Origin of the sequence: Buttiauxella izardii (assembly GCF_003601925.1) — a bacterium.
Taxonomy (GTDB): domain Bacteria; phylum Pseudomonadota; class Gammaproteobacteria; order Enterobacterales; family Enterobacteriaceae; genus Buttiauxella; species Buttiauxella izardii.
Genome location: NZ_QZWH01000046.1, coordinates 1 through 42116 on the forward strand (window position 1 = coordinate 1; position 42116 = coordinate 42116).

The following is a 42116-nucleotide window of genomic DNA, read 5'->3' on the forward strand; positions in this document are numbered from 1 at the left end:
GGGCGCATATGCGCCCTTTTAAGAGGTTCGCGACTTACCAGACGTAAGTCAGCAGATTCTGTGAGTTTGGTACCATGAAATCGACCGACATCATCACGCTTAATGAAGTGATGGCAACGATAGAAAAGACGAACAGTTTGCGCGCCCAGACTTTATCGTCTTCCACTTTATATCCGCGTAATGCCATGCCTAACCACCAGACGCTCACTGCCGCAGCAACTACCAGATATTTGTATCCGGCGTAGCCACCCAGCGTCAGCATCAGTGTGGCAACAGCAAATGCGATGATATACAGCGTGATGTGGTTCTTAGCGACTGAAATCCCTTTAACCACCGGCAACACCGGAATGTTAGCCGCCTGGTAATCTTTAAAGCGGAAGATAGCAATCGCATAAGAATGCGGCATCTGCCACAGGCTAAAGATAGCCAGCAGGATTAAAGCGCCAGTATCGAACTCACCGGTTACTGCACAGTAACCAATCACTGGCGGAGCGGCACCGGACAGGCTGCCAATCAGCGTGCCGTAAACGGATTTGCGCTTCATGTACAGGCTATAAACGCCGACATAAACCACAAAGCCCATCACGCCTAACCACATCGCCAGCGGGTTAGCACCAAACCACAGCAGCATGAAGCCAGCAATACCCAACAAGGTGGCGTATACCAGCGAGGTTTTCGGGGCAATCAGGCCTTTGACCAGAACCCTGTTCTTAGTTCGCTCCATCTTGCGGTCGATATCGCGGTCAATGAAGTTGTTATAAACACAACCCGATGCCACGACCAACGACACCCCCACGAGGGTGGAGACGAACAGGGAATAATCAATGCTGCCCTTTGAGGCCAGTAAAAATCCCCCAATGACAGAAATTAAATTGCCGAAAATAATTCCTGGTTTCGTTACTTGTAGGTATTGCTTAATCATAAATGCCGCTCTTAGTGAACCATCATGTTCTGGTTGAGGTTCCACATAATCCAGATAGAGCCGACCACCAGAATGGCAATTATTAGCGCAGTAAAGGCAAAGGCCACCAGGTTCCAACGCTCCTCAGAAGAGGTGTTCATATGCAGGAAGCACACCAGGTGAACCAAAATCTGCACTACCGCACTGACCAGTACCACGCCAAGAATCACAGCGTGGGAGGCAGTCCCTGTCATTACCATCCAGAACGGGATTGCCGTCAGGATGATCGACAGGATAAAACCTGTCATGTAGGTTTTAACGCTACCGTGGTGGGCGCCAGCGTGTTCATTTGAATGGCTCATTACATCGCCCCCATCAGATAAACAACCGAGAATACACAGATCCAGACAACGTCCAGGAAGTGCCAGAACAGGCTCAGGCACATCAGGCGAGTGCGGTTCGCACTAGTCAGGCCGCGGCGATAGACATGGAACATCATCAACGCCATCCAGACCAAACCAGAAGTTACGTGCAGACCGTGCGTACCGACCAGGGCAAAGAAGCCTGACAGGAAGCCGCTGCGATCCGGCCCGTAGCCTTCCACAATCAGGTGATGGAATTCATAGATTTCCATCCCGACGAAGCCCGCACCAAACAGGAAGGTCATCGCCAGCCAGGAGATAACCTGGCTCTTGTTGCCTTTGTTCATGGCGATAATCGCCATGCCGTAGGTGATGGAGCTGAATAACAGCAGGGCAGTTTCAACCAGCACAAATGGCAGTTCGAAAATGTCTTTCCCTGCCGGGCCGCCGGCAGTGCCGTTCACCAGAACGGCATAGGTAGCAAACAAGCAACAGAACAGAATGCAGTCGCTCATCAGGTAGATCCAGAAACCAAAGACCTTATTGGTTCCTGCATCGTGATGCCCATGCTCAGCGGCGTGGGCGTTAGCGTGAGTGAGAGTTTCAGTTGACATTTTTCAGCCCTGCTTTGGTAATTTCATCGAAGTGCTGGTTTTCCAGTTTTTCGACTTCCGCAACCGGAACGTAGTAATCCACATCTTCGTCGAAGCTTTTCGCAATCCAGGTGATGATGATGCCTGCGAATGAAGCAATCGCCAGCCACCAGATGTGCCAGATCATCGCAAAACCAAACACGGTAGCGAACGCGGCAATCACGATGCCCGCAGCGCTGTTACGTGGCATATGAATTTCTTCATAATGCGTTGGCTGTTTGTACGCTTCGCCTTTCTCTTTCATTTCCCAGAATGCATCACGCTCATGAACGTGTGGCAGGTGGGCAAAGTTGTAGAACGGAGGAGGGGAAGAAGTTGCCCATTCCAGCGTACGGCCACCCCACGGGTCACCGGTCAGGTCGCGGTTCTGCTCACGGTCACGAATTGAGACGTAGAACTGAATCAGCTGAGACAGGATGCCCAGAGCAATCAGGCCAGCACCACAGGCTGCAACAACCAGCAAGGTGTGGAACTGTGGATCAATCTGCTGGCTCAGGCGACGGGTCATACCCATGAAGCCCAGCACGTACAGCGGCATAAATGCTACGAAGAAGCCGATGATCCAGAACCAGAAGGCACGTTTACCCCAGGTTTCGTTCAGCGTGAAGCCGAAAGCCTTTGGCCACCAGTAAGTCAGGCCAGCGAAGCAACCGAAGACCACACCACCGATAATGACGTTATGGAAGTGAGCAATCAGGAACAGGCTGTTGTGTAGTACGAAGTCAGCACCCGGAACCGCTAACAGAACACCGGTCATGCCACCAATAGAGAAGGTGACAACGAAGCCAATGGTCCACAGCATCGCGGAGTTGAACACGATACGGCCTTGATACATGGTGAACAGCCAGTTGAAGATCTTCACCCCGGTCGGGATGGCGATAATCATCGTGGCGATACCGAAGAACGCATTGACGTTCGCGCCGCTGCCCATAGTGAAGAAGTGGTGCAGCCAAACGATGAACGACAGTACGGTAATCGCGATGGTCGCCCACACCAGAGAGGTGTAGCCGAACAGGCGTTTTTTCGAGAATGTCGCAACCACTTCTGAGAACACACCAAACACCGGCAGCACCAGGATATAAACTTCCGGGTGGCCCCATGCCCAGATGAGGTTGATATACATCATCATGTTGCCACCCATATCATTGGTAAAGAAATGGGTGCCAAGGTAGCGGTCAAGAGTTAACAGTGCGACGGTCACGGTAAAGATTGGGAATGCCGCGATAATCAGTACGTTGGTACACAGCGAAGCCCAGGTAAACACCGGCATTTTGAACATCGTCATGCCAGGCGTACGCATATTCAGGATAGTAACGAAGAAGTTAATACCCGTTAATGTCGTACCGATACCCGAGAGCTGAAGTGCCCATATCCAGTAGTCGACGCCGACCCCCGGACTGTACTCAATGCCCGATAGCGGCGGATAAGCCACCCAACCGGTCTGTGCGAATTCACCAACCCCAAGAGACAGGTTAACCAGCACCACGCCGACAACCGTGAACCAGAAGCTCAGGTTGTTCAGGAATGGGAAGGCAACGTCACGCGCACCAATCTGCAACGGCACGACGATGTTCATCAGGCCGATAACAAATGGCATCGCTACGAAGAAGATCATGATGACGCCGTGGGCGGTAAAGATCTGGTCGTAGTGATGAGGTGGCAAGAAGCCCGCTTCTCCGGCGGAAGCCAGAACTTGCTGGCTACGCATCATGATGGCGTCAGCAAAGCCACGCAGAAGCATGACGATTGCAACAATCACGTACATTATGCCGAGGCGTTTGTGGTCAACCGAGGTGAACCACTCTTTCCATAAATATTCCCACTTACCGAAGTAAGTGATAGCTGCAACTAGCGCCAGTCCCCCGACGATAATTGCTGCCACCGTAACCATGACAATGGGCTCATGGTATGGGATTGCATCCAGTGTAAGTTTTCCGAACATCGTATTATTCCTCGGCCCCTTAGTGAGAGGTTTCCGCGTGACTCATGTCCATGCCTTCCATCCCTTCGTGCGCTGCGTGCTCGCCTTCAGGTTGGGTCATGTCCATGCTCTTCCCGTGCCCCATGAATTTGTTAATAACGTCTTTAAACAAATCTGGCTTAACAGCGGAGAAGTATTCGACTTTGTTGTATTCGCTAGGCGCAGCCAGTTTCTCGTAAGTTGCCATATCATTCATAGCGTTAGGAGACTGTTTAGCTTTAGCAACCCATTGGTTGAAGGTGTCCATGTCTGGGGTGGCGATTGCCTTGAACTTCATCCCAGAGAAACCTTTACCGCTGTAGTTAGACGAAATACCGTCGTAGGTGCCCGCTTCGTCTGCAATCAGGTGCAATTTAGTTTGCATACCTGCCATTGCGTAGATTTGGCTACCCAGTTGCGGAATAAAGAAGGAGTTCATCACCGAGTTAGAGGTGATTTTGAATTCCACCGGGGTGTTGGCCGGGAAGGCGATTTCATTGACCGTAGCAATACCTTGCTCCGGATAAATGAAGAACCATTTCCAGTCCATGGCGATAACTTCGATGGTCACCGGCTTCGCATCGTGAACCAGCGGTTTGCTAGGCTCAAGGGCGTGCGTGGTTTTCCAGGTCAGTACCGCGAGGAAAATGATGATTAGGATGGGAATCGTCCAGACTACAGCTTCAACTTTGTTGGAGTGGGACCAGTTGGGGCTGTATTTGGCGTCTTTGTTTGAAGCCCGATACTTCCAGGCAAAACCGATAGCCATTGCGATAGCTGGGATAACGACAATCAACATCAGCCCTAGAGCTGTCAGTATCAATGAACGTTGTTCCAGTCCAATTTGTCCTTTGGGATCCAGAAGTGCAGAATCACAGCCACTGAGTAAAAATGTGCCTGCAATTAATGACAACCATCCCAAACCTTTATTGTATTTCCTGAGTCTCATTTAACGACCTCAATTCCTGGGAGCTCTATTGTCGTTTAAAGTGTGAAGGCATTTTACGGGAAGGTTACATTACTGTAAACATGAATGGCGTAGTGTCAGTGTGGTGTTACTGGGTTCTGCCGACAATGTCACATAGAATGCAACAAACTGTAAAATCTCGAGATAGGCCGCGGCCTGGCAAAGTTATAACGAAAACCTATGTTGCCATAAATAGTACAGGTAAATTGGTATAACCAATCATTTTGCTAAACATAAATTTAACAAATTAGCATCAAATGATAAACGAATTGATCTACAAATTAATTTAACAAATAGCTGAATCGGTTAAAGGCAGGGTGGAAATAATTTCTCTGCTAATAATGTAAAAAAAAGAGCCTTGATTTCGGGAAATAATTCGTCACACGAATGTCTGCGTGTTAATTGAACAATATAATCACGCATCGAAACTTATTATTAATATTTATTTGGCGGTTTTTAGAACAGCGCTGTTTTTCGCAACGCCAGGTAATCAAGCAGCCCGCCAAACAAAATCCCACCAATGGCAAAAAGCGCACCCCATTCGAGGAACTGAATGTTGAACGCCCAGTTTGTCAGGCCGATGGCATTGGTAATCAACACAACGAGCCACACGGCGAGCAGCGCACAACCTAACATTAGCGCCCGTAAAGCAATGCGATAGGCCGATGAAAATTCACTGCGTGGGATAAAACTATCGTTATTCTGCGTATATTCCAGCGTTGTTTTGCAAACTAACAACAGCAAAATGCCAGGAACCGCGGCTATTACTGAGAACAAGTAAAACGTCGGCCAGCCGTGGGCTTCAACAAACCAACCGGCGATGGGGCCGACATAAACTCGGCCGACAGCTGAAAGTGCTGAAAGCAGCGCAAACTGGGTCGCCGAAAAAGATTTATTACACAGCGTCATGAGTAACGCGACAAATGCCGCAGTGCCCATGCCACCGCATAGATTCTCGAAGAAAACGGCGGTTGCCATGCTGAACATATGCTTATCGGTGACGGATAAAATCCAGTAACCGGCGTTTGATACACCCTGCAAAACGCCAAAGATCAGCAATGCGCGGAACAATGACAAGCGCTGCATCAAAATGCCGCCGTACAGTGCGCCAATGATGGTGGCAATCAGCCCGAGGGTTTTATTCACCATACCGACTTCGCCCGCATCAAAACCGACGCCGCGAATTAAAAAGGTGGTTGTCAAACTCATGGCAAAAGCATCGCCAAGTTTGTACAACACAATCAGCAGCAGGATAAGCCAGGCATTATTGCGGCCAAAGAAATCACGCAGTGGGGCGACCACGGCTTGTTCAAGACTTCGCGGGACGGGAATCGCGTCAGTCGGTTCAGGCGCAAACAACGTCGCGATGATACAAGGCAGCATTAATGCGGCCATCAGCCAGTACATTCCTTGCCAGCCGAGGTATCTGTCTGCAAGCCAAAGCGCTAAACCGCCGGAAACCAACATCGCCAGGCGATAACCTAACACGCTGATGGCGGCGCCTGTTCCACGCTCTTCAGCGGGAAGAACATCGGTTTTCCAGGCATCAAAAACGATATCTTGCGAAGCAGAGCAGAAAGCGATGATCACTGCCAGCGCTGCCATCCAGCGCAGTTGCGAACCGGGTTCGAGAAAACCCATGCCTGCAATAGCAATCAACAGCAGAATTTGAGTGATCAACAGCCAACCACGACGACGCCCCAAAAGCGGCGGCGTGTATCTGTCCATTATCGGCGACCACAGGAACTTAAACACGTAGGCCTGCCCGACGAGCGAGAAGAAACCAATGGTTTTAAGATCGATATTCTCAACCGTCATCCATGCCTGGAGCGTGCCGGATGTGAGGGCGAGAGGGAGGCCGGAGGCAAAGCCTAAAATCAAAAGAATGGCTGATTTAGGTTGCTGGAAGAGACGTAGATAGTGGTTGGGCATACTTTGCTCTACAGCCAGCCCGCATGACGCGGGCTGGTGGGGTATTGATTAACGAGCGTTCTGCTTAATAAAGTCGTGAACGCTGGTGTCCTGAGCCATATCAGCAATGGTATCAGTCAGCACGGAGTTAACCGCGTTGGCGATATTCTTGTTGGTGGCCTGGAACGCACCTTCTACGTTGTAGCTAGAACGGTAGTTCTTGGTCATCTTGTTGCCATTTTTCGCCGTCGCGATAATCACGATGTCAGCTTTAGTGGCGATGTTGTAGCGCACGCTGCCCTGAGACACGTCGGCATACAACTGATTCACGATGATTTGCAGATCAACCGGGCTGTTCGGTCCAATCATATAACCACGAGCAGTCATCTGTTTTTCCAGCACTTCTTGCAGCAAGAAGCGCAGGTCACGAGATGGAGTCAGGGTAACCAGTTGGTTATCACGAGTGACTTTAGCCAGCGCCTGGTCTTTACGTTGATCAGCACCGTTGATGCTAACCGTTACGCCCATCAGGCCTGGATCTTGCTGTGGCAAGCTGATAGTTGGAGAAACATCAATGGTGGTTGGTGGTGTTGCACAGCTGGCCAGCATAAATACGGCGACCAACGGGAATAATAATTTTTTTAACATGTTCGCTATCTCAATGTACTCAAGGGGCAGGCAGATAAAAAATCACGCCATCATAACACTGCGTTTGCCCAGTGGAAGTAGTTAACGCACGTAATTTCATCGCGTTGCGCTTTTTCTGAGCGGTTGCAAAGCTATCTGACCACTTTGCCCTCGATTAGTGCCGTAATCACATTAAGCTACAGGGGCTTGGCTAAGAAAATAGGACGAAAGCTAAATAATTGTTGAAATTCCGTTATTAAAACGGCTAAAAGCGGCTAACATTTAAAGGGATGAGTGGCATCTCTACGTAGTCTGAGGAGAAAGTTCATGATGATGCGCGAGCAAATAGAATCAAAATTAAGGGCAGCGTTTGAACCCGTGTTCCTGGAAGTCGTGGATGAAAGCTATCGTCACAATGTCCCGGCGGGTTCAGAGAGTCATTTTAAAGTGGTTCTGGTCAGTGACCGTTTTGCGGGTGAGCGTTTCTTAAATCGTCATCGTATGATTTACGGTACTTTAAGTGCGGAACTCTCTACCACAGTACATGCGCTGGCTCTGCACACCTACACCATCAAGGAATGGGAAGGGTTGCAGGATACGATTTTCGCCTCTCCACCGTGTCGCGGAGCAGGTTCAATCGCCTGAAGTTAACGTTCAGGCTTGCAACTAAGGGAACTTTTCCTTTATGTTGCGGTATATGAATTGTGTTTTACATAACGGCCTGCGGGCCGTTTTGTTTTGTCTGAAATAGCCCTTGATGTACCAGGGCTTGGGCAATAAATCCAAAAGAACTGTGAAAAGGGCCGCAGCAACTCTATGTTGCCGTTCTCGACTCACCTTGGTGATGCCGCTATAATGCTGCGTCTTATTTTTCGGAATGCCTTCGGGACGATTCTGACGACAGGGAATGTGATTCTGATTCAGAAGGCATCCCGGTTCTGCGGAGTGCAAACGAGCACTTCCAGAGTTGACCGAGCACTGTGATTTTTTGAGGTAACAAGATGCAAGTTTCAGTTGAAACCACTCAGGGCCTTGGCCGCCGTCTCACGATTACTATCGCTGCAGACAGCATCGAAACCGCTGTAAAAAGCGAGCTGGTCAACGTGGCAAAGAAAGCCCGTATCGACGGTTTCCGTAAAGGAAAAGTGCCGATGACTGTAATCGCACAACGCTATGGCGCTTCTGTTCGCCAGGACGTGTTGGGCGAACTGATGAGCCGCAACTTCGTTGATGCGATCATCAAAGAAAAAATTAATCCAGCTGGCGCACCGAACTACGTTCCAGGCGAATACAAACTGGGCGAAGACTTCACCTACGCGGTTGAGTTTGAAGTGTACCCAGAAGTTGAGCTGCAAGGTCTGGAAGCAATCGAAGTTGAAAAACCGGTTGTTGAAGTGACTGACGAAGACGTTGATGCAATGCTGGACACCCTGCGTAAGCAGCAGGCGACCTGGAAAGATTCTGATGCTGCTGCAACTGCAGAAGATCGCGTAACCATCGACTTCACCGGTTCTGTAGACGGCGAAGTATTCGAAGGCGGCAAAGCATCTGACTTCGTACTGGCAATGGGCCAGGGTCGTATGATCCCAGGTTTTGAAGACGGTCTGGTGGGTCACAAAGCTGGCGAAGAGTTCACTATCGAAGTGACCTTCCCGGAAGACTACCACGCTGAAAACCTGAAAGGTAAAGCGGCTAAGTTCGACATCGTTCTGAAGAAAGTTGAAGAGCGTGAACTGCCAGAATTTACTGAAGAATTCATCAAGCGTTTCGGCGTTGAAGATGGTTCTGTAGCCGGTCTGCGTACCGAAGTTCGTAAAAACATGGATCGTGAGCTGAAAGGCGCTGTGCGTAACCGCATCAAGTCTCAAGCTATCGACGGTCTGGTTAACGCGAACAACATCGACGTTCCAGCAGCACTGATCGACAGCGAAATCGACGTTCTGCGTCGCCAGGCTGCTCAGCGTTTTGGTGGCAACGAGAAACAAGCGCTGGAACTGCCACGTGAATTGTTCGAAGAACAAGCTAAACGTCGTGTAGTGGTTGGCCTGCTGTTGGGCGAAGTGATTCGTACCCACGAGCTGAAAGCTGACGAAGAGCGCGTTAAAGGTCTGATCGAAGAAATGGCTTCTGCCTACGAAGATCCGACTGAAGTTGTCGAGTTCTACGGCAAGAACAAAGAACTGATGGACAACATGCGTAATGTTGCTCTGGAAGAACAAGCTGTTGAAGCAGTGCTGTCTAAAGCGAAAGTGTCTGAAAAAGCCACTACCTTTAGCGAACTGATGAACCAACAAGCGTAAGCATAATTTTTGGCATCATCGCCAAAATATTGCTGCATCAAGCCCGTCACCCAATGGTGGCGGGCTTTTTTTATCAGTGACTCCCTGAAAACACATCAATAAAACGCAGTTTCAGGGTTAGCGTAACAAGAAAAGGTTGTTATGCTTGAAACAGGGTAAGCTCATCCCCATAAATACGGGTATGGCTAGAAAACAGAACCCCTGACTGATAATCCGTCCATTTAAGGTTGGAGACGCAAGGAGCTTCGTCTTCTTTTAAGGAGCGTAGTCTTCTTTTATCGTCTCAAGTAGAATCAGTGCAGCAGGTATCGAAGGCTCAATTATTCCAGGAGACGGAAATGTCATACAGTGGCGAAAGAGATCAATTTGCACCCCATATGGCCCTGGTGCCGATGGTTGTTGAACAGACATCGCGTGGCGAGCGTTCATACGATATCTATTCCCGCCTGCTCAAGGAACGTGTCATCTTTATGACGGGCCAGGTCGAAGACCACATGGCTAACCTTATCGTAGCGCAGATGCTGTTCCTGGAAGCAGAGAACCCAGAAAAAGACATCTATCTCTATATCAACTCACCAGGTGGCGTCATTACTGCTGGGATGTCTATCTACGATACGATGCAATTTATCAAACCGGATGTCAGCACCATCTGTATGGGCCAGGCCTGTTCTATGGGCGCTTTCCTGCTGACCGCTGGTGCTAAAGGTAAGCGTTTCTGCTTGCCGAACTCACGAGTCATGATTCACCAGCCGCTGGGTGGCTATCAGGGGCAGGCAACGGATATCGAAATCCATGCTCGCGAAATCCTGAAAGTGAAAGCTCGTATGAACGAACTCATGGCGCAACACACGGGCAAATCTCTTGAAGAAATCGAGAGAGACACAGAGCGTGACCGTTTCCTCGCAGCAAACGAGGCGGTAGAGTACGGCTTAGTTGACTCAATCCTGACTCACCGTAGCTAATGCCCGATAACAGTGAGCCGTATACTATAGTTACAGTAGCGGCTCATAGTGCGCTTACGATTGGCTGCGCCGTAGAATGGCACTTGCGCCGTCCTGTATGGCGCAAAGAAACAGAAAAGAGGTTTTACCGATGACAGATAAGCGCAAAGACGGTTCAGGCAAACTGCTTTACTGCTCTTTTTGCGGCAAAAGCCAGCATGAAGTGCGTAAACTGATTGCCGGGCCGTCAGTGTATATCTGCGATGAGTGTGTCGACTTATGTAACGACATTATTCGCGAAGAGATTAAAGAGGTCGCACCGCACCGCGAGCGTAGTGCGCTGCCGACTCCGCATGAAATCCGTCACCATCTCGATGACTACGTTATCGGTCAGGAACAGGCTAAAAAAGTCCTGGCGGTTGCGGTTTACAACCACTACAAACGTCTGCGTAACGGCGACAGCACCAACGGTATCGAACTGGGCAAAAGTAACATTCTGCTCATCGGGCCGACCGGTAGCGGGAAAACCCTGCTGGCTGAAACCCTGGCGCGTTTGCTGGATGTTCCATTCACCATGGCTGATGCCACAACGTTGACCGAAGCGGGTTACGTGGGTGAAGACGTTGAAAACATCATCCAGAAACTGCTGCAAAAATGTGATTACGATGTGCAGAAAGCACAGCGCGGCATCGTTTATATCGATGAGATCGACAAAATCTCCCGCAAATCTGATAACCCGTCCATCACCCGTGATGTGTCTGGTGAAGGTGTGCAGCAGGCGTTGTTGAAACTTATTGAAGGCACGGTTGCAGCGGTTCCGCCTCAGGGCGGGCGCAAGCATCCACAGCAAGAATTCTTGCAGGTTGATACCTCTAAGATTCTGTTCATCTGTGGCGGTGCATTTGCGGGTCTCGACAAAGTTATCGCTAACCGTGTTGAAACCGGTTCGGGCATCGGCTTTGGTGCAACGGTAAAAGGTAAATCTCAGAAGGCAACCGAAGGGCAGTTATTGGGCCAGGTCGAGCCAGAAGATTTGATCAAGTTTGGTCTGATCCCTGAGTTTATCGGTCGTCTGCCAGTGGTTGCGACGCTGACCGAACTGAGCGAAGAAGCGCTGATTCAAATCTTGAAAGAGCCGAAAAACGCCCTGACCAAGCAATACCAGGCGTTGTTCAATCTGGAAGGTGTGGATCTGGAATTCCGCGACGAAGCGCTGGATGCTATTGCCAAGAAAGCAATGGCACGTAAAACCGGTGCTCGTGGTCTGCGTTCCATCGTTGAAGGCGCATTGCTCGATACCATGTACGACCTTCCATCCATGGAAGATGTCGAGAAAGTGGTGATTGACGAGTCTGTGATCGACGGTCAAAGCAAACCATTATTAATTTATGGCAAGCCGGAAGAGCTACAAGCATCCGGTGAATAATTCGCCAAAATAACCAGTCAGTTAGTATTAAAAGGGGGATTTATATCCCCCTTTTGCTTTTCCTTCATTCCTGCCATTGAATGTGCGGGAAACATCCCAATATACTGACTTACTTGTTGGTGATGCCAAAAGAGCGAGAGGCATCGCCCCATCACCAGGCGGACCTTAACTAAGAGAGAGCTCTATGAATCCTGAGCGTTCTGAACGCATTGAAATCCCCGTATTGCCGTTGCGCGATGTGGTGGTTTATCCGCACATGGTAATTCCACTGTTTGTCGGGCGAGAAAAATCCATTCGTTGCCTGGAAGCGGCCATGGATCATGATAAAAAAATCATGCTGGTGGCGCAGAAAGAAGCCTCGACAGATGAGCCAGGTGTCAATGACCTGTTCTCAGTGGGAACCGTCGCATCCATCCTGCAAATGCTGAAACTGCCAGACGGCACCGTAAAAGTGCTGGTTGAAGGGTTACAGCGTGCGCGTATCACCACGCTTTCTGACAACGGTGACCATTTCTCAGCTCAGGCTGAGTACCTGAATTCGCCAGCTATCGAAGAGCGCGAACAGGAAGTGCTGGTGCGCACCGCGATTGGTCAGTTTGAAGGCTATATCAAACTGAACAAAAAAATCCCGCCAGAAGTGCTGACGTCACTGAACAGCATTGACGATCCTGCGCGTCTGGCTGACACCATCGCGGCCCATATGCCATTGAAACTGACTGACAAACAGTCGGTTCTTGAGATGTCCGATATTAACGAACGTCTTGAATATCTGATGGCGATGATGGAGTCGGAAATCGATCTGCTGCAGGTTGAGAAGCGTATTCGCAACCGTGTTAAAAAGCAGATGGAAAAGAGCCAGCGTGAGTACTATCTGAATGAGCAAATGAAAGCCATTCAGAAAGAACTCGGCGAAATGGACGACACGCCAGATGAAAACGAAGCGCTAAAACGCAAAATTGATGCGGCGAAAATGCCGAAAGAAGCGCGTGAAAAAACCGAAGCGGAACTGCAAAAACTGAAAATGATGTCGCCAATGTCTGCGGAAGCTACCGTAGTGCGTGGTTACATCGATTGGATGGTGCAGGTGCCGTGGAATGCGCGCAGCAAAGTGAAAAAAGATCTGCGTCAGGCGCAGGAAGTCCTCGATACCGATCACTACGGCCTTGAGCGCGTAAAAGATCGTATCCTGGAATACCTCGCAGTCCAGAGCCGCGTTAACAAGCTCAAAGGGCCAATCCTGTGCCTGGTTGGGCCTCCAGGCGTAGGTAAAACCTCACTGGGTCAGTCCATCGCGCGTGCGACCGGGCGTAAATATGTACGTATGGCATTGGGCGGCGTGCGTGACGAAGCGGAAATTCGCGGTCACCGTCGTACTTACATCGGCTCCATGCCAGGTAAATTAATTCAGAAAATGGCGAAAGTGGGCGTTAAAAACCCATTATTCCTGTTGGATGAAATCGACAAAATGTCTTCCGACATGCGTGGCGATCCGGCATCTGCTCTTCTGGAAGTTCTTGATCCAGAACAGAACGTGGCGTTCAACGACCACTATCTGGAAGTGGATTACGATCTCAGCGACGTGATGTTCGTGGCAACGTCTAACTCCATGAATATTCCGGCACCGCTGCTGGATCGTATGGAAGTGATTCGTCTGTCCGGCTATACCGAAGACGAGAAGCTGAACATTGCTAAACAGCACTTGCTGACCAAGCAAATTGAACGTAACGCACTGAAAAAAGGCGAAATCACGGTACACGATAGTGCCATTTCCGGCATTATCCGTTACTACACCCGTGAAGCGGGCGTACGTAGCCTGGAACGTGAAATTTCCAAACTGTGTCGTAAAGCGGTTAAACAGCTGCTGCTGGATAAAACGCTTAAGCACATCGAAATCGACGGCGATAACCTGAAAGATTTCCTGGGCGTACAGCGCTTTGACTACGGTCGTGCAGACAGCGAAAACCGTGTCGGTCAGGTAACTGGCCTTGCGTGGACTGAAGTGGGCGGCGACCTGCTGACCATTGAAACAGCCTGTGTGCCGGGTAAAGGCAAGCTGACTTACACCGGTTCTCTGGGTGAAGTCATGCAGGAGTCTATCCAGGCTGCGCTGACCGTGGTGCGTGCGCGTGCGGAGAAATTGGGCATCAACGCTGATTTCTACGAAAAACGCGACATCCACGTTCACGTGCCGGAAGGTGCGACGCCGAAAGATGGCCCAAGTGCCGGTATTGCAATGTGTACCGCATTGGTATCGTGCCTGACGGGTAACCCTGTTCGTGCAGATGTCGCGATGACCGGTGAAATCACGCTGCGTGGTCAGGTTCTGCCAATCGGTGGTTTGAAAGAAAAACTGCTGGCGGCACACCGTGGTGGCATCAAAACAGTTCTGATTCCGGATGAAAATAAACGTGATCTGGAAGAGATTCCTGACAACGTTATCGCCGACCTGGATATCCATCCGGTGAAGCGAATTGAGGAAGTTCTGGCCCTTGCATTGCAGAACGAACCCTACGGAATGCAGGTTGTAACCGCAAAATAGTGACCTGACGCATATTCAGTGCATAAAATCAGAGCTGGCTGGTGAATTGTCACTTGCCAGCTTTTTTTTGTATCGCTACTTTAGACTGCTGGCGATGCTTGTCCTGAACAACGGGTGTTGTAAGGGCATGACAGGCCTGCTATAACTGCTGCGCGGTCGCACTTTGAAGGATTCAGGTGCGATATAAATTATAAAGAGAGGAAGAGAAGAGTGAACAAATCTCAACTGATAGACAAAATTGCCGCCGATGCTGATATTTCTAAAGCCGCGGCTGGACGTGCATTAGACGCTGTGATTACTTCTGTTACCGAATCTCTGCAATCTGGGGAAGAAGTAGCATTAGTTGGCTTTGGTACTTTCGCTGTTAAAGATCGTGCTGCCCGTACAGGCCGCAACCCTCAGACAGGCAAAGAAATCACCATCGCTGCTGCAAAAGTTCCAGGGTTCCGTGCAGGTAAAGCGCTGAAAGAAGCGGTTAACTGATTTATCGTCCGTTTACAGGGCAAGTAAAGTTAGGTCAGGGCGCATCGTTAGATGTGCCTTTTTTTATGCCCGATGGTTAATTTTGCGCATCTTTGATGATTTGAGCCGGTTTTCTTGTCACAATACCCGCTTGCACACAGCGGCACAGCAGTACGCGTATTCAGGGATGCCCATTTAGCGACTGCGCTGGGTTTACCATTCACACTACAGTGGAGTGTTGTTACACCATGATGGACAATTTACGTACGGCGGCCAACAGCCTCGTAATCAAGATCATTTTCGGGATCATTATCGTGTCATTCATTTTGACTGGCGTGAGTGGATACCTGATTGGCGGAAGTGCCAACTACGCCGCAAAAGTGAATGGCCAGGAAATCAGCCGTGGTCAGTTTGAAAATGCCGTTGCCAGTGAGCGTAATCGCCAACAGCAACAGCTTGGCGAACAGTTCTCTGTCATGGCTGCCAATGAAGGCTACATGAAGCAGATGCGCCAGCAGGTACTGTCACGCCTGATTGATGAAGCGTTAATGGACCAATACGCGAAGCATCTGGGTCTGGGCATTAGCGACGAACAAATCAAACTCGCCATCTTTAAAGAGCCTGCTTTCCAGAATAACGGCAAATTTGATAACGCCCGTTATACCGCAATCATCAACAACATGGGGATGACTGCTGACCAATACGCACAAGCGCTGCGTAACCAACTCACGACTCAGCAACTGATAAGTGCTGTCGTTGGCACAGATTTCATGCTGGCGGGTGAAACTGACGAACTGGCCGCTTTGGTATCGCAACAGCGTGTGGTTCGTGAAGCGACTATTGATGTGAACGCCCTGGCGGCGAAGCAAGAAGCGACCGAGCAGGAAATCAACACCAGCTACGAGCAAAACAAAAACCAATACATTGCGCCTGAGCAGTTCAAAGTCAGCTACATCATGCTGGATGCTGCCTCCCAGAAAGCGGAAGTTGCGGATACCGATATCCAGTCTTACTACGACCAGCATCAGGACGAATTCACTCAGCCACAGCGTAACCGTTACAGCGTGATTCAGACCAAAACTGAAGCCGAAGCTAAAGCAGTGCTGGATGAGTTGAACAAAGGCGGCGACTTTGCGGCCCTGGCAAAAGAAAAATCTGCTGACATCATCTCTGCCCGCAACGGTGGTGACATGGGTTGGCTGGAGCCAGGCACCACGCCTGACGAGCTGAAAAATGCCGGTCTGAAAGACAAAGGCCAGTTGTCTGGTGTGATCAAATCTTCTGTTGGCTTCCTGGTGGTTCGTCTTGACGACATCCAGCCTGCGCAAACTAAACCGTTGTCTGAAGTGAAAGACGCGATTGCGGCGAAAGTGAAGCAAGAGAAAGCGGTTGATGCTTACTACGCGCTGCAACAAAAAGTGAGCGATGCAGCAAGCAACGATAACGAATCTCTGGCAAGTGCTGAAAAAGTGGCGGGTGTGAAAGCGGTTGAGACTGGCTGGTTCGGTCACGATAACTTACCGGCAGAGCTTAATTTCAAACCTGTTTCTGATGCCATTTTCAATGGCGGTCTGGTTGGTGCAAACGGCGCACCGGGTATGAACTCTGACATCATTACTGTAGATGGTGACCGTGCGTTCGTTATCCGTATCGCTGAACACAAAGCCGAAGCCATCAAACCATTAGCGGAAGTCCGTGACCAGGTTATCGCGAAGGTTAAATACCAGAAAGCTGAACAACAAGCGAAGCTGGATGCTGATAAAACGCTGAACGCTCTGAAAATGGGCAAAGGCGATGAAGCGATGAAAGCGGCGGGCTTGAGCTTCGGTACTGCGAAAACTGTCGTGCGTACAGGCCAGGATCCTATCAGCCAGGCGGCCTTCTCACTGCCGTTACCAGCCAAGGACAAACCTTCTTATGGCGTGGCTAACGATATGCAGGGCAACGTCGTTCTTTTAGCTGTGGATGAAGTTAAAGCCGGGGATATGCCAGCTGAACAGAAAAAAGCGATGGTTCAGGGTATCACCCAGAACAATGCGCAAATCTCGTTCGAAGCGTTGATGACCAGTCTGCGCAAAGAAGCGAAAATTAAGATGGGCGATATCGTCGATCAGCAGCAATAATTTTAGAGATTTCTCGCAGAGAACTGCAACGTAATGCAACATTCAAAGGCCGCTTTCGCGGCCTTTTCCACATTTGAAGATTGCCATTTGTGCCTGTTTTTATCCCCGAGTAAGGTGGCCTCGCTGTCAACAAACAAGGAGATACAGCATGAAACATGGAATCAAAAACGGGCTTAAAGCAGTGTGCATCGCCGTGGCATTTATTGGTGCAAGCGCATGTGTCCCGGCAACCGCTGCACCAGCCGTCGTGAAAAACGACACCGCACAACAACAAACTGGCAAAACCCCTGCGACTCCCGTACCGGTTGCCAAACCCGGCGATGCTGACGATGGCGTCGTGAGTATTAACACCGCCAGCGCGGAAGCCCTGGCGCAGGCGATGAACGGTGTGGGTTTGAAAAAGGCGCAGTCGATTGTCAGCTATCGTGAAGAATACGGGCCGTTCAAAGCACTCGAGCAGCTTCAGGAGGTGCCAGGGATTGGTAGCGCGTTGGTAGAACGCAATCTGTCTCACATTAAGCTTTAACGCTTAGTGCGGACGGCTCGCGTAGTCTAAAAAGTTTGCTATGCTAAATCACAGGTCATACCAGTTGGGTGTGGCCTGTGTACCTCACCTGACTATTAAAATTAAAGATAGGGTTTTAGCGCTATGCAGACACATATCAAAGTCCGTGGTTACCACATGGACGTTTACCAACATGTAAACAACGCCCGCTACCTGGAGTTTCTTGAAGAGGCCCGCTGGGAAGGGCTGGAAAACGCGGCCGGGTTCAAATGGATGACGGACCACAACATCGCCTTCATCGTGGTGAATATCAATATTAACTATCGCCGCCCGGCAGTGCTTGGCGATCTCCTGCTCATTGAAAGCAGTTTGCAGCAACTCAACGGCAAAAGCGGCGTACTGAGTCAGGTGGTTAAACTTGAGCCTGAAGGCGAAATCGTCGCCGATGCGTTACTGACATTCGTTTGTATTGATTTAAAAACTCAGAAGTCGGTTCCGCTGGAAGGGGAATTGCGCGAGAAGTTAGTGCAAATGATGGAGTAGCGGAGATTCTGAATAGCGGAAAGAAAACAGGCGTGGCAAACACCACGCCCATCGAATTATTTGAGGCCGGTTTTCTTTTTCATCGCCGCCATTACGGTTGGCTTATCCGCCAGATAATGATTAAGGCCGTTTGCCCGTAAGTTGCAGGCCGCACATTCACCACAGCCATCGCCCTGAATCCCGTTGTAACAGGTCAGCGTGTCGTTACGCACCAAATCCAGTTGCTGCCAGTAATCCGCCAGCGCCCAGGTTTCGGCTTTATCCAGCCACATTAATGGGGTTTCAAAACGAACATCACGGCCCATACCAAGGCTGACGGCGTGATTCAGTGCTTTTACGAACTCATCGCGGCAGTCCGGGTAGCCGGAGAAATCAGTTTCACAAACGCCAGTGATCACCGCTTCAGCTTCGACCTGATACGCATAAATCGCCGTCAGGGTCAGGAACAGAATATTGCGTCCCGGCACAAAAGTGCTCGGTATCCCTTTTTCTTCAGGATCATATCCAGGCACCGGAATGCTATCGCGCGTCAGGCTGCTGACGGCTAATTCATTTAGCAATGTGACATCCAGAACTTTGTGCGCACGAGCGCCCAGTTTCAGTGAAAGCTCACGAGCAACATCAATCTCAGCGCGGTGACGTTGGCCATAATCAAACGTCACACAATGGACTTCATCATACTGCTGTAATGCCTGAATCAGGCAGGTTGTGGAATCCTGGCCACCACTAAAGACGACAACTGCACGTTTCATGAGTTTTCCTGTAGGACATGTAAAAACATATGTTAACGCCTAAGCCCATTGGCTGCCCAGCTTCTTCATATCATCACCGGCGGTGGCAACCAGGCCTGGGTGAAATCGAACCAGCCCCAGGCATTAAGCTCAATACCGTTAACGCCCGGAGGCGCGCTGATCTGGTAGCGGTAATTGAACAGCGGTGAAACAATCGCATCGCGCATCAACGCGCTGAATACTTCCTGCAAACCAGCGTTGCGGGCACTTTCTTGCGGATGTATTTGTACCGCATCAAGCGTTGCCTGCAAGTGCACGTACTGACTCTCCGTGAGCACCGCAGGCCAGATGACATCGCTGCGCAACCACTGCTCCAGCGTATAAACCGGCGCTTCGCCAATCAACCGGTCGCCCATCATTAAATCGGCATCTGCCAGGGCATCACAACCCGTCCAGTTTTTGGCGTCATGGAACACCAGCGTTAGTTCACAGCCTGAATCGGCCAGATACGTTTTTAGCTGTTGCGCCATAACGTGCAGTTCGACTGGCAAATGATAAAGCAACGTCAATCGCGGCGGCAGCGGCACCGCTTTGCAATGGCGCCATTCGGGGATCTTCCAGCCGGGGATCATCTCAACGCTTGGCGTGATCAGCGATTCGTCTACCGGCAGGCTGGCGATCAACTGCTGCTGGTGGATGATCTGCATCAGGAAGCGCGCCTGCTCCGGTGACAAATTGCTGTTTTGTTTGACCGCCAGATAGCAAAAACCCAGGCTGATGCTGTTACTGACGGGGCGCAAATGCACCAGTTCGTCTTGCTGGCCGATAGCGATTTGCACCGGATGGCGGCAACTGGTGCCCAGTTCCGTGTCGAATAACTGCGGCGTAATCCAGTATTCCACGGCTTTCAGCAGCGGATGGCTGAGATGATAAGACTCAAAACTTTCGATGCGCACCAGGCTTTCTTTAAAGCTGCTGATACGAAACGGCCCGCAGCCTATTTGGCTGTCATCGGGATGGGCCAGACGGCTGCAATAACTCGCCAGCCGGTGTGCCAGCCAATAATCCGGGGTGTGCAGGATAAAACGGATACATTGCGTATGGGTCAGTTCAATGCTTTTCACGCTAATAAACAGGCGTCGTATGGCCGGAAGCGTTAACAGCATCATAAGCCGCTGTTGTAACTGAGCGGTTTCTACCGGTTCGCCGTTGTGCCAGTGCAATGTGGAGCGAATGAAAAAGTACCAGTTCAGACCATCTTCTGAGACTTGCCAGTGATGAGCGAGATCGGGCTGTGGAGCCGGACTATTTGAAGTGAAACGGGTCAACCCGGCAAAAATTTGCCCGGCTAAATGCTGTTCGGCGCGGCCTGGCAGAAACCCCGGCTGCAAGGGTTCGAGCGGGCGGTAATAGGGAATACGCAGCGTTGGCGTGTCGTTTTGCCATTGCCCACCGAGGAACGGTTGCAGTAGCTGGCGCAATTGTTCCGGGGCGATTTGCGCAAGCTCCAGCGCATTCTGATGCTGCCCTTTGTGCAGCACTTGTTCCATCATTCCCGAGCGCACGCTCTCTGGCGTCACCAGAAAAGTGAGCGTGCCGCGTTTCCCGCGCCCGGACTGCGCGTGCCACGTCAGCCAGCCCGCATCTTGCAGCTGATTCAACAACGTGCGCACATGGCGCTCACTGCAAAAACAGCGCGCAGCGAGTTCTGCCACGGTGACTTGCTGTGTTTCTCCCGCTGAAGGCTGCCACAAACGCAGGAACTGATTGAGTCGATTTAACAAGCGCATAAGATAAACCCGGAACGATTTTCAGAAAGTATTCACTATTAGTTCCGTATATGCCAGGTGATACTAACAGCCGTGTTTTAGTCGTCACAAACTGGAGTGAAAATGGCTCGTCTGGCTGCGTTTGATATGGATGGCACGTTGTTAATGCCCAATCATCTTTTGGGTGAAGAAACCGTGCACACCCTTAACCGCCTGCGCAATGAACGTCAGATGACTCTCGCGTTTGCCACAGGTCGTCATGTGCTGGAAATGCGCCATGTGCTGAGCAAACTCGAACTGGAAGCGTTTTTGATCACCGGCAACGGGACGCGCATCCACTCAACGCAGGGTGATCTTTTGCATCTCCAGGATCTGTCGCCTGAGGCGGCAGAAATGGTTATCCACGGCAACTGGGATACTCAAGCGAGCCTGCATGTGTTTAATGACACCGGTTGGCTGACTCAATTTGAAGTCGGCGAACTACTGAACGCCCATGTATACAGCGGCTTTAGCCCGAAAATTGTCGACGTTAAACGCATCCCTTCCAATGAAGTGACCAAGATTTGTTTCTGTGGCCCGCATGACGATCTTTTGCGTCTGAAAGTTCAATTGGATGAGGTTCTGGGTGGCCGTGCATTTTTATGTTTCTCGGCAGTCGATTGCCTGGAAGTGTTACCGATTGGCTGCAACAAAGGTGCCGCGCTGAATGTGTTGAGCCAGCACCTCGGCCTGAAGATGGAAGATTGTATGGCGTTTGGCGACGCGATGAACGACCGCGAAATGCTCTCAAGCGTGGGTCATGGATTGATCATGGGCAACGCGATGGCGCAATTGAAAGCAGATTTACCGCATTTACCTGTTATTGGTCACTGCAATAAACAGGCTGTTTCTCATTATTTGACGCATTGGCTGGACACACCAAATCTCACTTATTCCCCCGAATGACGAGACTTTGCAGCAGGCCGGATGAATATCCGGCCTATTTTTTTACTTAATCAATTTATCAATCTCAGCACGCCACTGCCCGACATCACCGATATTCGCCTTCACCCATTCTGCGTTGTAATAGGTTTCCAGATAACGTTCACCGCTATCGCAAAGCAGCGTCACAATCGAACCGCTACGGCCTTCTTCACGCATCTGTGCAGCCAGTTGCAACACGCCCCACATATTGGTGCCGGTGGAAGCGCCCACTTTGCGCCCCAGAACCGTTTCCAGCCATTGCATGGTGGCAATACTGGCGGCATCCGGCACGCGCATCATGTCGTCAATCACATCCGGAATAAACGACGGCTCGCAGCGTGGGCGGCCAATCCCTTCAATTTTGCTCCCGACTGCGCTGCGCAAGCTGCAATCGCGATTCTGCCAGTAATCCATAAACACTGAATTTTGCGGGTCAACCACCGTCAGTTTTGTTGGGTAGCCCTGGTAACGTAAATAACGACCAATCGTGGCGGATGTGCCGCCGGTGCCTGCGCTCATCACAACGTAATCCGGCACCGGATGCGGTTCATGTTCCATCTGGCGGAAAATACTGTCAGCGATATTGTTATTGCCGCGCCAGTCGGTTGCGCGCTCGGCGTAGGTGAACTGGTCCATATAATGGCCGTTCAGTTCGCGCTCCAGCATTTCGGATGCCGCGTAGATTTCACACGCGCTCTCGACGAAATGGCAGCGGCCGCCATAAAACTCAATTTGTTCTACTTTGCGTTTCGCGGTGCAGGCGGGCATCACCGCGATAAACGGCAGTCCTAACAGGCGGGCGAAATAGGCTTCGGACACGGCAGTTGAACCGGAAGAGGCTTCAATGATCGTCGTCCCTTCGTTAATCCAGCCGTTACACAACCCATACAGAAACAGCGAGCGTGCCAGGCGATGTTTCAGGCTGCCGGTCGGGTGGGTGCTTTCATCTTTCAGATACAACTGAATACCGGGAAAACCAGGCAGCGCCAGGCGAATCAAATGTGTATCGGCGGAGCGTTGGTAATCGGCGTTAATTTCGCTAATGGCGTGGTTTACCCAGGTGCTGGTCATGGTGTTGTCCGTCTGAATTGTCGTTTGTCTATTTGTGCTTAGAGTAATGCAAAAACAGGATAAAAAAGTTGCCTTTTAGCCTTCCTGGTCGATTAAATGGAGAAAAAATTTCTCCCGGAGGTCGCCATGTTAGATAAAATTGACCGTAAACTGCTATCCTTGCTGCAAATCGACTGCACCCTCTCTTTGCAGGCTCTCGCTGATGCCGTTAATCTGACCACCACCCCTTGCTGGAAACGCCTGAAACGGCTTGAAGACGACGGTATTATCCGGGCGAAAGTTGCGTTACTCGATCCAGAAAAACTGGGTCTTGGGCTGACCGCCTTTGTGCTGATCAAAACCCAGCATCACAGCAGCGAGTGGTACTGCAAATTTGTCTCGGTGGTTGCCGAAATGCCGGAAGTGCTCGGTTTCTGGCGTATGGCAGGGGAATACGACTACCTGATGCGTGTGCAGGTAGAAGACATGAAACGGTACGATGATTTTTACAAACGGCTGGTGAACGGCATTCCTGGTTTAAGCGATGTGACTTCGAGTTTTGCCATGGAACAGATAAAATACACCACGGCTTTGCCACTCGAGCGCTGAGTCCCGCGCTCCCGGCCTTCATAGTTCAGTATTTCAGGAATCTGACTGCGTGCGATTATTTGCTCAACTAAGCTGGTACTTCACCCGCGAATGGCGACGCTATCTCGGGGCGGTTGCCTTGCTTATTATTATTGCCGTCCTGCAACTGGTGCCGCCAAAACTGGTGGGCGTGATTGTGGACGGCGTGACCCAACAGACCCTTTCAGGCACCGACGTGCTGATGTGGATTGGCGTCATGCTGGTTATCGCGGTGGTGGTCTACATGCTGCGTTACGTCTGGCGCGTATTGTTATTCGGCGCGTCTTACCAGCTCGCCGTCGAACTGCGAGAAGATTACTATCGCCAACTGAGCCGCCAGCATCCTGAATTTTACCTGCGCCACCGCACGGGCGACTTAATGGCGCGCGCCACCAACGACGTTGACCGTGTGGTATTCGCCGCAGGCGAGGGCGTTTTAACGCTGGTGGATTCGCTGGTGATGGGCTGCGCGGTATTGATTGTCATGTCGACGCAAATTAGCTGGGAGCTCACTCTTCTTGCGCTGTTGCCGATGCCGGTCATGGCGATTGTGATCAAACGCTATGGCGACCAGTTGCACCACCGCTTCAAGCTGGCGCAGGCCGCATTCTCCACGCTTAACGACCGCACCCAGGAAAGTTTATCCAGCATCCGCATGATCAAAGCGTTTGGGCTGGAAGACAGGCAATCCGCGCTGTTTGCCGCCGAAGCCAAAGATGCCGGCGCGAAAAACATGCGCGTTGCGCGTGTCGATGCGCGCTTTGATCCGACGATTTATATCACCATCGGCACCGCCAACCTGCTGGCAATCGGCGGCGGTAGCTGGATGGTGATTCAGGGCACATTAACGCTCGGGCAACTGACCAGCTTCGTGATGTATCTCGGCCTGATGATCTGGCCCATGCTGGCGCTGGCGTGGATGTTTAACATCGTTGAGCGCGGCAGTGCGGCGTACAGCCGTATCCGCAGCATGTTAGCCGAAGCTCCATCGGTGGTTGATGGTGAGCAAGAAGCGCCTGCCGGGCGCGGCACGGTAGTAGCGAATATTCAGGCATTCCACTATCCGCAAACCTCGCGCCCGACGCTGGAAAACGTTTCCTTCACGCTCAAACCTGGCGAAATGCTCGGCCTGTGCGGGCCAACCGGGGCCGGGAAAAGCACCATTCTGTCGCTGATTCAGCGCCATTTTGATATCGACCAGGGCGAAATTTGCTTCCACGGCATTGCGTTGTCACAACTGCAACTCGACTCCTGGCGCAGCCGTTTAGCGGTCGTGAACCAGACGCCGTTCCTGTTCTCCGACACCGTTGCCAGCAATATTGCGCTCGGCAAACCAGGTGCGACGCAGGAAGAAATCGAACACGTCGCGAAACTTGCGAGTGTGCATGACGATATTTTGCGTCTGCCACAAGGTTACGAAACCGAAGTGGGCGAGCGGGGCGTGATGCTATCCGGCGGCCAGAAACAACGTATTTCTATCGCGCGCGCCTTGTTGCTCGATGCGGAAATCCTGATCCTTGATGATGCGCTTTCGGCGGTTGACGGGCGTACCGAACACCAGATCCTCCACAACCTGCGCCAGTGGGGGGAAAACCGCACGGTGATCATCAGCGCCCACCGTTTATCCGCCCTGACCGAAGCCTCGGAAATTCTGGTCATGCAGAACGGGCATATTGTGCAGCGCGGGAATCATGATGCGCTGGTGGGAATGCCGGGCTGGTATCGCGATATGTATCGTTATCAACAACTGGAAGCGGCGCTGGATGACGCGCCAGAAAATACGGCCGATGAGGAACCTGCCAATGCGTAAGGCAATCAAGCAATGGCCAACCATAAAACGCCTGCTGGCTTACGGTTCACCGTGGCGAAAACCCCTCGCCGGGGCGGTGGTGATGTTGTGGATTGCGGCGGCTGCCGAAGTGACCGGCCCGATTCTGGTGAGCTATTTCATCGACAACATGGTATCTGAACATCGCCTGCCGATTGCAGCGGTGGCCGGGCTGGCAGCGGCGTATTTATTGCTCTCGATTTCAGCGGCGGGGCTGCATTACTGGCAGGCATTATTGTTTAACCAGGCCGCTGTGGGCGTGGTGCAAAAGCTGCGTACTGACGTGATGGATGCCGCGCTGCGCCAGCCGCTCAGCACTTTTGATACCCAGCCTGTCGGGCAGCTCATTTCCCGTGTTACCAACGATACCGAAGTGATCCGCGATTTGTACGTCACGGTTGTGGCAACGGTTCTGCGCAGTGCGGCGCTGATTGGCGCGATGCTGGTGGCGATGTTCACCCTCGACTGGCGCATGGCGACGGTGGCGATCGCCATCTTCCCGGCCGTGATTATCGTGATGTTTATTTACCAGCGTTACAGCACGCCCATCGTGCGCCGCGTGCGTAGCTATCTGGCGGATATTAATGATGGCTTTAACGAAGTTATCAATGGCATGAGCGTTATCCAGCAGTTCCGCCAGCAGGCGCGATTTGGCGAACGCATGAATGCAGCAAGCCGCTCGCATTACCTGGCGCGGATGCAAACGCTGCGTCTCGATGGCTTTTTACTGCGTCCGTTGCTGAGTCTTTTCTCGGCGATGGTGCTTTGCGGCTTGCTAATGTTGTTCGGTTTTACCTCGGTCGGCACCATTGAAGTCGGCGTGCTGTACGCGTTTATCAACTATCTCGGGCGTCTTAACGAGCCGCTTATCGAACTCACCACACAGCAATCCATGCTGCAACAGGCGGTGGTTGCGGGCGAACGTGTGTTCGAGTTGATGGACGGTAAACGTCAGGATTACGGTAACGACAATCGCCCGCTGGAAAGTGGCCGTATTGAAGTGGACAACGTGTCGTTTTCTTACCGAGGCGACCGCCTGGTGTTGCAGGACATTAACCTGGACGTGCCCGCGCGCAGTTTCGTGGCACTCGTCGGGCATACCGGCAGCGGGAAAAGCACTCTCGCCAACTTGTTAATGGGCTATTACCCGCTGACTAAAGGCGAAGTGCGTCTTGATGGTCGCCCGCTGGATACACTGAGCCACAGCGTGTTGCGCCAGGGCGTGGCAATGGTGCAGCAAGATCCGGTGGTTTTAGCGGATTCATTCTTTGCAAACGTCACACTGGGGCGCGATATCAGCGAAGCGGCAGTCTGGCAGGCGTTGGAAACCGTGCAGCTTGCAGAACTGGCTCGCACCATGAGCGAAGGTATTCACACACGCCTGGGCGAGCAGGGCAATAATTTGTCTGTCGGCCAGAAGCAGTTACTGGCGCTGGCGCGAGTATTGGTGGATGCGCCGCAGATCCTGATCCTTGATGAAGCGACCGCCAACATTGACTCCGGCACCGAGCAGGCCATTCAGCAAGCGCTGGCGGTGGTGCGTGAGCACACCACGCTGGTGGTGATTGCGCACCGTTTATCGACCATCACCGATGCCGATACCATTCTGGTGTTGCATCGTGGGCAGGCGGTTGAGCGTGGGACACACCGTGAATTGCTGGCCGCACAAGGGCGTTACTGGCAAATGTACCAGTTGCAACTGGCTGGCGAAGAATTAGCCGCTGCCACGCGCGAAGAACCCGCCACGGCGTGATGCACCAAAATCACGCATGAAACCAATGGTTATCGCCATTGGTGCATAAGCGAAACGCACCATGCACTGAAATGGTGCGTTTTTCTTATCTAAGAAATTTCTTAATCCCTGTCATCATTATTCCACTCCCTCGAATCCTGATTCGGCGCGGCTTAACGCGCTGAAAAACCCTCTATTTCATTTTTGGCACGGCCTTTGCTTTATGTAATTCGTGTTCTAGAGGCAATTACCCAATTCTGACTGGAGGGGATCTATGAAGCTGGTTACCGTGGTTATTAAACCGTTCAAACTCGAAGACGTACGCGAAGCGCTGTCTTCCATCGGTATTCAAGGGCTGACCGTCACCGAAGTGAAAGGCTTTGGTCGCCAGAAAGGTCATGCCGAGTTGTACCGCGGTGCTGAATACAGCGTCAATTTCCTGCCTAAAGTGAAAATTGACGTGGCAATTGCCGATGATCAACTCGATGAAGTTATTGATGTCATTAGCAAAGCTGCCTACACCGGCAAAATTGGCGATGGCAAAATTTTCGTTGCCGAGCTGCAACGCGTCATCCGCATTCGTACCGGCGAAGCCGACGAAGCTGCACTGTAATCGACTTAGCCACTCGTGAAAGGGATGGAAAAATGAAAAAATTAGCCTCTATTTTAGGCGTTGTAGCCCTGGCACTTGCGCCATCAATCGCCCTGGCCGCACCGGCTGTGGCCGATAAAGCCGACAACGCCTTTATGATGATTAGCACCGCATTGGTGCTGTTTATGACAATTCCTGGGTTGGCACTGTTCTACGGTGGCCTGATTCGCTCTAAAAACGTGCTGTCGATGCTGACGCAGATTACGGTCACGTTTGCGCTGGTTTGTGTGCTGTGGGTGGTTTACGGCTACTCACTGACCTTCGGCACTGGCGGCAGTTTCTTCGGTAACTTCGACTGGGTGATGCTCAAGAATATCCAGCTCACCGCGCTGACCGGCTCGTTCTACCAGTATATTCACGTTGCGTTCCAGGGCTCTTTCGCCTGCATCACCGTTGGGCTGATTGTTGGCGCACTGGCTGAACGTATTCGTTTCTCTGCGGTACTGATCTTTGTAGTGATTTGGCTGACGCTCTCTTACCTGCCAATCGCACACATGGTGTGGGGCGGCGGTTTGCTGGCAACGCACGGTGCGATGGACTTTGCAGGCGGTACAGTCGTTCACATCAACGCCGCGGTTGCAGGCCTGGTGGGCGCTTACCTGATTGGCAAGCGTGTGGGTTACGGCAAAGAAGCCTTCAAACCGCACAACCTGCCGATGGTGTTTACCGGCACGGCAATTCTGTACTTCGGCTGGTTCGGCTTCAACGCCGGTTCAGCCAGTGCCGCTAACGAAATCGCCGCACTGGCATTCGTTAACACCGTAGTTGCAACGGCGGCGGCGGTACTCGGTTGGGTGTTTGGCGAGTGGGCATTGCGTGGCAAACCATCTTTGCTGGGCGCATGTTCCGGTGCGATTGCAGGCCTGGTCGGAATCACACCAGCGTGTGGTTATGTGGGCGTCGGCGGTGCATTGATCATCGGTATCGTTGCGGGTCTGGCGGGCTTGTGGGGCGTAACCCTGCTGAAGAAATGGCTGCGTGTGGATGACCCTTGTGATGTGTTTGGTGTCCACGGCGTGTGCGGTATCGTTGGCTGCATCATGACCGGTATCTTCGCTTCACCTTCACTGGGCGGCGTAGGCTACGCAGAAGGCGTGACCATGGGCCATCAGGTTCTGGTGCAGTTAGAAAGTATTGGCGTGACGCTGGTTTGGTCTGCGGTGGTTGCCTTCATCGGCTTCAAAGTGGCTGACCTGACTGTAGGCCTGCGTGTTCCAGAAGAGCATGAGCGCGAAGGTCTGGATGTGAATAGCCATGGCGAGAATGCTTATAACGCGTAATTGATTTCCCCTCACCCTAACCCTCTCCCCCAGGAGAGGGGATTGCCTTCTCCCTCTCCTGGGGGAGAGGGCCGGGGTGAGGGCTTACTAATCTTAACTCCGCTTGCGCATTACCCCTTCCTGCACCGTCGAAGCCACCAACACGCCATCACGCGAATAAAACTCACCACGCACAAAACCACGCGCACTCGATGCCGACGTGCTTTCCACGCTATACAGCAGCCAGTCGTTCATATCGAACGGGCGGTGGAACCACATGGAATGATCGATAGTGGCGACCTGCATTCCCGGCTCGAGGAAACCGACACCGTGCGGCTGCAGCGCAACCGGCAGGAAGTTAAAGTCCGAGGCATAACCCAGCAAATATTGATGCACGTGTAAATCGTCTGGCATCTGGCCATTCGCTTTGATCCACACCTGGCGAGTGGGTTCATCCACATGTCCCTGCATCGGGTTATGGAACACCACCGGGCGAATCTCCAGCGGCTTCTCGCACAGGAACTTTTCTTTCAGCGTTTGAGGCAGAAGTTTCTCAAAAGCCATCGCAATTTCAGTTTCGGATTTCAGATTTTCCGGGGCTGGGGCCGCAGGCATGGTTTTTTGATGCTCGAATCCCGGCTCGGGCGCCTGGAAAGAGGCCGTCATGTAGAAAATCGGTTTGCCATTTTGAATCGCTGCTACGCGGCGGGCACTGAAACTATTGCCATCACGCAGGGTTTCGACATCATAAACAATCGGTTTTTGACTATCGCCCGGACGCAAAAAATAGCTGTGAAATGAGTGAACCAGACGGTCAACCGGTACGGTTTCTTTGGCGGCATACAACGCCTGGCCAACCACTTGCCCACCGAATACCTGACGTAAACCTAAGTCCTCGCTCTGGCCGCGAAAAATACCTTCTTCAATCTTTTCCAGATTGAGTAATGCCAACAAATTGCTGAGCGCCTGACTCATAAAAGGTCCTCAATAAAAAAATAAAATCGTGCAATTGGCCTGATTATAACAGGTTTCCAACATTCTCCACCCGCTGGCCCGACCTGATGATCTGTTTCGCTTTTGGGCAGAAATCAGTGATATGTGCCACACTTAGCGTGATAAGCATGTTTAACCACTCATTACTTGCGGGCCTGTGGCCTGCTGGTGCATTGATAATAAGGAGAACAAATCAATGAAACTTGTGCACACGTTAAGTGGTTTAGCCATTACCTTAGCAATGGCGGGATGCGCGCAGAAAAGCGCTGATATCCCAACGCCTGCACCGGCCGCAACAACATCGTCGGCAGCGGCAACCACGCAGTCTGATCTCAAGCAACCTAACGTTTCCGGTACGGCATGGATTCGTCAGAAAATTGCTTTGCCACCGGATGCGGTTCTCACTGTAACGCTGTCTGACGCATCGTTGGCTGATGCGCCGTCAAAAGTTCTTTCTCAGAAAGCGGTTCGTACAGAAGGGAAGCAGTCACCGTTTAGCTTTGTGCTGCCTTTCAATCCGGCGGATATTCAGCCGAACGCGCGTATTATCCTGAGTGCGGCGATTACCGTGAACGATAAGCTGATGTTTATCACCGATACCATTCAGCCAGTGATTAACAATGGCGGCGTAAAAGCCGATCTGACGCTGGTGCCTGTCCAGCAAACTGCGGTGCCAGTTCAGGCCAGTGGTGGCGCAGTCACCACCGTGCCGTCCACATCACCGACTCAGGTGAATCCTTCATCAGCGGTTCCTGCGCCAACGCAGTTTTAACCCTTAGCTCTGATGATAAGCGCCTCGCCCGAGGCGCTTTTTAATAATTCCAGCGATAGCGTTCCATCTCAATTTTCCCATCGCCTGAAACCATAATGCCTTCAGAAAGCAGGGCTTGCCGCTGGCGTTGCAGATCCGGGCCGGTCAGGGAAATCTGCCCGTGGCGATTCACCACGCGATGCCACGGCAACTTGCTACCCTCGGGTAAACGTTTGAGAACGCCACCCACCTGACGTGCCGCACGCGGAGAACCCGCCAGCCGTGCGACATCGCCGTAAGTTGTCACGCAACCTTCGGGGATCGCAGCAATAATCTGGAATACCCGCATCGGAAATGAATCATTGTTATCCATAGCCAGCCTCGTAAAAACCGTCCTCACAGGATAAGCGTCGGGCAGAAAACATGGAAGCAAATCGCGGACTGCGCAAGAAACCAACACCTGACCGCTCCTTGCTTGCAATTGCATAGGGCAACATGGATAATGCGCCAGCGCGTTAGGTAACTAGTGCTCTCAATGGGGGCCCTGTTGGTTCTCCCGCAATGCTAATTTGTGAATTCGGTCAGGTCCGGAAGGAAGCAGCCGCAGCAAATGACGCGTGTGCCGGGATGTAGCTGGCAGGGCCCCCACCCAATTCTGGCGCATGTAAAATTTCAACATGCTTATGCCTGTCTCTGTTCTACTTCGCCACACTCAAAAAAAACACAAAACAAAAAAATGCCCTGCAACTTGCGTCACAGAGCATCAGGGATAAAGCGTAATGATGTATCTGGCTTATGGCGTAACGATATTGAACCAGAAGTTAAACTTGTCCATATAGCCAAGCACTTCGTCCAGTTTGCCTGCATCGCCAGTGATTTTTACGTCACCTTTGTCTTTCGCCTGCTGCAATGTTTCTTCTTTCAAAACAATACGATTGAGCGTATCGCGGGAAAGATTGAACGTTGCGTCAGCGTTGCTGGCTTCTGAATTTGGCGTGTGGTTCAGCACCCCGTTTTCCAGTTCCAATTTGTACTTCCCGCCCTGGTCGCCGAAGTTGAAGTTCAGCACCGCATGGGCATTCGCCGCTTTCTCACCGTTGATGTGAACTGCCATGTAATCGAAGAACATTTCTGGCGTCATAGCACGAACGGTATCCGGGCTGGCGGTATTCGGCGTAGGGCCTTTAATCACGCCATTACGCAATTCCTGCGCACCCGTCAGATAGAAGTTACGCCATGGGCCTGATTCTGCCTGATACCCCATCTGTTCCAGTGCATCCGCTTCGAGGTTGCGGGCCGCTTTGTTGGTTGGATCAGCAAACACCACTTTGCTCACGACCTGCGCCACCCAACGGTAATTCCCCTGGCTGTAATCAGATTTCGCTTTTTGCAGAATGCTGTCCGCACCGCCCATGTATTCAACGAATTTCTTCGCGGATTCTTCCGGCGGCAGTTCATCCAGGGTTGCCGGGTTGCCATCGAACCAGCCAAGATAGAACACGTAGGTGGCTTTCACATCGTGGCTGACCGAACCGTAATAACCCCGGCTAGCCCAGGTTTTCGCCAGTTTCGGTGGCAGTTTGAAGTTCGCTGCGATTTCATCGCGCGTCAGACCTTCGTTTGCCATGCGCAACGTCTGATCGTTGATGAAGCGGTACATATCACGCTGACCTTTCATCAGGTTGACGACGTTATCCTGGCCCCATGTCGGCCAGTGGTGCTGGGCAATAATAATTTCAGCATCGCTGCCCCAGCGGTCAATCGCGGCATTAATGTATTTAGACCATGCTAGTGGGTCGCGGATTTTCGCGCCGCGCAGTGAATAGGTGTTATGCAGCGTGTGAGTCACATCCTCCGCCGCTTCGATCATTTTCTTCTCTTTGACGTACCACAGCATTTCCGACGGCGCTTCAGAACCCGGAGCCATCATAAAGTCGTAAGTCAGGCCATCGATCACTTCTTCCTGGCCGGTGTGCGTGATGTAGTCGGTTGGTGCCAACAATGTCACTGTACCGGCAGAGGTCGTGGTGCCCAGACCAGCACCCACCTGGCCTTTAGCATTAGCAGGTAGCAAGTTGCCGTACATGTAACTTGCGCGGCGACTCATGGCGTTACCCGCCATAATATTTTCGTCTACGGCAGAACCCATAAAGCCTTGCGGAGCATACAGTTTAACTTTGCCCGCTTTGACATCGGCTTCGTCAACCACACCGCGAACACCGCCGTAGTGGTCAACGTGGCTGTGGGTGAAGATCACCGCGACGACAGTTTTTTTGCCGCGATTTTTGTAATACAGCTCCAAACCGGCTTTTGCGGTTTCAGCAGAAACCAGCGGGTCGACCACGGTAATCCCGGTTTTACCTTCAATTATGGTCATATTAGAAAGGTCGAGATTACGAATCTGATAAACACCTTCGGTCACTTCAAACAGACCGCTGATATTAATCAACTGGGACTGACGCCACAGGCTTGGATTAACCGTCGCTGGCGCTTTATCGCCCTCTTTAATAAAGGCGTATTGCTGTGGATTCCAGATAACATTGCCTTGCTCGCCCTTTATCACATCCTGTGGCAGTGCAGCGATAAAGCCTTTATGAGCATTCACGAAATCGGTGTGATCAGAGAACGGGAGCTGCTGATAAAGCGCTTCATTGGCTTGTTTTGTTGCAGGTGTCGCATCGTTAGTGGGCGCTGGAGTTGCTGCGCTAACTGACAATGTCGTCAGTAACCCCGCGGCAATCAGGCTTTTGGCTATTAGATTCAATCTCATTAATTTAACCTCAGAAATTAATAAATTCTAAAAGATAGAAGATATGTTTCGATAATTTAAATAACCTGTGGATTAACACAGGCAATTTTAATGGATGAATTAACTCGGAAGTAGTGCCATATGGGACTACGATTTATTTTGATATATTGACGAAATTGCTCTCTTCATTTTGTACAGACATTTTCTATTGGTAGCGCTATACTATAATAATTGATGATATATCTTGGATGTGTTATGGGTGCCAGTTTTGAAAATATTCATCGTTATTATAAGTCTCTGAATATAGAGAGTCAGGTTAATGATGTCCGCAAAAATGGTGAACAACTCACTTTCGCTGCGACAAAAGAATTAGCCATCACACCCAGCTTTATTTACGTTCCTGTTGAAGGTTCAGTGGCCATTTTACATGCAGAAAGCGAACTCACTATTGGTAATGCCATTGACTATATGCCCATTGGTTTGATGGAGCGGTATTGCCCAATGTTGATTTTTGAATATAAGTGCATGACGCCCGTGAAAGTCGTTGAAATCTCTTATGAGAAATTTGATGAGATTTTTTTTAAGAATGCTGAGAGCATGCGGGCTCTCTCAAGTATTTTGATTTTCATGACTATTTTCTCACTGGATCTGCATGCTGAAAGAAAGCAACTGACTAGCTACCAAACCATCAAACCCATGCTTTACCGTTATCTCTACCGTTCCCTCGCTTTTCCAAATGAAAAAGAAGGTTTGGCGAGTTTTATTATAAGCCGCACTAAGTTATCTCGTACTCATGTATTCAGAGTGTTGGCCGATTTAAAAGAAGGTGGGTATATTACGATGAAAAGTGGCAAGTTGATATCCATTGACAAGGATTTACCGGATGGTTATTAGTCATCATTCAAAGGAAGTAAGGTTCACATTTTAATAATGTGAACCGTTAATTTAAAAATTAAACTACCGACCTTCTCAAACTCTCATTCCCTGTTTGCGCCAGATTATCCCAAAGTGGTTTTAACCGTTCGAGTGCCACTCGCATTTGCGCAGGTTCAAGCGTGAACGGTAAACGTAAATAGCGCTCAAATGCTCCTTCTGAACCAAAGCGTGGCCCTGCGCCAATACGAATGCCAATAGATTCTGCACTGGCGGCGAATATCGTTGCCAGCGGTTTGGGTAATTCAATCCACCACGACAGCCCGCCTTGCGGCACCACCGTCATTTTCCACTCCGGGAATAACTCTTTGATGATTTCAGCGCTGGCATCTCGCTGCTGGCGTAGCATTTCACGACGCGCAGGCAGGAAGTTGTTGGCTTCATTAAACAAACTGATACCCGCGAGTTGCTCAAGAATCGGCGAGCCTAAATCTAATGAATCGCGAATTTGAATCAGCGAGGCAATCGTGCGCGAGTTGGCACGTATCCAGCCTAAACGCAGGCCGCCCCAAAAACTTTTCCCCGCAGAACCCAGCGTGATAATTCTGTCGGCATGATCAAACGCGGCCAGCGGTGGCGGCGGGGGAGCGTCATACCACAGGTCAACCATGGTTTCATCGGCCACAATCGTGGTGCGCGTGCGTGCGGCAATTTCTGCAATGGCCTGGCGGGTTTGAACATCCATACAAAGCCCACTTGGATTATGGAAATCCGCCAGCAAATAGGCCAGACGTGGCGAGGTTTGTGCAATGGTGGCGGCTAAACCTTCGGTGTCCCAACCGTGTTCGGTCAGGCTCACCGGAACGGGGCGGCACGACGCGCCTTTAATCGCGCTAAGCGCCATTGGATAAGTGGGATTATCTAGAACCACGCGATCGCCAGGCCCCGTCAGCAGCCGCAGAATCAGGCCAAAGCCACTTAACGCGCCGTTGACCACCATGATTTGATCCGCCGTGGTCGGCAAGCCTCGTTCGACATAGCGCTGCGCAATCACCTCGCGCAACTCGGGCAAGCCTTGCTGATTGTATCCGGTGCTGCCGAGATGTTCCGGCAGCGCAATCAGGGCGTTTGCATAAGCCTGGTGAATTTCCGGCCCGGCGCTGAGTGCGGCGGTCGATAAATCCAGCGTGGCGGCACGGCCTGGCAGCGGCGAAACCGTCTGCCCGTTTTCTGGCAGCATGGTAACGGAACCCGAGCCTTGCCGACTCGCCAGATAACCTTCATCACGCAGTTGCGCCAGCGCGGTCGCCACCGTGGTGCGACTGATTCCCAGCGCGGTTGCCAGTTCGCGCTCACCCGGCAGGCGGCACTCCAGCGGCAGCCGCCCGTCCAGAATCAACAAACGCAAACCATCCGCCAGTTGCCGATAAACCGGCGTGCGCGGTAAATCCTGATGCCAGTTTCCCAGCAGTTTCACCAGTGATGACGAACCCGTTCTGCGCTGTGCCATAGCAATCCACTTTTTGATAACTGGACCTTAATATCATATCCATTTTGGTTGAAAGTAAAGCCATGAAACAATTCAAAGGGGAATAACATGATCGCTCGTCGCTTGCTGCAACTGTATACCGGGCTGGTTTTATATGGGGTTTCCACGGCGATGTTCGTGCGGGCCAATTTAGGCGCCGATCCCTGGAACGTGTTTCACCTCGGCGTGGCACGCATCTTCTCTTTGAATATTGGCATGGTGATGATCGTGGTGGGCGCGCTGGTGTTGCTGCTGTGGATACCGCTGCGCCAGAAACCAGGTCTGGGGACGGTCAGCAACGTGATTGTGCTCGGCCTGGCTGCGGACGCGGCATTAGCGTTGATGCCGCCCGTTGAGTCGTTAGTTGCTCGCAGTATTTTGCTGCTGGCCGCCATTTTAGTGAATGCGATTGCCACCGGAATGTACATCGGTGCCGGGTTTGGCTCTGGCCCCCGAGACGGCTTAATGACCGGGATTAATGCCCGTACCGGCTGGTCGGTGCGCAGCGTGCGCACCGCAATTGAAGTCACGGTTTTACTGGCTGGATGGTTGATGGGCGGCACCTTCGGCGTCGGCACCGTGTTATATGCGCTGGCGATTGGCCCGCTGATTCAACTGTGCTTGCCGTGGTTTCGTATTAAAATTCAGCAGGAAAAAAGCCTGGTCGAACCGACCGTTGTGCCCTAATGTTGATGGAAATCACACCATCCGATGAGGTAGCAATGCACAGCAAGGTCATCAGTAATGCGGCGGCGAACTGGAATAGTTATCAACTGGCTGAAATTCTTTCCCATTGTTTTGAAGGGTATTTAGTTCCTTTTACCATTGATGGTGAAACCTTCGCCTCGCGTTTTAGTGCGGAAGATATCAGCTTTAATGACAGCAAAGTCTGGACGCAGGATGGTGAACCGAAAGCGCTGGCAATCATTACTCGCCGTGGGCAAACCTGTCGCCTGGCAGCCTTTGCGATTCGCCCTGAATTACGCGGACAAGGCTTCGGCAAACAGTTCATGCAGCAATTAGTTGATGACGCCCGTGCGCGTGGCGACAAAAAGATGTGGCTGGAAGTGATTGTCGGCAACGACAGCGGGCTGGCGCTGTATGAACGCATGGGCTTTGTGCGCCAGCAAACGCTGGTTGGGTTCAACGCGGTTAATTCGACGCTGTTTACCGAAACGGGCGAGCTGCAAGAAATCGACCCGATGTTGATGGCAACAAAAATGATGACGGATTCCCGGCAGCGTTTGCCATGGCTTACCGCACCCGAAACACTCTATAAATTACCCGGCAAAGCCTACGTTCTTAACGACGTGGCTTATGCGATGGTCGCCACTTCCCCGCAGCCGCCGCGTGTGCGCATGCTTTACGTTGAACCATCCGCAAGAGGGAAAGGGCAGGCGAAAAAACTGCTGACGCTGTTACGCGAACGTTTCCCTGGAATTTTCACCGCAACGGCCATTCCGGAATCTTTTGCGCCACTTTTCGAAAGCAGTGGCTTCCGTCAGGATCCCTGTACGCAATATGAAATGCTGCTTAATCTTTAAGCAGGAAGCATTCATTCTTAACGACTAAACTTATCAATCGTAATCATCACGGGTAGAAATTATCTGCCCGTATCATCTGCCGTACTTCCCACACCGTGGAGGTTCACAATGAATTATGTTGATGGTTTTGTTGTTGCTGTACCCGCAGCAAAAAAGGATGAATACAAGCAGTTAGCCGCAAAAGCCGCGCCGTTGTTTAAAGAGTTTGGCGCGTTACGTGTCGTGGAATGTTGGGCCGACGATGTGCCCGATGGCAAACTCACTGATTTTCGCATGGCGGTGAAAGCCGAAGAGAGCGAAGAAGTGGTGTTTAGCTGGATTGAATATCCCTCCAAAGAAGTGCGCGATGCCGCGAATGCGAAAATGATGTCTGACCCACGGATGAAAGAGTTTGGCGAGTCGATGCCGTTCGATGGCAAGCGTATGATTTATGGCGGCTTTGCGCCAATTCTTGACGAGTAACGTCACGCGGGCGGCGCTGACATCATATCGAGCGTCACCCGCATGAACTCCCGCTACAACTGCAATTCCCGCAACAATCCAAACGCCAGTTTCATATGCGCTTCGCTGACGATAAACGCCCGTAACTGCTGCGCTTCGTCATAGCCTTTGGCTATCAAACCTTGCGGCTCGGCACAGATTTGCCACGCCAAATCATTACGTTGCGTTTCCCCTGCCAGATGCAATGGCAGCTCCGGCGTTTTCACTTTCACCAGCATCGCGGGGAGATTCAGGCCGTCGGCGGCACCCAGCAGATTTTTGGCCAGCGTCATGGCACTAAACTGAATCGGTTGCAGGAATGGCAGCACTTTACCATCGATTTCTGCGCAATCACCAAGGGCGTAAATATTCGCATCGGATGTCTGCAACTGGCGGTTCACCTGAATACCCCGATTCACAGCAAGCCCGGCGTGTTGCGCCAGCCCGACGTTTGGACGCAGGCCAATCGCCGCCACAACGGCATCCACATTGACGATTCGCCCGTTGCTTAACGCCGCATTGATTCCCTGTGGCGTTTTGCTCAGCGATTCAAGTCGCTGATTAAACAGCAGTTCAACGCCCATCTGGTTCAGGCGCTGTTGTAAACGGCTGCTGACTTCCGCAGGCATTAGCGAAGCGAGCAGACTGGAGGCGTTATCCACCAAAATCACCTGCTTCCCGGCGCGGCAAAAATCCATCGCCAGTTCGGTGCCAATCAAACCACCGCCCAGAATCATCACGCGGCGTGCATCGCGTAATGACGTTTCACAGGCCAGATACTCTTGCTGGCTGTTAAGCGTCAGCATCAACTCTTTGCCTGCAATCGGCGGCAGCAGGGCGCTTGAACCGGTTGCCAGCACCAGTTTGTCGTACGGCCATTGCTGATCGCCACATTTTACCAGGCGCTCGCGAGTGTTAATTTCCGACACCCAACTGTTGGCGTTGAGCGTTAAATTAAACTGCTCGGCAAACTCCCCGGCACGCTGCCGGGTGAGGTCGTCTGCTCGTTGATTCAGGCTGATGACATGGCTGAGATCGGGCTTGTTGTACTCGTCCATGCTGTCGGCGGCAATCATGCGCACCGGCACCTGCGCGTCATGTTTGCGGATATTTTTCACCAGTTGGCGGGCGGCAAAGCCCGAACCGATTATCACAATGCCATGATTCATTTTGCCTCCGTTGCCAGCACATCAAAGACGTCTTTGCCGAGTGAACATTCCGGGCACAGGAAGCTGTCCGGGACTTCGCTCCATGGCGTACCCGGCGCGACATCCTGCATCGGTTCCCCAGTTTGTGGGTCGTAAATCCACTGGCAAACGCTGCATTGCATGCGTGGCCCTGAATCGGCGCAGTCTGGCTTTTCAGCCACGCTTTCTTGCGGCGCTGGCGTTGGCGCAGAAACCAGCGGCGTTAACGCCCACTGACGGGCGATTTCACGCCCATGCTCGCGGCAGATTTCCAGCGCGTCGATATCCGGACGCCATTTCGCTTTCAGGCTCAGCGACATTTCAAAACCGGCATCCTGCAAACGCGTGGAAAGACGGTCAACCGCGCCGCCGCTCCAGCCGTGAGAGCCAAACGCGCTGCCGCGTTTATTGCGAAAACGCAGCCCAGTCATCTCCTCAACCAGCCCGGCAATTTTCGGCATCATCACGTTATTCATGGTTGATGTGCCGACCAGCACGCCTTTGGAGCGGAACACGTTGGTCAGAACTTCGTTTTTATCATGGCGGGCGACATTAAAGATTTTCACCGCCACGCGCGGATCGACTTCGGTAATCCCTTGCGCAATCGCATCCGCCATCATGCGGGTGTTGTTAGACATGGTGTCGTAGAAAATGGTGATGCGATCTTCCTGATAATCTGCCGCCCATTTCAGATACAACTCAACGATTTGCGTTGGGTTATCGCGCCACACCACGCCATGAGAAGTCGCGATCATATCGACTGGCAGATTGAAGCCGAGGATTTCGGTGATTTTCGGTGTCACCAGGCGGCTGAATGGCGTCAGAATGTTGGCGTAGTAACGCTGGCATTGTTCAAACAATTCAGCCTGATCGACTTCATCGTTAAACAGATGTTCATCGCAATAGTGCTGACCAAAGGCGTCGTTACTGAACAGCACCGCGTCGCCGGTCATATACGTCATCATGCTATCCGGCCAGTGCAGCATCGGCGTTTCAACGAAGATGAGCTGCTTGCCGTTGCCGATATCCAGGCTGTCGCCGGTTTTCACGACGTGGAAATTCCACTCCGGGTGATGGTGGTGGCCATTAATCGAATCGATGCCGTTGGCAGTGCAGTAAATTGGCGTGTTGGGAATGCGCGACATCAGCTCGGTCAGCGCGCCCGCGTGGTCTTCTTCCGCGTGGTTAATGATGATGTAATCCAGCGTATTCAGGTCAATTTCAGCCGCCAGGTTTTGCACAAATTCACGGCTAAACTTATGGTCAACCGTATCAATCAGCACCGTCTTTTCTTCACGGATCAGGTAACTGTTATAGCTGCTGCCTTTCAGTGTTTTATATTCGGTGCCATGAAAATCACGCACTTCCCAGTCACGTTGACCGACCCATTGGATATTGTTTTTAACCTGAATAGCCATTGAAAAACCCTCAAATAGAATTAAAAAAACGATGCTCGTATTTGATGTATTACAATCGGCGTGCCAACTTTATATTTTATTGATTTATAGGGTTATTATTTAAATGGCTTAAAATTTAACTGTCAAAAAGACATTGCTGTAAATGGTCTTTCTGACAATCAATTTGTCATTTTGACTATTGCGCGGTAGCTTTAATGCTTCCCAATCTGGAGCCGCCTATGAGCCTGTCTATTACTTCCCTTGCCAACATTGCCATTGACCTGCAAAGCGGTATTTCTCATCAGGATCGTTTTGCGCGTTTGATTCGCACTCTGCGCCAGCTTTTGGGTGGCGATGCCACGGCCTTGTTGCGCTACGAAGCGCGGCAGTTTCGCCCGCTGGCGATTGATGGCCTGGCGCAGGATGTGCTCGGGCGGCGGTTTGATTTGGATGAGCATCCGCGTCTTGAAGCCATCGCGCGCGCAGGCGATGTGGTGCGCTTCCCGGCGGAAAGTGAATTACCCGACCCCTACGACGGGCTGATTCCCGACCATAGCGATTTGAAAGTTCATGCCTGCCTTGGCCTGCCGTTATTTGCCGATCAAAATTTGATTGGTGCGTTAACGGTGGATGGCATGGACCCGCTGCAATTCGACCATTTCAGCGATGAAGAGTTACGGCTAATTAGCGTGCTGGCAGCGGGGGCATTGAATAACGCCTTGCTGATGGAACAACTTGAAAATCAAACGCCTGCTGTGGCGACCACGCCTGGTACCAGCAAAAGCACCAGCGCTGAAATGGTCGGTTTATCTGCGGGAATGGTGCAGCTTAAGAAAGAGATCGAAATCGTGGCGGGATCGGATCTCAATGTGCTGATCACCGGGGAAACAGGCGTCGGGAAAGAGCTGGTGGCGCGTGCCATTCACAGTGGTTCGGCGCGGGCGGCGAATCCGCTGGTGTATCTGAACTGTGCAGCACTGCCGGAAAGCGTGGCGGAAAGTGAATTGTTCGGCCACGTTAAAGGGGCGTTTACTGGCGCGATTCACCATCGAACCGGAAAGTTTGAAATGGCGGACAACGGCACGCTGTTCCTTGATGAAATTGGCGAGCTGCCGCTAACGCTGCAAGCGAAGTTACTGCGGGTTTTGCAGTATGGCGATATTCAGCGCGTCGGCGATGACAGCAGCCAGCGTGTGAATGTGCGGGTGCTGGCGGCGACCAACCGCGACCTGAAACAGCATGTGCTAGCAGGGGAATTTCGCGCGGATTTATTCCATCGTTTGAGCGTGTTCCCGCTGCATGTGCCGCCGCTGCGCGAGCGTGGCGATGACATCACCTTACTGGCGGGGTTTTTCTGCGAGCAAAGCCGCGTAAAAATGGGACTTAAACAGGTCGCGTTGAGTGAGGCCGCCCGTGATTTGCTGCGCCGTTATGACTGGCCGGGGAATATTCGCGAACTGGAACATGCGCTTTATCGTGCGACTGTTCTGGCGCGTTCCGGTAAGCCGGACGGTGAAATCTGGCTGCAACCGCAGCATTTTCAGTTAGCCGAGGCTGAAACTAAACCGATGATTCAGCCCGTTGAGTCAGCGCCAGTGGTGGAAAATTTGCGTAGCGCGACGGATGATTTCCAGCGGCAGATTATTATCAGCACGCTGGCATCCTGTGCGGGCAACTGGGCGGCGTGTGCCCGCCAGTTGCAGTTAGATGTGGCGAATTTACACCGCCTGGCTAAACGCCTTGGGGTGAAGCGATAGGGGAAGTCGGATGACGCTGGCGGTAC

General features: G+C 51.7%; 37 protein-coding genes and 1 other RNA gene. 22 read left to right on the forward strand and 16 right to left on the reverse strand.

Annotated features, from left to right (window positions below; all coding sequences use genetic code 11):
- Positions 1-34 precede the first annotated feature (34 nt).
- The 7 genes from cyoE to D6029_RS18125 form a co-directional block, all read right to left on the reverse strand.
- Positions 35-922, reverse strand: coding sequence for a heme o synthase (gene cyoE, locus D6029_RS18095; protein ID WP_120066130.1), 888 nt, complete (start codon positions 920-922; stop codon positions 35-37).
- Between the two features lie 11 nt (positions 923-933).
- Positions 934-1263 carry a cytochrome o ubiquinol oxidase subunit IV gene (locus D6029_RS18100; RefSeq protein ID WP_034457975.1) on the reverse strand — a complete coding sequence of 110 codons (330 nt, stop codon included), beginning with the start codon at positions 1261-1263 and terminating at the stop codon, positions 934-936.
- Complete coding sequence (locus tag D6029_RS18105; protein WP_120066131.1) at positions 1263-1877, reverse strand: cytochrome o ubiquinol oxidase subunit III; 615 nt, start codon at positions 1875-1877, stop codon at positions 1263-1265. Before D6029_RS18105 ends, D6029_RS18100 begins: the two co-directional genes overlap by 1 nt.
- On the reverse strand, positions 1867-3858 hold the full coding sequence (gene cyoB / locus D6029_RS18110) for a cytochrome o ubiquinol oxidase subunit I (RefSeq protein ID WP_120066132.1): 1992 nt from the start codon (positions 3856-3858) through the stop codon (positions 1867-1869). The genes D6029_RS18105 and cyoB overlap by 11 nt, the downstream gene beginning before the upstream one ends.
- A 19-nt stretch (positions 3859-3877) precedes the next feature.
- Positions 3878-4825 (reverse strand): cytochrome o ubiquinol oxidase subunit II, encoded by a 948-nt coding sequence (gene cyoA, locus D6029_RS18115; RefSeq protein ID WP_120066133.1) that lies wholly within the window; start codon positions 4823-4825, stop codon positions 3878-3880.
- Positions 4826-5299: 474 nt separating this feature from the next.
- Positions 5300-6775, reverse strand: coding sequence for a muropeptide MFS transporter AmpG (gene ampG / locus D6029_RS18120; RefSeq protein WP_120066134.1), 1476 nt, complete (start codon positions 6773-6775; stop codon positions 5300-5302).
- 48 nt (positions 6776-6823) lie between these two features.
- Positions 6824-7402 (reverse strand): lipoprotein, encoded by a 579-nt coding sequence (locus D6029_RS18125; RefSeq protein WP_120066135.1) that lies wholly within the window; start codon positions 7400-7402, stop codon positions 6824-6826.
- Between the two features lie 306 nt (positions 7403-7708).
- On the opposite strand from D6029_RS18125, the gene bolA reads away from it, so the two are divergent.
- The 9 genes from bolA (at position 7709) to D6029_RS18170 (ending at position 18220) form a co-directional block, all read left to right on the forward strand.
- Positions 7709-8026, forward strand: a complete 318-nt coding sequence (gene bolA / locus D6029_RS18130) for a transcriptional regulator BolA (protein WP_120066136.1) — start codon at positions 7709-7711, stop codon at positions 8024-8026.
- Positions 8027-8382: 356 nt separating this feature from the next.
- Positions 8383-9681: a trigger factor gene (gene tig, locus D6029_RS18135; RefSeq protein WP_120066137.1), complete on the forward strand. Its 1299-nt coding sequence runs from the start codon at positions 8383-8385 to the stop codon at positions 9679-9681.
- A 338-nt stretch (positions 9682-10019) separates the two neighbouring features.
- Positions 10020-10643 (forward strand): ATP-dependent Clp endopeptidase proteolytic subunit ClpP, encoded by a 624-nt coding sequence (gene clpP / locus D6029_RS18140; RefSeq protein WP_064516635.1) that lies wholly within the window; start codon positions 10020-10022, stop codon positions 10641-10643.
- 130 nt (positions 10644-10773) lie between these two features.
- Complete coding sequence (gene clpX, locus D6029_RS18145; RefSeq protein WP_120066138.1) at positions 10774-12048, forward strand: ATP-dependent protease ATP-binding subunit ClpX; 1275 nt, start codon at positions 10774-10776, stop codon at positions 12046-12048.
- A gap of 184 nt (positions 12049-12232) precedes the next feature.
- Positions 12233-14587 (forward strand): endopeptidase La, encoded by a 2355-nt coding sequence (gene lon / locus D6029_RS18150; protein WP_120066139.1) that lies wholly within the window; start codon positions 12233-12235, stop codon positions 14585-14587.
- A gap of 210 nt (positions 14588-14797) precedes the next feature.
- Positions 14798-15070: a nucleoid-associated protein HU-beta gene (hupB, locus tag D6029_RS18155; RefSeq protein ID WP_120066140.1), complete on the forward strand. Its 273-nt coding sequence runs from the start codon at positions 14798-14800 to the stop codon at positions 15068-15070.
- Positions 15071-15297: 227 nt separating this feature from the next.
- A complete protein-coding gene (ppiD, locus tag D6029_RS18160) occupies positions 15298-17172 on the forward strand; it encodes a peptidylprolyl isomerase (protein ID WP_120066141.1) in 1875 nt (624 codons plus the stop codon).
- 160 nt (positions 17173-17332) lie between these two features.
- A complete protein-coding gene (locus D6029_RS18165; RefSeq protein WP_120066161.1) occupies positions 17333-17698 on the forward strand; it encodes a helix-hairpin-helix domain-containing protein in 366 nt (121 codons plus the stop codon).
- A gap of 123 nt (positions 17699-17821) precedes the next feature.
- Positions 17822-18220, forward strand: a complete 399-nt coding sequence (locus tag D6029_RS18170; protein WP_120066142.1) for a YbgC/FadM family acyl-CoA thioesterase — start codon at positions 17822-17824, stop codon at positions 18218-18220.
- Positions 18221-18276: 56 nt separating this feature from the next.
- Here D6029_RS18170 and queC read toward each other — a convergent pair whose 3' ends face one another.
- Together queC and D6029_RS18180 are read right to left on the reverse strand one after the other, a co-directional pair.
- Positions 18277-18972 carry a 7-cyano-7-deazaguanine synthase QueC gene (gene queC / locus D6029_RS18175; protein ID WP_120066143.1) on the reverse strand — a complete coding sequence of 232 codons (696 nt, stop codon included), beginning with the start codon at positions 18970-18972 and terminating at the stop codon, positions 18277-18279.
- 65 nt (positions 18973-19037) lie between these two features.
- Positions 19038-20741 carry an SgrR family transcriptional regulator gene (locus tag D6029_RS18180; RefSeq protein ID WP_120066144.1) on the reverse strand — a complete coding sequence of 568 codons (1704 nt, stop codon included), beginning with the start codon at positions 20739-20741 and terminating at the stop codon, positions 19038-19040.
- Positions 20742-20843: 102 nt separating this feature from the next.
- On the opposite strand from D6029_RS18180, the gene cof reads away from it, so the two are divergent.
- Positions 20844-21665 carry an HMP-PP phosphatase gene (gene cof, locus D6029_RS18185; RefSeq protein WP_120066145.1) on the forward strand — a complete coding sequence of 274 codons (822 nt, stop codon included), beginning with the start codon at positions 20844-20846 and terminating at the stop codon, positions 21663-21665.
- A gap of 42 nt (positions 21666-21707) precedes the next feature.
- On the opposite strand, the gene D6029_RS18190 is transcribed toward cof, so the two are convergent.
- On the reverse strand, positions 21708-22754 hold the full coding sequence (locus D6029_RS18190; protein WP_120066146.1) for a PLP-dependent cysteine synthase family protein: 1047 nt from the start codon (positions 22752-22754) through the stop codon (positions 21708-21710).
- 126 nt (positions 22755-22880) lie between these two features.
- On the opposite strand from D6029_RS18190, the gene D6029_RS18195 reads away from it, so the two are divergent.
- From D6029_RS18195 to amtB, 5 genes are all read left to right on the forward strand, one after another.
- Complete coding sequence (locus D6029_RS18195) at positions 22881-23342, forward strand: Lrp/AsnC family transcriptional regulator (RefSeq protein ID WP_167456027.1); 462 nt, start codon at positions 22881-22883, stop codon at positions 23340-23342.
- 49 nt (positions 23343-23391) lie between these two features.
- Positions 23392-25170 (forward strand): SmdA family multidrug ABC transporter permease/ATP-binding protein, encoded by a 1779-nt coding sequence (locus D6029_RS18200; RefSeq protein ID WP_120066148.1) that lies wholly within the window; start codon positions 23392-23394, stop codon positions 25168-25170.
- A complete protein-coding gene (locus D6029_RS18205) occupies positions 25163-26941 on the forward strand; it encodes a SmdB family multidrug efflux ABC transporter permease/ATP-binding protein (protein WP_120066149.1) in 1779 nt (592 codons plus the stop codon). The genes D6029_RS18200 and D6029_RS18205 overlap by 8 nt, the downstream gene beginning before the upstream one ends.
- A gap of 253 nt (positions 26942-27194) precedes the next feature.
- Positions 27195-27533 (forward strand): P-II family nitrogen regulator, encoded by a 339-nt coding sequence (glnK, locus tag D6029_RS18210; RefSeq protein ID WP_002891893.1) that lies wholly within the window; start codon positions 27195-27197, stop codon positions 27531-27533.
- Positions 27534-27565: 32 nt separating this feature from the next.
- The gene (gene amtB / locus D6029_RS18215) at positions 27566-28852 is read left to right on the forward strand and encodes an ammonium transporter AmtB (RefSeq protein WP_120066150.1); all 1287 of its coding nucleotides are present in this window, start codon (positions 27566-27568) and stop codon (positions 28850-28852) included.
- A 93-nt stretch (positions 28853-28945) separates the two neighbouring features.
- On the opposite strand, the gene tesB is transcribed toward amtB, so the two are convergent.
- On the reverse strand, positions 28946-29806 hold the full coding sequence (tesB, locus tag D6029_RS18220; RefSeq protein ID WP_120066151.1) for an acyl-CoA thioesterase II: 861 nt from the start codon (positions 29804-29806) through the stop codon (positions 28946-28948).
- A 214-nt stretch (positions 29807-30020) separates the two neighbouring features.
- On the opposite strand from tesB, the gene D6029_RS18225 reads away from it, so the two are divergent.
- Positions 30021-30596: a YbaY family lipoprotein gene (locus D6029_RS18225; RefSeq protein ID WP_120066152.1), complete on the forward strand. Its 576-nt coding sequence runs from the start codon at positions 30021-30023 to the stop codon at positions 30594-30596.
- 40 nt (positions 30597-30636) lie between these two features.
- Here the strand turns inward: D6029_RS18225 and D6029_RS18230 are convergent, their stop codons facing one another.
- The gene (locus tag D6029_RS18230; protein WP_120066153.1) at positions 30637-30948 is read right to left on the reverse strand and encodes an MGMT family protein; all 312 of its coding nucleotides are present in this window, start codon (positions 30946-30948) and stop codon (positions 30637-30639) included.
- A 172-nt stretch (positions 30949-31120) separates the two neighbouring features.
- Here D6029_RS18230 and ffs point away from each other — a divergent pair.
- An RNA gene (ffs, locus tag D6029_RS18235) (signal recognition particle sRNA small type) lies at positions 31121-31217 on the forward strand.
- Positions 31218-31368: 151 nt separating this feature from the next.
- Here the strand turns inward: ffs and D6029_RS18240 are convergent.
- The gene (locus tag D6029_RS18240) at positions 31369-33345 is read right to left on the reverse strand and encodes an alkyl/aryl-sulfatase (protein ID WP_120066154.1); all 1977 of its coding nucleotides are present in this window, start codon (positions 33343-33345) and stop codon (positions 31369-31371) included.
- Between the two features lie 234 nt (positions 33346-33579).
- Between D6029_RS18240 and D6029_RS18245 the strand changes: the two genes are divergently transcribed.
- Positions 33580-34218 carry a helix-turn-helix domain-containing protein gene (locus tag D6029_RS18245; RefSeq protein ID WP_120066155.1) on the forward strand — a complete coding sequence of 213 codons (639 nt, stop codon included), beginning with the start codon at positions 33580-33582 and terminating at the stop codon, positions 34216-34218.
- A 58-nt stretch (positions 34219-34276) separates the two neighbouring features.
- Here D6029_RS18245 and yczR read toward each other — a convergent pair whose 3' ends face one another.
- Positions 34277-35707, reverse strand: a complete 1431-nt coding sequence (gene yczR / locus D6029_RS18250) for a MocR-like transcription factor YczR (RefSeq protein WP_120066156.1) — start codon at positions 35705-35707, stop codon at positions 34277-34279.
- Between the two features lie 90 nt (positions 35708-35797).
- Here yczR and yczE point away from each other — a divergent pair, with 90 nt between their 5' ends.
- The 3 genes from yczE to D6029_RS18265 all read left to right on the forward strand — a co-directional run bounded on the left by yczE (position 35798) and on the right by D6029_RS18265 (position 37731).
- Entirely contained in the window at positions 35798-36412 is a 615-nt protein-coding gene (gene yczE, locus D6029_RS18255) for a membrane protein YczE (RefSeq protein WP_120066162.1), read from the forward strand.
- 35 nt (positions 36413-36447) lie between these two features.
- Positions 36448-37269, forward strand: a complete 822-nt coding sequence (locus tag D6029_RS18260) for a GNAT family N-acetyltransferase (RefSeq protein WP_120066163.1) — start codon at positions 36448-36450, stop codon at positions 37267-37269.
- Between the two features lie 108 nt (positions 37270-37377).
- Positions 37378-37731, forward strand: a complete 354-nt coding sequence (locus D6029_RS18265; protein ID WP_120066157.1) for a DUF1428 domain-containing protein — start codon at positions 37378-37380, stop codon at positions 37729-37731.
- Positions 37732-37784: 53 nt separating this feature from the next.
- Here D6029_RS18265 and norW read toward each other — a convergent pair whose 3' ends face one another.
- Both norW and norV read right to left on the reverse strand, forming a co-directional pair.
- On the reverse strand, positions 37785-38918 hold the full coding sequence (gene norW, locus D6029_RS18270) for an NADH:flavorubredoxin reductase NorW (RefSeq protein WP_120066158.1): 1134 nt from the start codon (positions 38916-38918) through the stop codon (positions 37785-37787).
- Positions 38915-40354, reverse strand: a complete 1440-nt coding sequence (gene norV / locus D6029_RS18275; protein WP_120066159.1) for an anaerobic nitric oxide reductase flavorubredoxin — start codon at positions 40352-40354, stop codon at positions 38915-38917. The genes norW and norV overlap by 4 nt, the downstream gene beginning before the upstream one ends.
- 218 nt (positions 40355-40572) lie before the next feature.
- On the opposite strand from norV, the gene norR reads away from it, so the two are divergent.
- Positions 40573-42090, forward strand: coding sequence for a nitric oxide reductase transcriptional regulator NorR (norR, locus tag D6029_RS18280; RefSeq protein ID WP_120066160.1), 1518 nt, complete (start codon positions 40573-40575; stop codon positions 42088-42090).
- The last annotated feature ends 26 nt before the right edge of the window (positions 42091-42116 follow it).

Bases quoted from the DNA above. Each gene is read 5' to 3' on its own strand.
- D6029_RS18260 (WP_120066163.1), top strand. From the start codon at position 36,448: ATGCACAGCAAGGTCATCAGTAATGCGGCGGCGAACTGGAATAGTTAT.
- D6029_RS18240 (WP_120066154.1), bottom strand. From the start codon at position 33,345: ATGAGATTGAATCTAATAGCCAAAAGCCTGATTGCCGCGGGGTTACTG.
- yczR (WP_120066156.1), bottom strand. From the start codon at position 35,707: ATGGCACAGCGCAGAACGGGTTCGTCATCACTGGTGAAACTGCTGGGA.
- ampG (WP_120066134.1), bottom strand. From the start codon at position 6,775: ATGCCCAACCACTATCTACGTCTCTTCCAGCAACCTAAATCAGCCATT.
- cof (WP_120066145.1), top strand. From the start codon at position 20,844: ATGGCTCGTCTGGCTGCGTTTGATATGGATGGCACGTTGTTAATGCCC.
- tesB (WP_120066151.1), bottom strand. From the start codon at position 29,806: ATGAGTCAGGCGCTCAGCAATTTGTTGGCATTACTCAATCTGGAAAAG.
- D6029_RS18195 (WP_167456027.1), top strand. From the start codon at position 22,881: ATGTTAGATAAAATTGACCGTAAACTGCTATCCTTGCTGCAAATCGAC.
- D6029_RS18205 (WP_120066149.1), top strand. From the start codon at position 25,163: ATGCGTAAGGCAATCAAGCAATGGCCAACCATAAAACGCCTGCTGGCT.
- lon (WP_120066139.1), top strand. From the start codon at position 12,233: ATGAATCCTGAGCGTTCTGAACGCATTGAAATCCCCGTATTGCCGTTG.
- D6029_RS18170 (WP_120066142.1), top strand. From the start codon at position 17,822: ATGCAGACACATATCAAAGTCCGTGGTTACCACATGGACGTTTACCAA.
- ppiD (WP_120066141.1), top strand. From the start codon at position 15,298: ATGATGGACAATTTACGTACGGCGGCCAACAGCCTCGTAATCAAGATC.
- norR (WP_120066160.1), top strand. From the start codon at position 40,573: ATGAGCCTGTCTATTACTTCCCTTGCCAACATTGCCATTGACCTGCAA.
- clpP (WP_064516635.1), top strand. From the start codon at position 10,020: ATGTCATACAGTGGCGAAAGAGATCAATTTGCACCCCATATGGCCCTG.
- D6029_RS18105 (WP_120066131.1), bottom strand. From the start codon at position 1,877: ATGTCAACTGAAACTCTCACTCACGCTAACGCCCACGCCGCTGAGCAT.
- norV (WP_120066159.1), bottom strand. From the start codon at position 40,354: ATGGCTATTCAGGTTAAAAACAATATCCAATGGGTCGGTCAACGTGAC.
- D6029_RS18225 (WP_120066152.1), top strand. From the start codon at position 30,021: ATGAAACTTGTGCACACGTTAAGTGGTTTAGCCATTACCTTAGCAATG.
- bolA (WP_120066136.1), top strand. From the start codon at position 7,709: ATGATGATGCGCGAGCAAATAGAATCAAAATTAAGGGCAGCGTTTGAA.
- queC (WP_120066143.1), bottom strand. From the start codon at position 18,972: ATGAAACGTGCAGTTGTCGTCTTTAGTGGTGGCCAGGATTCCACAACC.
- D6029_RS18125 (WP_120066135.1), bottom strand. From the start codon at position 7,402: ATGTTAAAAAAATTATTATTCCCGTTGGTCGCCGTATTTATGCTGGCC.
- D6029_RS18100 (WP_034457975.1), bottom strand. From the start codon at position 1,263: ATGAGCCATTCAAATGAACACGCTGGCGCCCACCACGGTAGCGTTAAA.
- glnK (WP_002891893.1), top strand. From the start codon at position 27,195: ATGAAGCTGGTTACCGTGGTTATTAAACCGTTCAAACTCGAAGACGTA.
- tig (WP_120066137.1), top strand. From the start codon at position 8,383: ATGCAAGTTTCAGTTGAAACCACTCAGGGCCTTGGCCGCCGTCTCACG.
- cyoA (WP_120066133.1), bottom strand. From the start codon at position 4,825: ATGAGACTCAGGAAATACAATAAAGGTTTGGGATGGTTGTCATTAATT.
- norW (WP_120066158.1), bottom strand. From the start codon at position 38,918: ATGAATCATGGCATTGTGATAATCGGTTCGGGCTTTGCCGCCCGCCAA.
- amtB (WP_120066150.1), top strand. From the start codon at position 27,566: ATGAAAAAATTAGCCTCTATTTTAGGCGTTGTAGCCCTGGCACTTGCG.
- D6029_RS18265 (WP_120066157.1), top strand. From the start codon at position 37,378: ATGAATTATGTTGATGGTTTTGTTGTTGCTGTACCCGCAGCAAAAAAG.
- D6029_RS18180 (WP_120066144.1), bottom strand. From the start codon at position 20,741: ATGCGCTTGTTAAATCGACTCAATCAGTTCCTGCGTTTGTGGCAGCCT.
- clpX (WP_120066138.1), top strand. From the start codon at position 10,774: ATGACAGATAAGCGCAAAGACGGTTCAGGCAAACTGCTTTACTGCTCT.
- cyoB (WP_120066132.1), bottom strand. From the start codon at position 3,858: ATGTTCGGAAAACTTACACTGGATGCAATCCCATACCATGAGCCCATT.
- cyoE (WP_120066130.1), bottom strand. From the start codon at position 922: ATGATTAAGCAATACCTACAAGTAACGAAACCAGGAATTATTTTCGGC.
- D6029_RS18245 (WP_120066155.1), top strand. From the start codon at position 33,580: ATGGGTGCCAGTTTTGAAAATATTCATCGTTATTATAAGTCTCTGAAT.
- D6029_RS18230 (WP_120066153.1), bottom strand. From the start codon at position 30,948: ATGGATAACAATGATTCATTTCCGATGCGGGTATTCCAGATTATTGCT.
- D6029_RS18190 (WP_120066146.1), bottom strand. From the start codon at position 22,754: ATGACCAGCACCTGGGTAAACCACGCCATTAGCGAAATTAACGCCGAT.